The sequence below is a fragment of the Rhizorhapis sp. SPR117 genome, from assembly GCF_021742065.1.
Map to the genome: position 1 here is coordinate 1 of NZ_JAKKIE010000017.1, position 57,297 is coordinate 57,297.

Below are 57,297 nucleotides of genomic sequence, written 5' to 3' on the forward strand. Positions count from 1 at the left end.
ATCTGAGGCTTTTTGTTCAATCCAACTGGTACAGTTTTACACCGGAATCTTGCACAATTTTACCCCGACGTTGACATTCGGCAGATAGCTTCCTCTAAAATCATCAGCATCAATTATTGCGGACGACTATCGGGGCTAATTAGATCTTTCGGGCGATCCATCGCGCCAGGAGGCGTTGCCGCGGAGGATGAGACCATGGAGTCCGACGATAAATTTGCCGCCGTCGACACGTCGATCTTCAGGGAGATCAAGCTGCTCTCCGGCGAGCGGATCAGGCACGAGCGGAACCTGCGCGGCATCACGCAAATAGAGCTTGCCGCCAACATGGGCGGTAGCCCGCGCTGGATGCGCGAGATCGAGGCCGGGGCGCCGGGCACGAAGCTGGAGGATCATCTGAAGGCCACGCTCAGCCTCGGCATGCCGACGGGACATATCGCCTTCTCGATCCTCTTTGCGGGTCAGCGCATGCGGTTCCCGCGTCAGCTCATCTACGGCGATCTGCCCGCCATCGAGCGCAAGTGCATCGAGATGATATCGGATTCGGTGCTCACCGCGCTCAAGCAGGATCTCTCACCCCAATGGCGGCGCGGCGATGAGAGCGGCCAGATATGAAACCCGCAAGCGTCCCGAAGTGCGGCGCTCCGGCTCCTGGCGGCCCATCGTCTCTCCAGCGCAAGCGTGAAGGGATGAATGCCCATGAGCCATCCGCACTATTCACCCGGTGGTCACTGGATGCCGTCTGTTTCCGGCCAGATCTGTCGGGTCTGCGAAAAGCTGTACACAGCGCACAGGGTAAACCAAAAATTCTGCTCACGAAAATGCGCGGGGCTGGCCCGGCGTTTGCCGACATCTCTCCGGGAAAAGTCCTGCCTCCATTGCGGAAAGACATCCGAAATCCCTGCCGGGCAAAATGCGAGTGGAAGCCACGCTGCGAAATATTGTTCGCGTGAATGCGTCCGCGCCCATCACGGGTGGTCACAGGCAAGGCGTGTATCCTGCGCCAACTGCGGAAAGCCGTTTGACGCTTCCGCCAGAGATGCATCACAGCGGTTCTGCTCTACTGCCTGCCTGAATGAGTATCGCCGATCGCGACGCGTCACCAAGACATGCCTCAACTGCGGCGAGCCGTTCACTGCGCGGCGTTCCGACGAGATGCTGTGTTCACGGGCATGTTCGACGGCCTATTATGTGCGTGATCGATCGCCGGGTTGGCAAGGCGGCGTCGTGAAGCAGAACGGGCGGAAGTTTCGCAGGATCGACCGCGAGGGCTATGCCGCGAAATATGGACGCCTCTAAAAACCTCTGGCGGATGGCAGGGTGTCGTGATTCATTTGCTTTGCGATGAGCGGAGGCGGCGATGGCGCGGCAGGCAGGGTTTTGGGACTATGAGGAGCATCTGACACGGCTGACGAAGGGCGGCGATCCGTTGGTGACGTTGGCCAATGTCGTCGATTTCGAACCGTTTCGCTACCGTCTGGAGAAGGCGCTGAAGCGGTCGGATGGCTCGAAGGGTGGCAGGCCGCCATATGACCCGGTGCTGATGTTCAAGGTCCTTGTCCTGCAGGCTTTGTACAATCTGTCGGACGATCAGGCGGAGTTCCAGATCCGCGACCGGCTCTCGTTCATGCGGTTCCTGGGGCTGGCCCCAAACGCGCCGAGCCCCGATGCCAAGACAATCTGGCTGTTCGGCGAGCACCTGGTGCAGGCCCGTGCGATCGAGAAGCTGTTCGCGCTGTTCGATGCGCGGCTGAAGGCGGTCGGCTATCTGGCGCAGGGCGGACAGATCATCGATGCGACGGTGATTGCCGCGCCGCGCCAGCATCTGACCGACGAGGAAAAGGCCTTGATCAAGGAAGGCAAGACGGCGGACGAGATTTGGCCGGACGAGCCCGCCAAGGCCGCGCAGAGGGACATCGACGCGCGCTGGACGATGAAGCGCGGGAGCCTCAAGCGCAGCGAGGCCGGCAAGGTGAGCGCAACGCCGCCATCGCAGATCATGGTGCCGATGTTCGGTTACAAGAACCACGCCGGGATCGACCGCACCTTCGGCTTCATCCGCAAATGGATGGTCACCCACGCGGCACGGCACGACAGTGGCGCGTTCGGGGATGTGCTCGACACCGAAAATATCGCCCGATCGGTCTGGGCCGACACGGCGTATCGTTCTGCAAAAAACGAGGCCGCGATCCGCCGCGCCAAGCTCAAATCGATGATCCATTTCCGCAAACCCAAGGGCAAGCCGATGGACCGGCGCCACCAGCGTGCCAACGCCGCTCGCTCGAAAGTGCGCTCTGCGATCGAGCATGTGTTCGCCGCGCAGAAATCGCGGATGGCCCTGTTCATCCGTACCATCGGCATTGAGCGCGCAAGGATGAAAATCGGCATGGCCAACCTAGCCTACAGCTTCAAACGTCTTGTCTGGCACGAAGGGAGAACTGCGCCCGCGTAAGGTCGAAAGGGGACCGAACGCCTGGCGAAACCGCAAAATCAGGCGAAAATCCACCAATCGAACAACACTATTGCGCCTGCCATTACCGTCGCGACCAAATCACGCCAAAATCACACGGTTCTTCGAGGCGTCTCATTGATGACTGCGGCGGCCCCAGATGCGGCATCTGATTGCCGGAAAGCGCGATCTTGGTCCTTTGGACGCTGACCCGGAAATGCTAGATTGCCTGCGCGTCATGGCCTGCCTGCGTTGCCCACAGGGTAGCAATCCATGCGCTATTCCCATGCACATCCACATGATCGGCTTCGGCGAACCCCCGCGCGCAATGTGCGCGTGACAGTCCGATCATCCCAAACCGGCCGAAAGAGAAGGGAGAGGGAGGGAAGCGGAAGCAGCGGGCGGCAGGCTGTCCGCGGCTCCCTTTCCTCAACCGCAGAACTGCCATGACGGGCGCGCGCTATGTGCGCATCAAGCGCTTCGCCGAGCTCACGGGCTACACCGAGAAAGCGATCTACCGAAAGATCGCCGACGGCGTGTGGATCCACGGCCGCGAATATCGCCGCGCCCCGGATGGCAGCCTCTGCATAGATCTCGAAGGCTACCAGAAATGGGTAGAAAACGGCCAGGCTCCGGTATCGAGCCGCTGAAGCACTCCATTCGCGTCCGCTTCCGCTGGAACGGCAAGCGCTATCGCGAGACCCTCAACCTCGAACCCACGGCCGCCAACATCAAGGCAGCGGAGCGCCTGATGGCGCGCGTCCATCAGGAAATCGACCTCGGCGTCTTCGACTACGAAGCCACCTTCCCGAAAAAAGAGAGCGGCAAGGCCGACCGGAAGATTGCCGGAGGCTTCACCACCTACGCGAACCAATGGCTCGAAACCCTCGTGGTCGAGAAATCGACCATGTCGGACTATGTGTCGGCCATCAACAAGGTCTGGTCGCCGGCTTTCGGAGAACGGAACCTCAAGACCATCAAGCCGAGCGAGATCAAGAAGATCATCGCGGACCGCGCGAATGTGGTCAGCGGCAAGACGATCAACAACAACATGATCCCCCTGCGCGGCATCTTCGAACTGGCCGTCGATGACGAGCTGCTCGAACGCTCGCCGCTCGATCGGATCAAGAGCCAGAAGCACCAGAAGCGCGAACCCGACCCGTTCGACCGCGAGGAGACCGAGCAGATCCTCGCCTATATGCGCGACCATTATGACGAGCAGGTCTGGAACTGGTACGAGTTTGCTTTCGGCACCGGCATGCGGCCCAGCGAGCAGATCGTCGTCCAGTGGCGCGACGTCGACTGGAAACGCCAGACAATCCGGATCGAGCGTGCCCGGGTCCGCGCCGTCGAGAAGTCGACCAAGACGCGAACCGTGCGGGACATCGATCTCACTCCGCGCATGATGGCCGTGCTGCAACGCCAGAAGGCGCACAGCTTCACGCGCGGTCTGGATTCGCCGATCTTCATCAACCCGGTCACCAATACGCCGTGGCCGGACGTCCAGGACCAGCGGAAGCTCTATTTCCACCCGACGCTACGCGCGCTCGGCATCCGCAGCCGCGATGCCTATCAGACACGCCATACCTATGCGACGACCGCGCTGATGGGCGGCGTGAACCCGGCCTATATCGCCCGGCAACTCGGCCACAGAAGCGCGGCGATGCTGTTCAGGCATTACTCGAAATGGATCGACCATGGCGACTTTGGTCGCGAGGCCGCCAAGCTCAACCAGATCTACGGCGACGCGGGACCGTCCAAAGCGGCATTTTAAAGCAGCGCTGCCAGTGCTTGTGCGGCCCCGACGAGATCGCGCGGCATTTGCGATGCCGTTTCTCGATTCACCAACCTGAAAAGCCGTCCAACAGGCGGCCCGATCATGCAAGATTCGAGGGTCGAGATTCGCAAATGGACCACCTAATGGGCCACCTTTTTGCAAATCTCTGGATAAAATCCATATTTATGAAGCACTTAATTGGTGACCCCTACGGGAATCGAACCCGTGTTTCAGCCGTGAGAGGGCCGCGTCCTAACCGCTAGACGAAGGGGCCGCGTGGTGCGGTTTTGCAGCCTCTATAGAGGCTTGTGATTGATTTCAAGCTGAGTGCTGAACGAATGCGAGTTTTGGGGCAGGCCACTGCCCATGGTGACGTGTAATGGCCCACGGTAAAAAAAGGGGCCGATGCTTTCGCACCGACCCCAGTGTGTTCGCAGGAGGAACATCTTGTGGTGGGCGGCTCGCCGTGACGGACCGCCCTCCCAAACTCATCAATTGTAGGCGCGTTCGCCATGTTCTCCCAGGTCGAGGCCTTCCTGCTCGACTTCCGGGCTGACGCGCAGGCCAGTGACAGCCTTTGCAATCAGGATAGCGATCACAGTGCCCACTGCGGCCCAGGCGATCGAAACGAGCACGGCCTGAATCTGAATCCACACCTGAGCACCCATTGCCGTCGAACCATCGCCAGGTCCACCAAAAAATGGTTGATAAACAATACCAGTGCCGATGGCGCCGATCATGCCGCCAATACCGTGAATGCCAAAAGCATCCAGTGAGTCGTCATAGCCAAGCTTTGGCTTGAGAACCGATACGGCATAGAAGCATACGACTGAAGCGACGGCGCCAAGAATGATAGCACCGAATGGGCCGGAATTGCCGGCAGCCGGCGTGACCGCGACCAGACCAGCGATGATGCCGGAACAGAAACCCAAAGCCGAACCCTTGTGGCCGCTGATACGTTCCGCCAACATCCAGAACAGACCTGCCGAAGCGGTAGCAACGAAAGTATTGATCATTGCAAGACCGGCGGTGCCGTCTGCTTCCAGTTCTGAACCGGCATTGAAGCCGAACCAGCCAACCCACAGCATGCCAGTGCCGACCATGGTCAGTGTCATGCTATGTGGCGGCATCGGTTCCTTGGGATAGCCATGACGCTTGCCAAGGATCAAACAGGCCACCAGAGCCGAAACACCGGCGTTAATGTGAACGACAGTGCCGCCAGCAAAATCCAGTGCGCCCATTTCGAATAAAAGGCCGCCGCCTGCCCAAACCATGTGAGCAATGGGGAAGTAAACGATGGTCAACCAGACTGCGGTGAAGACCATTACCGCCGAAAACTTCATGCGTTCAACAACCGCACCGAGAACCAGAGCAGCCGTAATGGCGGCAAAGGTCATCTGGAAGCAGATGAACACATATTCGGAAATGACCTCATCAGAGAAGGTTGCGGCCGTGCTGTCGCTTGTCACGCCAGACAGGAACCACTTGCCCCAGGAGAAGAATGCATTGCCTTCAGGGCCAAAGGCCAGACCATAGCCGTACATGACCCAGATCAGCATGGCGAGACAAGCTGCCGCCCCGATTTGTGTCATGGTGGCGAGCATGTTCTTCGAACGGGTAAGGCCGCCGTAAAAAAGTGCGAGGCCCGGCAGAATCATCAGAAGTACCAAAATGGTCGCCGTCATCATCCAGGCGTTGTTGCCCGGATTGGGCACCGGCGCGGCCGCAGCGGCTTCCTGTGCCCAGGCGGGCATGGCGGTCAGCAGGGATACGCCAAGCGCACCCACCCCGCCCAAGATTTTCTTGGAAATAGTCATCATTCCCCCTTTTTCTTAAAGCGCGGTTTCGCCGGTTTCGCCTGTACGGATACGCACGGCCTGACCGACATCCAGAACAAAAATCTTGCCATCGCCGATGGCGCCGCTGTTGGCAGCTTGCTGTGCTGCTTCCACCACGCGCGGCGCGAGGTCGTCGTCGCAAACTACTTCGATCTTGATTTTTGGAACCATGTTGGTGCTGTATTCGGCACCGCGATAGATTTCCGTTTGTCCTTTCTGACGTCCGAAGCCCTTGACTTCGCTGACCGTCATCCCGGCGACCCCCAACGAAGACAGCGCTTCGCGGACGTCGTCCAGTTTGAACGGCTTGATGATCGCTATGACTAGTTTCATTTCGCCCCCTTATTCTGGTGTGCCCTCTAACGGGTGCAAGAGCTGTGCCAGAATCTGGAGCGTGATAAGATTAGGTTGAATTTCTGTCCTCCGTTCGTGTCGAGCGAAGTCGAGATACATTCGCATCCGGCCAACGTCCCTCGACTTCGCTCGGGACGAACGGAAGTGAGCGAACCTAAAATCATCGCACTCTCAGCAAGCGTTAAAGCGCGCTTTGCTCTGCCCGGAGAGTATCCGACGCCAAAATTTTGTGCAGCGCGATTAATCTGCCTGTTTTTTAGGCAATCCCGAACTATGTCAGCGGGCCGGAAAGCGGTCCTGTTGGCGGACGGGCAAGCCATCGATGCTCGTTGTGCGCTTGGATATTTTGGCAAGACGCTCTGCAGTCTCATTCTGGGCATGGAATTTCATGAGCGTTTCCCGTTCCCGCTCGAACTGCATGAATGGCACACCCCAACCACAGGACGTCTGTAATGAATCGACCACGATGACAAAAATCTGGCGGGTTCCGGGAAGGATATCGAAATGCGGCGCGAGCACGTCCCATTCTGTATCCTGCGGCATCACCGAGCGGCCATGGCCATACAAGCGCATGATGAGCGGCGGTTGGTCGAAGGCACAGAACATGATGGTGATGCGTCCGTCGGCGTTGAGATGGGCCTGGGTCTCGTTGCCTGATCCGCCGACATCGAGATACGCGACGGAATGAGGAGAGAGGATGCGAAAGCTGTCCATGCCTTTGGGGCTGAGATTAATGCGCGCGTCAGCGGCCGCGGTAGCGACAAAGAACACGGGCTGCTTTGCGATGAAGCTGCGGTGAGCATCGGATATTTCGGTAAAAAAATCAGCCATATACTATCCACCAATTCCGTTCACGCTGCCGTGCCACCTACGACCAGGCCTTCCAACAGTAAAGTCGGCTGGCCAACGCCTGCGGGGACAGATTGTCCGCCCTTGCCACATACGCCGATGCCTTCATCGAGTGCCATGTCATTGCCGATGCCGATGACTTTGGTCAGTGCTGTGGGGCCATCGCCGATCAGGGTTGCACCCTTGATGGGATCGCCAAGCCTGCCGTTTTCTATCCGGTAAGCCTCTGTACAGGAAAAGACGAATTTCCCGGACACGATGTCGACCTGTCCTCCGCCGAAGCTTTTGGCGAAAATGCCTTTTTTGACGCGGGATAGAAGTTCGGCAGGGTCATCGTTGCCGCCGCGCATGAATGTGTTGGTCATGCGCGGCATGGGCGCATGGGCAAAGCTTTCACGGCGACCGTTGCCGGTGGGCGCGACGCCCATCAGCCGTGCATTGAGACGGTCCTGCATATAGTTTTTGAGAATGCCGTCCTCGATCAGGATGTTTTCCTGCGTGGGCGTGCCTTCGTCATCGATGGACAGCGAGCCGCGTCGGTTCATGATGCTGCCATCATCGACCACGGTAACACCTGGCGCGGCGACGCGTTGGCCGATGCGTCCGGAAAACGCAGACGTGCCCTTGCGATTGAAGTCACCTTCCAGCCCATGGCCGATGGCTTCATGCAATAACACGCCGGGCCAGCCAGGGCCCAGAAGGACGGTCATTTCACCCGCAGGCGCGGCGACAGAGCGCAGGTTGACACTTGCCTGAGCGATCGCCTCGTCAATGGCGCGGTTCCAGTTTTCCGGTTTGAACAAATCATCATAAAGATAGCGTCCGCCCATGCCGAATACGCCGCTTTCACGCCGCCCGTTTTCTTCAAGAATGACGGAGACGTTCAAGCGCACCAGCGGGCGAATATCGTTGGCGGTAAAGCCATCTGCGCGGATGATGTCGATGACGCTCCAGCTTCCGGCCAGGCTGACCGAAACTTGCGCTACACGAGGATCGCGTTCGCGGGCGATGGTGTTGATCTGTTCACACAATGCCACCTTTTTGGCGAATGGCACCAGCTCAAGCGGATTGGCGTCGGTATAAAGATGTCGGTTGGTGCGTTTTGGCGGAGGCGCTGGCGGGGTTTTTGCGGGGTCGAGCAGGGTCAGCGTTTCCGCGGCCCGGCGGATGGCTGCCTCGCTGATGTCATTGGCGTGTGAAAAGCCGGTCATTTCGCCGGATATGCCCCGAAGGCCAAAGCCTGCATCTGTGCTGTAGTCAGCGGTTTTCAATCGCCCATCATCGAAGCCAAAGCTCTCATTCGCGCGATATTGCAGATATAGTTCACCGTCATCGCAATTTTTGAGCGCTTCATGTGTCAGGCGCTGGGCGCCCTCGGGGTCGAGGGCGCCTTCGCGGTACAGGAACTTGCGGACGTCGTGAATTTCGGATGATGTATCGGTCATGATGCCGATATAGGCAAGTCAGGCCGCTTGTGCACCCTCATCTTCGTCCTGCTGCGGCAAATTGTCGGCAGGCCCCCCGATCAGGACGAAGCGACGGTCGCAATAGCCGCATTCCACATAGCCTTTTTCGTCAATTTCCAGAAAGACGCGCGGATGGCCCAGTGCGGCGGCTGCGCCTGAAATGTCAGACGCGCCATCGCAGGATACGCGCGTTTTGGATGTACGGACGATTTCGGGCGGCTGGATCATGGAAGCGGGCCTTATCACCGCTTTTTCCGCGGTGCAATAAAAGGAGTGATAGATCTCTGGTCCTGCTAAACCATAGTTTGCTTTGCCTCTAAAGGCAGGAGCGCTATTAGCCGCCGCATGACTCAAGAGAACGCTACTCAGAACGCCATCGAAATCGAGGGTTTGTCCAAGGTCTATGCCGGCGGTAAACAGGCCCTCGATAATATCATGCTGAATGTGCCCCGTGGGCAGATTATGGGCCTGCTGGGTCCCAATGGGGCGGGCAAATCGACGCTGATCAATATTCTTTCCGGCATGGTCAATAAAACAGGCGGCACGGCCCGGATATGGGGTTTCGACATCACGCAAAACCCGCGCAATGCGAAAAACAGCATTGGCGTGGTGCCGCAGGAAATCGTCTTCGATCCATTTTTCACACCGTTTGAAACGCTGGAGAATCAGGCGGGCTTTTATGGCGTGCCCAAATCACGGCGCCGGACGATGGAATTATTGCGCGCAGTTCATCTGGAGGACAAGGCCAACGCCTATGCCCGCACGCTGTCGGGTGGGATGAAACGTCGGCTGCTGGTTGCAAAGGCCATGGTTCATTCGCCGCCAATTCTGGTTCTGGACGAACCGACCGCCGGTGTGGATATCGAATTGCGGCAACAGCTATGGGCCTATGTCCGCCAATTGAACGAGCAGGGCGTTACCATTGTTCTGACTACGCATTATCTGGAAGAGGCGGAGGAACTGTGCGATCGCATTGCCATCATCAACCATGGTCGTCTGATCGCTAACAAACCCACGCGCGAACTGGTCAACATGGCGCAGGAAAAGGTGGTCGAGGTGACAGTTGACCGCGATCTGGAGGAAGTGCCGGTCGCGTCCTGCTTTGAAAAGATTGAACTGACTGCGGCGCGTGTCCTGACGATCACCTATCTCAAGGCTGAGGCGAATGCAGGCGATGTGCTGGCGGCTGTGCAGAAGGAAGGATTGGGCATTGTCGATGTTTCGACGCGGGAACCTGATCTGGAGGATGTATTCCTTCATTTGACGCGACAAGCCGCATAGTCTTTACATCGGTCGTGCCGATCGGGCGGAGACCCGGCGGTGTGGCGTTTTTTGCACGTCCCTCGATTTCGCCTGGGACTATTGGATAAGATAGAGAGCATGCCCACCGAGATTTACGATGTTGTCATCATCGGTTCTGGCGCCGCAGGGCTTACGGCCGCGATAAACCTGGCTCAGGATAAAAGCGTGCTGGTCCTTGCCAAGGGCGCGATCAATGGTGGTTCGACCAGTTGGGCGCAGGGTGGCATTGCGGCTGTTCTGGATGCCGGCGATACGTTTGAAAGCCATGTCCACGATACGATGATCGCAGGCGCAGGCCTCAACAATCGAGAGACAGTGGAATTCGTCGTATCCAATGCACCCGGCGCAATCGATCGACTGGCAACGCTGGGCGTCCCATTCAACGCAGGCGCGGATTTTGGTGAGCGTTGGCATCTGACGCAGGAAGGCGGCCATAGCCATCGGCGCATTGTGCATGTGGATGACGCGACCGGCGCAGCGGTGCAGGCGGCGTTGACTCGCGCGGCAGAGGCCAACCCCAACATAACGCTGATGCCCGACATGGTTGCCATTGACCTTATCACCAGCCGTAATGCCGAGAAATATTCGGGCGATGGCCATGTCTGGGGCGTCTATGCCTTCAACAAGGCAACCGGTCATGTCGATGCCTTTGCCGGGCGGGCCACCATATTGGCGACCGGCGGGGCAGGGCGGACCTATCTGTTTTCCACTGCGCCGCGGGGAGCGACCGGGGATGGCATCGCCATGGCCTGGCGTGCGGGATGCCGTGTTTCCAATATGGAAATGAACCAGTTTCATCCAACCTGTCTTTATAATCTGGAGGTCAAAAACTTCCTGATAACTGAAGCGATGCGGGGTGAGGGCGGCCTATTGAAGCTGCCCCCCGGCGTTCCGGGCGGCGGCAAACGCTTCATGGACCGGCATGACAAGCGCGGCGAACTTGCGCCCCGTGATGTGGTGGCGCGGGCAATCGACCACGAAATCAAGCGGCTGGGCCTCGACTATGTCCACCTCGACATCAGCCACAAGCCGCCCGAGTTCATCAAGGAACATTTCCCTACTATTTATGCGCGGTTGCTGGACCTCGATATCGACATAACGAAGGAACCGATTCCGGTCGTTCCCGCCCAGCATTATACCTGCGGCGGTGTGATCATCGACCTTAATGGCTGCACGGACCTGCCGGGCCTTTATGCGGCGGGCGAAGTGAGTGAGAGCGGCCTGCACGGCGCCAATCGCCTGGCGTCCAATTCTTTGCTGGAATGCTTCGTCTTTGGTGAAGCTGCGGCACGGCATATTGACGCAAACTGGGACAGCCTGCCACCGCCGCCGCCTATCCGGCCATGGGATGAAAGCCGGGTCACCGACAGCGACGAGGAAGTCATCGTCAAGCACAATTGGGCAGAAATCCGGCGTTTCATGTGGGACTATGTTGGCATTGTGCGCACCACCAAGCGGTTGGAACGTGCCCATCATCGCGTGAATCTGCTCGCGCAGGAGGTTGATGAATATTACGGCAATTTCCGTGTTACGCCGGATCTCATCGAATTACGCAACTTGTTGGAAGTCGCGCGCCTGATCGTGCGGTCAGCGCTTTACCGCAAGGAAAGTCGGGGCCTGCATTATGTGCTCGATTATCCCGACATGCTGCCGCTCGCGCGCGATACCGTTCTGATACCCTAATAGATTGAGAATTCTCCGCAAAGCGCGTCGATCGCGCCTTGCAGAATGTAGCTGGCGGCCAGTTTGTCGACCAGCTCGCTACGTCGCGCGCGGCTGGCGTCGGCATCGATCAGCGTGCGGGTGACAGCTTGCGTTGACCAGCGTTCGTCCCATAGCAATATGGGCAGGCCAAGGTCGGCGATATTGCGGGCGAAAGCGCGGCTCGACTGGCTTCGTGGCGATTCACTGCCATCCAGATTGAAGGGCAGGCCGATGACAATGCCCTTTACCAGTTGTTCGGTGATGAATCTGGCCAGTATCGCCTTGTCCTTGGTGAATTTCGTCCGCGCTATGGTGTGTGCGGGGCTGGCAATGGACCAGCCCGCATCGCACAGCGCAAGGCCAATGGTTTTCGTGCCGACATCCAGCCCGATCATCCGCCCGCCCATGGGCAGCGCGGCGCGGAACTGATTGCGGTCAGCCGTAATCAGTGCATCAGAAATATCTTCAGCCTTTCGTTCGCGTCCGCCCGGACATTGGCCCAGAACAAGCCATAATCATAGACATGGTAATTATTACCGGGAAGCACGAAGGGGCCCAGTTCAGGCGGCTGGCCGATCAACAGAAATCCCTGTCTATCACAGCGTGCCGAAACGGCGCCTAGTATCAGCGCCATCTGATTCATCGCATCGGCAAGGCCGAGCGTCCCCAGGTTTTTACGCGCGGCGGCGGCGCTATCGGGCGCGCCGGTCAGCGGATTGGTGCATAGCATCCGTGTGCCCTTGCGCGGGTGTCCGGTCAGGCCTGTGCCGCTATCATAAACATTCCGAACCATCGACGTGTCGGCAGGTTCAGCGAAGCTTTGCCAGCCAAGGATGCAATTGGCCTGATCCTTTCCGGTGCAGGCGGGCAAGCCGAGCGCGGGCAAATCGGTTTGTATCGATACCGGCCAGCCGACGATGTAGGCGGCAACGATTCGCCGGGCCAGAGGTGTTCCGGCCACCTCGTCCCGCAGTAACCGCATGAGATGTAGCGATCCCTGGCTATGTGCGGCCAGGATAATGGGGCCGACCGGGTTTTGCGACAGAAAATAGGCGAAGGCCGACGCCACATCGCGATAGGCCGCGTCTATTGCCTTTTGCGCAGCGCTTTTAGGGGTCAGAAAAGCACCGAAAGTCGCCTGTCGGTAACGTGGCGCCCAGACCGCGCCCGCACCGTTAAAGGCACTCGCTTGCCCCTTGATGAACAATTTGGCGTAATAGGCCGACTCCTCATCATTCAGCGGGGCGTTCCAGTGAGTCCGTTCCCGGTAAGAAGTCGGATGAATGAAGAATATGGCGGCTTGACCGTCGTGATTGGCGGCTATGCCCTTTGGCGTCCACAGAGCTGGGTTATCGCGGCTGATGTCAGGTCGCGCATACCACATTGATTTTTTTACATAAGCACCCGTGCCCAGTGGCTTTGGCTCTGTATAGGCCACGGACGGGACCATCGCCGCTGTAATGAGCTGCTGTCCCCAGATCCGGTATATAAAGGCGGTGGTAACGGCGAGCATAATCAGTGTCGCAATTATATAGAGGAATTTTCGGGCCAAAGCGGCTCTCCAATGGTGCAGTGCAACATAATTCGCCTGGGAGCAATTTCGTTTCTGTGCATGTTGAGTGCGTTCAATGCAACAGCGCGGAAGACTTTGGGCTGAAGCCGCTTGAAGCGGCGCTTATGCGGTGCTAGCGGCGAGCCATGTCAGTCGATCATGCAACCGTCAAGAAAATCGCCAGTCTGGCCCGCATCGCAATCAATGATGCCGAAGCCGATGCATTGGTGCCCGAACTCAACAACATCCTTGGCTGGGTGGAACAATTGGGGGAGGTGGACGTCACCGGCATAGAGCCGATGACGGCTGTTATTCCCAATCAGACACGCCTGCGCGATGATGTGGTGACGGACGGTAATGTCCGGGAAAAAGTGCTGGCTAATGCCCCACAGGCCGAACATGGCTTTTTTGCGGTGCCGAAGGTGATCGAATGATGACCGGGAATCTGACCGATCTTACCGTCGCGGGAATCCGTGATGGTTTCCGCAAGGGCGAATTCACCGCGCGCGAAGTGGCGCAGGCGTTCAACGCCAATGTAGCCGCTGCCAAGGCTTTGAACGCATTCATCATCGAAACGCCTGATCACGCGCTTGCGGCTGCCGATGCCGCCGACAAGGCGCGCAGCGACGACAAGCTGCTGCCGCTTTCGGGGGTGCCCATCGGCATGAAGGACCTGTTCTGTACGCAGGGCGTGCAGACCACGGCGGCCAGCCATATATTGGAAGGGTTTACGCCGACCTATGAATCCACTGTTTCCCGCCATTTGTTTGAGGCAGGAGCGGGGATGCTGGGCAAGATGAACCTGGACCAGTTCGCTATGGGGTCATCCAACGAAACCAGCTATTTCGGCAATGTGATTTCGCCCTGGCGGCGTAGCGACGGCGGCAATGCCGATCTGGCGCCCGGTGGTTCTTCGGGTGGCAGTTCGGCAGCGATTGCGGCGCGGTTGTGTCCCGCGGCAACGGGCACCGACACCGGCGGATCGATTCGCCAGCCTGCGGCCTTTACGGGCATTTCCGGGATCAAGCCGACCTATGGCCGTTGCTCGCGCTGGGGCATCGTGGCGTTTGCCAGTTCGCTGGATCAGGCCGGACCAATGGCGCGCGACGTGCGCGATTGCGCGATCATGTTGGAAAATATGGCGGGTTTCGACCCGCGCGACGCGACCTCGCTCGACCTGCCGGTGCCGAAATGGGAAGAGGGACTTTCCAGCAATCTGAAGGGCAAGCGGATCGGCATCCCTACCGAATATCGTGTTGAAGGCATGCCAGCCGAAATCGAAGCGCTCTGGCAACAGGGCGTTGCATGGATGAAGGATGCGGGCGCGGAAATCGTTGATGTTTCCCTGCCGCATACCCGTTACGCGCTGCCCACTTATTATATCATCGCGCCTGCGGAGGCATCGTCCAACCTCGCACGCTATGACGGCGTGCGTTATGGATTGCGTGACCTGCCTGAAGGGGCGGGGTTGCAAGACATGTACGCCGCCACCCGTGCCGCAGGATTCGGGCCAGAGGTCAAACGCCGCATCATGATCGGCACCTATGTGCTTTCCGCCGGTTTCTACGACGCCTATTATACGCAGGCGCAGAAGGTCCGGACGCTGATCGCCCGGGATTTCGAACAGGCATGGGAAAAGTGTGACCTGCTGCTCACCCCGACCGCGCCGAGTGCCGCGTTTGCGCTGGGCGAAAAGCAGGCCGATCCGCTGGCGATGTATTTGAACGACGTGTTCACTGTGCCTGCCTCGCTGGCTGGCCTGCCTGCCATGTCGGTTCCGGGCGGCCTTGATTCTCAGGGCCTGCCGCTGGGTCTGCAGATCATCGGCAAGCCGTTGGACGAACAGGGCGTGCTGAATGCGGGTCTGGCGATAGAGGAACGTGCGGGTTTCACGGCGCGACCCGACCAGTGGTGGTAAAATTGGATGAGGATTTGAAGGATTTTTTGTCGAAGGTGAATTCTGACCTTCGGTCGAGCTTTGCTTTAATTTCATTAACTATGATTAGTGGGTTTATCGGTGTGAGAGCTGCAAAACTCGATGATGAATGGTATACTGCTCCAATCGTATTTGTCTGCATACTTGTACTGTCGTTTTTATATCATTCTATAAGCTACTCAAAATTTGATAAATTATGGTCTTTGATAAATTTGGTACTCTTATCGATTTGCGCGATTTTTTTCGTGGGTACACTGGTGAAAAATTTTTGGTTGGCAGGAGGATTGATTGGAGGCTGGGTTTTTTGTTCGGTTTTCTTCCAGTTTCCTACCAAGATATTTGAGACTATGACCAATGACTGAGTCCACATACAGAATCCAGGGCGCAACCGGCGATTGGGAGGTCGTGATCGGCCTTGAGGTCCATGCGCAGATCACCTCGCACGCCAAGCTGTTTTCCGGCGCGGCGACGGAATTTGGCGCGGAACCCAATACGCAGGTCAGCCTGATCGATGCAGCGATGCCCGGCATGTTGCCCGTGCCGAACCGCGAATGCATTCGTCAGGCGGTGCGGACCGGCATGGCGATCAATGCGGTCATCAATAAATGGTCGCGGTTCGACCGGAAGAATTATTTCTATGCCGACTTGCCGCAGGGCTACCAGATTTCGCAGCTCTATCACCCCATTGTAGGCGAGGGCGAGATTGAGGTGACGCTGGACGAGAAGGACCCGGACTCTGCTACCAAAACCATCGGCATAGAACGCATCCATGTGGAGCAGGATGCGGGCAAGTTGATGCATGACCAGCATCCGACACGCTCCTATGTCGATCTCAATCGCTGCGGCGTCGCGCTGATGGAAATCGTATCGCGGCCCGATATGCGCTCGCCAACGGAAGCCGGGGCCTATCTGCGCAAGCTGCGCACGATTCTACGCTATGTGGGATCATGCGACGGCAATATGGAGGAAGGCTCCATGCGCGCGGACGTCAATGTGTCGGTGCGCAAGCCCGGTGGCGAATTGGGCACTCGGACCGAAACGAAGAATGTGAACAGTGTCCGCTTCGTCATGCAAGTCATTGAACATGAAGCCAATCGTCAGGTCGATGTGATCGAATCGGGTGGCAAGATCGTGCAGGAAACGCGTCTGTTCGACCCGGACAAGAATGAAACCCGGTCGATGCGGTCGAAAGAAGACGCGCATGATTACCGCTATTTCCCCGACCCGGACCTGTTGCCGCTGGAACTCGACGACGCCTTTCTGGAGGAATGCCAGCGCTCACTGCCTGAACTGCCCGATGCCAAGCGTCGGCGCTATGAAAGCGCATTGGGCCTGTCGTCCTACAATGCGGCCGTCCTGACCGCCGAAGCCGAGACCGCCCGCTGGTTCGAGGCATTACTGGCCGAAGGCGCGCGTATCCAGAAAAAGAGTGAGGCTGAAGTCGCCAAAGCTTCGGCCAACTGGCTGCTTTCCGAACTGTTCGGGGCGCTCAATCGGTTAGGCAAGACATTGGATGACAGCCCGGTCGGCCCCGAACATGGCGCGGAATTGCTGGCTCTGGTGGCTGACGGCACGCTTTCGGGGACACTCGCCAAGCAGGTTTTCGAGATCATGCTCGAAACCGGCGACAGCCCTGAAAAAATTGTCGAGGAAAAGGGGTTGAAGCAGACATCGGACACTGGCGCGATTGACGAAGTCATTGCAGGTATCCTCACCGCCAATGCGGACAAGGTCGAACAATATCGCGGAGGCAAGGAGGCCCTGTTCGGCTTTTTCGTCGGTCAGACGATGAAGGCCATGGGCGGCAAGGCCAACCCGAAGGTCGTGAACGAGCTGTTGAAGAAGGCACTGGCCTGAAAATGCGAGTTCGCATTTAGGGGCGGCGTATCGTTTCAACCCGGTGGTATTTCTTTCGGACCCCTGTCCGGTTGATCAAAATCAGGCTTTTCCGGTATGATTTCAGGTGGTTCGTACATCGGGTCCTCGTTCGGCGGGCTGGCGGGCGGGCTTTCCGGTGGCGATTGGGGTTCGATCGTGTCGGGCGGCGGAACTTCGGGTTGGGTAGCCATATGTCATCTCCTGTCGGAACACTTACGTGTGTCCTGCGTAGAGGTTCCACGGCTTATGCGACCATGTACTTGCCCTTCGTGGCCATCTGCTCTATGCCGCGCCGACCGGCGACCGATGCGGGCGTGGCGAAACTGGTAGACGCGCCAGATTTAGGTTCTGGTATCGAAAGATGTGGGGGTTCAAGTCCCTTCGCCCGCACCAGTAAAAATGCCAGGCACCCGCATTGGCATAGCCGACGAAATTCCAGCTTTAGAAGGCGTTAGAGTAGAAAACATGCAGACTGTCGAAACGTTGAACGAGGGCCTGAAGCGCGCCTACACCCTGACCATCACTGCCAAGGACATCGACGCCCGCGTCGACAAGGAAGTGAAAAGCATGGCGCCGCAGGTGCGTATGCCCGGTTTTCGTCCCGGAAAGGTTCCGGCCAATCTGGTCCGCAAGATGCACGGCGAAGCCTTGCAGCGCGATGCGTTGAGCAGCTCGATTCAGGAAGGCGTGCAAAAGCTGTTGGCCGAAAAGAAACTGCGTCTCGCGATGCAGCCTTCGGTTGAACTGGGCGAAGATTATGAGCTGGGCAAGGATGCTGAAGTCAAGGTCGCGCTCGAAGTGTTGCCCGAAGTGCCGGCGCCTTCGATTGAAGGCCTGACGCTCGAACGCCTGACTGTTGACGTCAAGGATGAGCAGGTTGACGAGGCGGTTGAACGTATCGCATCCCAGCAGCAGCGTTTTGACGCCGCACCCGAAGGCCATAAGGCGAAAGAGGGCGATCAGGTCGTCATGGATTTCGTCGGCAAGGTCGATGGCGTTGCCTTTGATGGCGGCACGGGTGAAGGCATGGCCGTCGTCATCGGCTCTGGCAATCTCATCCCCGGTTTTGAAGACCAGCTTGTCGGCGTCAAGGCGGGCGAAGACAAGACCATCGAAGTCACATTCCCCGACGACTACAATGCCGAAAATCTGAAGGGCAAGGCTGCGACGTTCGACCTCAAGATTACAGAGGTCAAGGTTAAGGCGGAAGGCGCGCCCGATGATGAATTCGCCAAATCGCTTGGGCTGGAAAGCATGGAGCAGCTTCGCGGTTTGCTGAAGGGGCAGATCGAGCAGGAGCATAATGGCCTGACGCGCACCTTCATGAAGCGTAAATTGCTCGACCAGTTGGCGGCTTCGCACGACTTTGACGTGCCTCCCAGCATGGTGGAAGCGGAATTCAACCAGATATGGAAACAGCTTGAGCATGAAGCTGGCCATGAGGACGATCCCGAAGCCGCCAAGGCCGAGATGGAGAAGGATCGCGACGAATATCACGCCATCGCCATCCGTCGTGTTCGTCTGGGCCTGTTGCTATCCGAAATTGGCCAAGCCAATGGCATTGAAGTCAGTCAGGCCGAAATGAACCGTTTGATCATGGAAGCCGCACAGCAGTATAATCCCAAGGATCGCGAACGCTTCATGCAATATGTGCAGCAGGAACCCATGGCCGCTGCCCAGCTTCGCGCACCGCTTTATGAAGACAAAGTCGTCGATTTCCTGTTCGAAAAGGCAGAGATTTCGGAGCGCGCGGTAAGCCGTGAGGAACTGGAGGCCGCGATAGAGGCTGAAGATGGCGAACATGTCCATGGTCCTGATTGCGGCCATGATCATGAAGAAAAGCCCAAGGCAAAAAAGACCGCTGCCAAAAAACCAGCCAAGAAAGCGGCTGCCGCTGAAGAGAAAGTAGAAGCTCCGGCACCTGCGAAGAAGGCTCCGGCCAAGAAAGCTGCAGCAGCCAAGGCGGAAGACGAAGAAAAGCCCGCCGCAAAGAAAGCGCCAGCGAAAAAGTCAGCCGCCAAAAAAGCTGCTGATCCCGAATAAATATGACAGTGCGGGGGGCAGTGAAGGACGCAGCATTGCTGCCCCCAGCCTTGCGTATCGCGGTGCTGTTGCCTTGTTATAATGAAGCACAAGCGATCGCGCAGACGATCGAAGCATTTGCCAAGGCTCTGCCGACCGCGAAAATTTATGTCTATGACAATAACAGCATCGACGGATCACGCGAAATAGCGGCCCGCGCAGGCGCCATTGTGCGTCGTGTGCGACAACAGGGTAAGGGGCATGTCGTGCGCCGCATGTTCGCCGATGTCGACGCTGACATCTATATCATGGCCGATGGAGATGCGACCTATGATGCGTCTGCCGCGCCTGCCATGATAACCGATATGCTGGCGGACAATCTGGACATGGTTGTCGGCGCGCGCAAATCGGAAGTGAATGCGGCCTATCGGCCGGGGCATCGGTTGGGCAACAGGTTGTTGACCGGCCTGCTTCGTTACCTGTTTGGTCGCAGCTTTACGGACATTTTATCCGGATACCGTGTCTTTTCTCGCCGCTTTGTGAAGAGTTTTCCCGTGCTTTCCTCTGGATTCGAAATCGAAACGGAGATGAGCGTACACGCCCTGGAACTGCGGATGCCCGTGGCAGAGCGCGCTATCGCCTATGCCGCGCGTCCTGACGGTTCGGTGAGCAAGCTGAATACGGTGCGTGACGGATGGCGGATATTGCGGACGATCTTCACTCTGTTCCGGGTGGAGCAGCCGATCTGGTTTTTTGGCGCGATTGGCGGAGGGCTGGTGCTTGTTGCATTGATATTGGCTGCGCCCTTGTTTGTGACATATCTGGAAACCGGACTGGTGCCGCGGTTTCCGACCGCGATTCTGGCTACCGGCCTGATGATTATCGCCGTCCTTAACGGAATGTGCGGTCTGATATTGGACACCGTAGTGCGCGGCAGGCGGGAGACGCGGCGGCTTGCCTATCTTGCTTTTAGCGCTCCTGCTGATCTAGCCCCTTGAAGCCTTGACGATTTGCCCCGATGTAGGGGCGGTACATCGATAAAGAGAAGAAAGAGTCTCATGCACGATAGATTTCCTGATCCAGTAAGCAGCCTTGTCCCCATCGTTATCGAACAATCGAATCGTGGTGAGCGTAGTTTCGACATATTTTCGCGGCTGTTGCGCGAACGGATCGTGTTTGTGACTGGCGGCGTCGAAGATCAGATGGCCTCGATCATTGTTGCCCAGCTTCTGTTCCTGGAATCGGAAAATCCGAAAAAGGACATCTGGATGTACATCAATTCGCCGGGCGGTGTTGTGACCGCAGGCATGGCCATCCACGACACCATGAAATATATCCGGCCGCAGGTGGGAACCGTCTGCATCGGTCAGGCCGCGTCCATGGGCAGCTTCCTGCTTGCGTCAGGCGAACCGGGCAAGCGCATAGCCATGACGAATGCGCGGATCATGGTGCATCAGCCATCCGGCGGGGCGCAGGGCATGGCGTCGGACATCGAAATCCAGGCCAAGGAAATCCTGCGCATCCGCAGCCGGATGAATGGGCTTTATGCAAGCTATACCGGACAGACGCTGGAAAAAATCGAAGCCGCGATGGATCGCGATACCTTTCTGGAGGCAGAAGAAGCCAAGACATTTGGTTTGGTCGACGAGGTGTATGACAAGCGTCCTTTAGCCTCTGAAGATTCGGACAAGAGCGGGAGTTGAGTTGCAGCGTAGCTGATCTTTTTTGGCGTGAAGTCAGGTGCGGAGGATGTGCTCTTGCTTGTCATCTCGCGTTTTGACGGAAAAATATCGGAAAAAAGGCGTTAACGTGTTTGCAGCGATGAATATGACAGGTTACCCTTTTACACCGCGCCCTAAAGAAAAATTGCCATTGTTTGATGTGGGGGATGCGGCTTAACATGCCGAATGCATATGTGCCTACGGGTTTAGGCACAGGGAAGGTAAGATGACAAAATTGACGGGCTCTGATTCGAAAAGCACCCTGTACTGCAGCTTTTGTGGAAAGTCGCAGCATGAGGTGCGCAAGCTGATTGCAGGGCCGACCGTCTTCATTTGCGATGAATGCGTTGAATTGTGCAACGACATTATCCGCGAAGAAACCAAGGGCGGACTTGTCGGTAAAAAAGATGGCGGTGTGCCAACACCGCTGGAAATCTGTGATGTCCTTGACGATTATGTCATTGGCCAGCAGCGTGCCAAGCGTGTGCTGTCGGTTGCCGTGCATAATCATTACAAGCGATTGAATCACGGCACCAAGTCGGGTGAAGTCGAGCTGGCCAAATCGAACATCCTGCTTGTCGGCCCGACAGGGTGCGGCAAGACGCTGCTGGCCCAGACACTGGCCAAGACGTTCGATGTGCCCTTCACCATGGCGGACGCGACTACGCTGACAGAAGCGGGCTATGTTGGGGAGGATGTTGAGAACATCATCCTGAAGCTGTTGCAGGCCAGCGACTATAATGTCGAAAAGGCGCAGCGGGGGATCGTCTACATCGACGAAATCGACAAGATCAGCCGCAAGGCGGAAAACCCCTCCATCACCCGCGACGTATCGGGTGAGGGTGTGCAGCAGGCTTTGCTGAAGCTGATGGAGGGCACCACCGCCAGCGTCCCGCCGCAGGGTGGGCGCAAGCATCCGCAGCAGGAATTCTTGCAGGTCGATACGACCAATATCCTTTTCATCTGTGGCGGTGCGTTCGCTGGTCTGGAAAAGATTATCGGAGACCGGCTGGAAGCCAAATCCATCGGCTTTGGCGCGCACGTTGCTGCGCCGGACGAGCGCCGCACGGGCGAGCTTTTGCGGTCATGTGAACCAGAAGATTTGCTGAAATTCGGCCTGATTCCTGAATTTGTCGGTCGTCTTCCAGTCATTGCGACATTGGAGGATCTCGATAACGAGGCTCTGGTCAAGATTCTGGCCGAACCGAAAAATGCTTTGGTCAAACAGTATAAGAAGCTGTTCGACATGGAAGATGTCGATCTGACATTCACCGATGATGCGCTGGTTTCCATCGCCAAGCGCGCGATCGAACGCAAGACGGGCGCGCGTGGGTTGCGCTCCATTCTGGAAGCGATCCTGCTGGATACGATGTTCGATCTGCCCTCCATGCAGGGGGTAGGTGAGGTCGTGATCGACAAGGATGTGGTCGATGGCCGCAAGGAACCTGTGCGGGTCTTCAGCGAGCGTAGAAAAACGGGCGACGCCGCCTGAACTGCATTATGAGGCGTTGATTATGGTCCGTGTCTATTGATGCGGGCCATTTTTTAGCGCCTTACTTCAAGCAGGCATCAAGACCCTGTCGCCGTACCACGCCAATGCGTCTGGCGATGCTGTTGCCATAACGCCGTGTAAAGCCTGAAGGGGCAATGGCCGCGCGTTTCTTGGGCAAGGGGAGGACAGCGGCGATGCGTGCGGCCTCATTGGGCGAAAGCTGGGATGCGCCGTGATGGAAATAACGCATTGCGCCCGCCTGCACCCCATAGGTGCCGATCCCGGTTTCGGCGATGTTCAGATATACTTCCATGATCCGATATTTGGGCCACAGGGTTTCGATCAGCACGGTGAACCATGCCTCCAGTCCCTTGCGGAAAAAGCCGCCGCCTTGCCATAAAAAGGCATTTTTGGCGGTTTGCTGGCTGATGGTGGATCCGCCGCGAATTTTGCCGCCGCGCAAGTTGCGGAGCATGGCGTGTTCTATCGCTTCGGCATCAAAACCATGGTGGGAACAAAATTTGCTGTCTTCCGCGGCAATGGCAGCACGGGCCATGTCAGGATCAATCTTGCTGAGCGGGGTCCAGTCTTTCGTAATGCCATTGCCGTCCAATATCATGGTGGCGGTTACTGGCGGCGGGACGATGCGATAGAGCAGAACCCATAGCACCGAGAACAAGATGAAATAGAGTAAGATCTTGCCAGCGAGCTTCAAAAAGCGGCGTGAGCGCGTACGGGACCTGTTTGCCATACGCGATGATTAGCGTGCAGTTTTTCATACGTCATCACAGGAAATGAAAAGCCTCTCCACAAAGGGAGAGGCTTTGAGAATTTACATGGCCGGAAGCAGCATCTTGTCGCCTGCAATCCGCATCATGGCCTTTTGCAGTTTTTCAAATGCGCGGACCTCGATCTGGCGAACGCGTTCCCGGCTAACGCCATAGACCTGGCTCAATTCCTCCAGTGTCTTTGGCTCTTCGGCCAGACGCCGTTCGGCCAATATATGTTTTTCGCGCTCATTAAGGTCCGTCATGGCCTCAACCAGCATTTCATGTCGGACGTTGGATTCCTGGGCTTCGGCGACCCGTTCATCCTGTAACGGGCCTTCGTCCGACAGCCAGTCCTGCCACTGACCATCGCCGTCTTCGCGCATAGGGACGTTGAGCGACGTATCGCCGCCCATCGCCATGCGACGGTTCATACTGACGACATCGTCCTCCGACACACCCAGATGGGTTGCGATCTTTTCCACGTCTTCGGGGCGCAGATCGCCATCCTCGAACGCCTCAAGATTATTCTTCATCCGGCGCAGGTTGAAGAAGAGCTTTTTCTGCGCCGCCGTGGTGCCCATCTTCACAAGGCTCCAACTGCGCAGGATGAACTCCTGGATCGAGGCCCGAATCCACCACATCGCATAGGTCGCCAGACGGAAACCGCGGTCCGGCTCAAATTTCTTCACACCCTGCATCAGTCCGATATTGCCTTCCGAAATCAGTTCGGAAACCGGCAAGCCATAGCCGCGATAACCCATGGCGATTTTTGCCACCAATCGCAGATGCGACGTGACGAGCTGCGCTGCAGCTTCCGGGTCCTGATGCTCGGCATAGCGTTTTGCGAGCATATATTCCTGCTCTGGCTTGAGGATCGGAAACTTCCGAATCTCCGCCAGATAGCGGTTCAGATTGGCATCACCGCCAAGTGCGGGAATTGTCGCGGGGACATTTGTTCCACTGGCCATGATTGTTCAACTCACTTTCCCTGTGTGCCGTGAGCGATTTTAATCCGCTTCCGGCACTTTAGCTTATACGTATTTATACGCGAAGTTGCCTTAACAGTTCCTGCATGTCATCAGGAATTTCGCTTTGGAATACCAAAGCATTGCTATTCACGGGATGGATAAAGCCAAGCCGCGCCGCGTGCAATGCCTGACGGCGGAAACCCAGCGTTTCCAATATTGGCCGATGGGCCTTGCGCGGTCGCCCGTAGACTGGATCGCCCAATAATGCATGTCCAATATGGGCCATATGAACGCGCACCTGATGCGTGCGTCCGGTTTCCAGCCGGCATTCGATCAAGGCTGCTTCATTCAGCATTTCGGTTACTTTGTAATGGGTTATAGCATGTTTACCGCGTCCTTCATGCTGAATCGCCATTTTTTTACGGTCGGATGGCGACCGCCCGATCCACGCATTGACAGTTCCGGCAGAAGGGGAGGGGCGCCCGCTGACGATGGCTGCATAGCGCCGGTCGATCGTGTGTGCGGCAAATTGCGCCGCCAGCCCTTCATGTGCCTTGTCGGTTTTTGCGACGACCAGCAGACCGGACGTGTCCTTGTCGATCCGGTGCACGATTCCGGGACGCGCGACTCCGCCGATCCCCGAAAGTTGGCCCCGGCAGTGGTGAAGTAATGCATTGACCAGTGTACCATCGGCATTGCCCGCCGCCGGATGGACGACAAGCCCGGTGGGTTTGTCGATCACGATCAGATATTCATCCTCATAGGCGATAACGAGCGGGATGTCCTGTGGCACTGCCTGCGCCACCACCGGCGGAGGAACGGCAATTTCATAGCATTGTCCTTCACTGACCCTGGCGGATGGATCGGTGATGGCTTTCCGGCCGGACAACGTAACATTTCCCTCAAGAATCAAAGCTTTAAACCGTTCACGCGACACGTCCGGCACTAGGGTTGCAAGCGCCCGGTCAAGCCGCATGCCACCGCAATCGTCGGTTATAGTCGTGTTGATACTGGAAGCCCCCAAACTCACGTTCTAAGATATAGAAATGGACATACGCATATCAAGAGACCTTCTCGAACGAATTCTGGCCGATGCGGCAGCGGGGCAGGGGGAGGAACGGTGCGGGCTGTTGCTGGGTGAAGCGGGTCATATCCGCGATGTCCGTTTTGCGGCCAATGTGGCATTGGACCCGACGCGGCATTTCGAACTGGATCCCGGCATATTGCTGGCCACGTACAAAGCGGCGCGGGCGGGCGGGGCGCGCATTTTGGGCCATTATCACTCGCATCCATCAGGAACGGTCATTCCTTCGGCGGCGGACGGGCAATGCGCTGCGCCTGACGGATCGCTGTGGCTTATCGTTGCAGGGATGCAGGCCGCGCTTTGGCGGGCGGGGCATACAGGAGAGCTACATGGCCGTTTTCAGGCTGAATCCTTGGAAATTTACGATGATCTCACGCTTGCATAGACAGTTAGGGTCCTGCATGAGAGGCTCGGCTTCGCTATACGGCAAGTCCACCCCACACAGGATGAGGATGAATGACAGTAGAGACAATTGATTTCGCCGCCTTGCTGTGTTCGCGCTTATGTCATGATCTTTTGAGCCCGATTGGAGCGCTCAATAACGGGCTGGAATTGCTTGCCGATGAAAATGATCCGGAAATGCGTGCGCGTTGTCTCGACTTGTTGGCGGAAAGCGCGCGGGCGTCTGCGAACAAGCTCAAATATTTCCGACTGGCCTTCGGTTCGGCAGGCGGTTTTGGCGAACTGGTGCCCGCCATCGAAGCAAAAACGGCAATTGAAGGGATATTTGGCGCTACTGGGCGAGTGAAGATCGGATGGCTGGTTGCGGAAGAGAAGCTTTCGAAGCGGGCCGTGAAGATCTTGCTGAACCTGTCGCTGATCGGGGGGGAAGCACTGGTACGGGGCGGGCAACTCGACATTGGTGCTGAAAGCCGCGATGGAGCCACCGAAATTGTGGTTCGTGCCGAAGGAGCCAGGATTGTTCTCGATGGGGAGTTGCGCTCGGCTCTCGTCGGGACCGCTGATGAGGCAATGCTCACTCCGCGCGCGGCGGCGGCCTGGATGGTGCATCAACTGGTGGCGCAGGCGGACGGCCAGATCATGTTGTCCGATCCAGAAGAGCCCGTTCTGTTGTTTGGAGCCAGTATTCCGCAAAGTTGATGCTGCTGGACTCTGCGTTTTAACGCGTCCTTAACCAACATCCGCGATGGTGCCGTCAGCTTCGAAGGCGGACGGAACCTATGGACGAGTTACTGGCGGAATTCATTTCCGAAACGCAGGAAACGCTTGAAGCGCTTTCCGGTGAGATCGTCGCATGGGAAACAGACCCAACCGACCGGGAAAGGCTGGACGCCATTTTTCGGTTTTTTCATACGGTGAAAGGCAGTTGCGGCTTTCTCAATTTACCCCGATTTGAAAAAATCAGCCATGCAGCCGAAGATGTCCTCTCGGAAATCCGGGCAGGAAACCGCATTCCCGATCCCGAGACTGTCAGTGCCGTCCTGGCGATTATGGATCGTATCGGTGAACTGGCGGAGGCTGTCGCCGCTGGTACGTCGCTGTCCCATAAAAACGACGAATTGCTGATCGACGCGCTGCTCAATATTCCAACAACCCTGGACAATGCGACAGTGAAAGCGGCGGGGTCCGATACCGTCGCAGATCCGGATGCCAGGCGGTCCACGCCAGCGATGCGCAGCATTCGTCTGCCATTAAGCCTGATTGATCAGTTGATGAATGGCGTGTCCGATATGGTTCTGGCGCGTAATGAACTATCGCGTAAATTGCGGGAACGATTTCCTGATCCTGAACTGGAAAGCGCATTCGAGCGTTTGTCCACCTGTGTTGCAGATATGCGCGATTCCATCAGCAAAACCCGCATGCAACGTATAGATCGTTTGTTTGTCGCCATTCCGCGACTGGTCCGCGACCTGGGACGGGAACTGGACAAAAAAATCGAATTGACGTTGGACGGTGGCGACGTTGAAATGGACCGCGAGATGGTGGAGATGATCGTCGATCCACTCACCCATATTGTGCGTAATTCCATCGATCACGGGATCGAATCGCCCGCCGAACGGATAGCCGCAGGAAAGCCCGAAGCAGGCCAGTTACGTGTCACGGCACGGCAATCCGGAAACCAGATTGTTATAGACATCATTGATGATGGTCGCGGCATCGACACCGACAAGCTGGTTGCAGGGGCGATTTCCGCCAACCTCATCAGCAAGGACAAGGCGGCTGCCCTGACTGAGGCGGCTCGGCTGGATCTGATTTTCGCTGCGGGCCTGAGTACGGCATCCCAGATTACATCCATATCCGGCCGGGGCGTCGGAATGGACGTCGTGCGTTCGAACATCGAAAGGATCGGCGGCGTCATTGCGCTGGACAACAAGCGTGGGCAGGGCCTTGCCATCACGCTTCGGGTGCCCTTAACCCTGACGATCATTCCCGGCCTCATCATCCGGGCGGGGGAGCAGCATTTTGCCATTCCCCGCGCCACTGTGGTGGAAATTCTGCACGACAATAATCAAACCCTGTCGATTGACGACGTGGGCGGCGCACGCATTGCTACCATCCGCAATATTCGCCATTCGATGATTGATCTGGAGGATGTGCTTGGTGTCGAACGCATAGCGGATGGTAAGAAGCGAACCATCATCGTTATTCGTTCATCATCGGGCGTTCCCTTCGCTCTGGGCGTGCAGGCCGTCGATAATCATGAGGAGCTTGTCATCCGTCCGGCGTCGCCATTGGTGATGGCGTCGGGCTTTTATGCCGGCATGACTCTGCCAGACAATGGTCAGCCGATGTTGTTGCTTGATGCGAGCGGCCTTGCGGGTGCAGCGATGCTGCCCACTGACAACAGCGAAACCGAAACGCTCGATCGTGCCGGTCAGCCAGAAGCCGAAGCGCCCGTCGAACTGGTCAGTGCTCTGATGTTTACGGAACGGAGTGGGGAAGAAAGGCTTATCCGCCTAAGCCTGGTCGAGCGTGTCGAAGATATTGAGCCGGAGCATTTCGGTCGTTCCGGCGATCAATGGTTCGTTCATATCGATGGCAAGATATTGCCTGTCCTTCACGGCCTCGATGTTACGGATACCGCTTCAGTCACCACATTACGCTTGCGCGATAACAGCAGGGAGTTGTGCTACCCGGTGGCCAATATCACGGACATTGTTCAGGTGCCGCCGCTACCCGACATTGCCTGCCGCAGTGGTGTTATTGCCGGAGTTACCGTTATTGACGGACGGCAATATGAATTGATCGATCCCTTTGCATTGTTCGCGTCGGCGCCGGAGGGGGTGATCGGCACTCGCCCGGTGCGTTGCCTGCTTGCCGATGGCGATGACCCCTGGATGCAGGAGATACTGGCGCCCCTTATCCGGCAGGCTGGTTATGATGTGGTGATGTCGGATGACGGCAGCGCGGAAGCTGCGGACATCGTCCTTTGCTTTGCACAGTCGACGGCCGCGGAAGGAATAGTGGATCGACCCATCGTCCGGTTGCGCAATATGGCCAGTCCGCTCGGTCCCGACGACCAGTCGATTTATCGTTATGACCGGGATGCGCTGATTGCCGCCATAGAGTCGGCCAAATCAGCGCCATCGCCCAGGACGGAAAGAGCCGCGTGATGACTGATCTTTATCTCTTTGCCCAGATTGGCGGCACGCGGGTTGCGATATGCACCGACGAGATTGAGGCCGTCGTCAAATTGTCGGAAATTTCTCCGATCCCGTGCGTTCCGGCACATGTGGCGGGATTGTCGGCATTGCGCAGCAGGGTGCTCACGGTCATTGACACCGCCGCGCTAGTCTGGGGACGTCCAGCAAAGGCTGTGCCCGGATCTTATGCCATCATTACGGACATTGGCGGCCATAGTTATGGCATGGTGGTTGATTCCGTGAGCGATATTGCGTCGGCGCCAGGCGGAAAACTGCCGCTGTGCGGGCAACTGGATACGGCATGGAAGCCGTTTGTCAGGCATATGGTCGAAAACGAGCAGGGACCGCATCTTCTTATCGGCCTGGTAAGCTTCATAGAACATACGCAGCCGCTTGCTGCTTGAAAGGTCGTTTACCATTCTCTTACGAACATGTCCTAAAGCGGTAGACGTTACCATAAAAAGGGTTGCTTCATGAAAAACTGTCTTGTGGTTGATGATTCCAAAGTGATCCGGAAGGTTGCCCGGCACATATTGGAATCATTGCAGATGTCTGTGACGGAAGCTTGCGATGGCCGCGACGCTCTGTCGCAGTGCGAAGTCTCAGTGCCGGATGTCGTATTGCTTGATTGGAATATGCCGGTGATGAGCGGGATGGAATTTTTGCAGGCACTTGGTCAACTCAAGATGACTGCCCGACCGAAGGTCATTTTCTGCACTACCGAAAATGGCATTGGTCATATAAAGGCTGCGGTTGAAGCCGGTGCCGACGAATATGTCATGAAGCCCTTCGACAGGGACACGCTGGAAAGTAAGCTACAGATAGTCGGCGTTATCTGAAAGGGGGCCGGCCAATGCCCCCTCTTCCCGTCGGATCGCCTGTAGATCAACTGCCGTCCAATGGGCGGATAAAGCTTTTGATCGTCGATGATTCCGCTGTGGCGCGAAGCGTCTTTGAAAGCATTGTCACCAAGGATGAACGGTTTGAAGTCTGCGAGAAATTGAGCAGTGCGGCCGATGCGATCGCTTACCTGTCGGATCACCGGGTCGACATCGTCATGCTGGATATCGAAATGCCGGGGCAGAGTGGTATTGCGGCGCTGCCCAGCATTCTGAAACTATGCGGCAATGCCAAAGTCATCATATTGTCGTCCAATTGCGACGAAGGCAGCGCTGCTGCGGTTGAAGCCCTGGCGGTAGGCGCCAGCGACATTATGTCAAAGCCCGGTCGAAGTACCTTTGGCGGACGGTTTTCCGATTTGCTGATCGAACGGCTGCTCAGACTTGGCGCACAGGCAAGCTGGCAGCATGCGGGAGAAAAGCTTCCGTCCATTGCCTTGCGTAAACCTGATGGTCGGGCCAGAGCCGCGTGCCTTGGCGTGGGCGCATCGACCGGCGGTATTCACGCTTTGGGGCAGCTTTTCGATGGATTGGGCGCTGGTCTGGGTATCCCCATTCTTCTGACCCAACACCTGCCGCCTACATTCATGCCCTATTTCGCCATGCAACTTGCCCGCATGACCACCATGCCCGTCAAGGTCGCTGAAACCGGTGACATGCCGTTACCTGACCACGTCTATATCGCGCCGGGCGAAGCCAATTTAACCTGCAAACGGCGGCGCGATGGCCGGGTGACTATTGTGCTGAATCCCGAACGGGAACCTTTGGCCAGCATGCCGGGGGTCGATCCGATGTTTTCCTCAATGGCCGAAGCCTATGGGATGAACGCTGTGGCGGTCGTTCTGACCGGTATGGGCCGTGATGGTACTGCAGGCGCGGAACGTATTGCCAAAGCAGGCGGCTGGATCGTAGCCCAGGACGCCGAAACAAGCGTTGTCTGGGGCATGCCAGGATCGATTGCGCGGGCGGGGTTGGCCAGTGCCGTTCTGTCGCCCGATCGTATGGGTGCCTATATCATGAGCCAGATAGCACTCGCGGCATGATGGGGACAGAATCCACCGGCGCCATGCGCGTTCTGGCCGGGCTTCTGGAAGCGCGGACGGGGCAGCAACTGGCCGCAAACCGAATGTGGCGCATTGAAACCGCGCTCAAGCCATTGCTCAAAGCTCATCAACTGGGCACGTTGGAAGATCTGGTGAGCCAGCTGCTCGGCACAAAGAACCGCGAATTGCTTGACGAAGTTATCGATGCCTTATTGAATAATGAAAGTTCCTTCTTCCGCGACCTTTCCACCTTTTCCATGATCGAGCGTTCATTGTTGCCGCACATCGGAGTAATCCGGAAACAGCCCCAATTGCGCATCTGGTGTGCGGGATGTTCCATAGGGCAAGAGGCATTGTCGCTTGCCATGCTGATCAAAAAGCAGGCTGAGATCTGGCGGGGCTGGCGCGTCCAGATACTGGCGACTGACATTTCATCCGGTGCTATCGCCCGTGCAAAATCGGGATTGTATAGCCAAATGGAGGTTCAGCGCGGATTGGGTGTCACAGAGTTGTTACGATGGTTTGAGCCTGCTGGCGATGATTGGCGCGTCAGCAGGGAATTGTTGGACATGATCGATTATCGCGTCGACAACCTTCTGGAACCCGCCCTTCCTACAGGTGGGTATGACCTTATCTTGTGCCGCAATGTGTTGCTCTATTTCTCACTGGAATTGCGGCAGAAGGTATTTGGAAATCTGACGCGTTTTGCGGCGTCGGACGGACATCTCGTGCTGGGCGCGGGGGAGACGGTCATCGGTCAGACCGACGATTTTATCGCCAGCCGCCAGTTTCGTGGCAGCTATGAACGCCGGCTCCCAGGGGCGGCAGTCCAGGGCTTGCCTGCGGCATCGGGTCGATATTGAGCATCCAGCCAGTTCCAGCTTTGCTATTTCCTGCATGGCTGCCCAGCCCGGATAAAGATCAGGCCTGACTGTCTTTTTTTCTGCGGCTACGACAAAATTGATGATAATGCCTGACATCGTTGTGGGGCCGGAGGTTCCTGTTGGAACAATCCGGTTCATGGAGAAAACACATTGTCAGAGGATGCTGGATGATCGAAACGCCGTCGCCTAATTTCGACGAGCGCCGGCTACCCATTTCCATGCTGGTGCTGCATTATACCGGTATGCCGGATGCAGCTTCGGCCATTGAATGGATGGCTAATCCCTTATCTAAAGTATCGGCGCATTATTGCGTGACCGAAGATGGTCAGATTATCCGCATGGTCGCCGAGGATAAGCGAGCATGGCATGCGGGATTGGCCTGGTGGCGCGGGATAACGGATGTGAACAGCGCCAGCATTGGCATAGAAATTGTCAACCCAGGCCACGAATGGGGCTACAGACCATATCCGGAAGAACAGATTTCGGTCCTGATTCCCCTGGTGCATGATATCGTTCAGCGGCACGGCATCACTCGGGGCAACATCGTTGGCCATTCGGACATCGCGCCCGCACGCAAGCAGGATCCTGGCGAGCTGTTTCCGTGGCATCGTCTGGCACGGCTTCGTTTGGCGTTACCCCGGCCCACGAAAAACCTGATGGACCCGCATTGGAGCGATGGCGGTTTTTTGCTGGCTCTGGAGCGCTTTGGGTATGACATCAATGATCCGGTGGCGGCCATTCGCGCCTTCCAGCGTCGCTATCGCCCCGAAATGATCGACGGTATCATAGATGGCGAATGCCGCTGCATTCTGCTTGCGCTATTGCTGCCGCAACCGCAGGGCGATGATTGACTGGCGAAAGCCGTAATGACTCGCTATATGCGCCGGGCCAGAGGGTCGGGCGGCCGCCGGCATGGGTTTCCATGCGGGAGGAAAGTCCGGGCTCCACGAAATGACGGTGCCGGATAACATCCGGCGGGCCAGAAATCTGATTTCTGGTTCAGGGATAGTGCAACAGAGAGAAGGTCGCACGGGCCTTGGCCTTGTGACAGTGAAAGGGTGCGGTAAGAGCGCACCGCGGCCCCGGCAACGGGGACGGCATGGTAAACCCCACCGGGAGCAAGACCGAATAGGGGCGGCGCGGGGAGCAATCCCCAGGCTGTTTCGGCCCAGACCGCCCGGGTTGGTTGCTTGAGCCGCGCAGCAATGCACGGCCTAGAGGAATGGTCGCCTATCCTTCGCAAGAGGGTGGACAGAACCCGGCTTATAGACCCTCTGGCAATATTCCCTTGTGACCTTCTGGTTTTCAGGGGGCATTGACGCTAAATTGGGAATCTATGACACGTTCGACACGATCCAATGACTGGGGCTTTCCCCGCTGGCGCGGCTATGGTTCGGCGCGCGAGGCGCAGCAGGTGCGCTTGTGTGATAGACATGGTTGCGATTCGCCGGGGAATTGTCCCGCGCCCAAATCCCCCAACAGCCCGGAGCGCTGGTATTTCTGCGCTGAACATGCCGCCGAATATAACCGGAACTGGGATTATTTTCAGGGACTGGACGCTGAAGAGGCGGCAAAGCGGGAGGCCGATGAACGGCGTGACGCAGGCGGTTTTCAAGGCAGCGGCTATTATGGCTGGGGCGGGCCGGGCGATGGCAGCCGATCGCGCGACGAAATGCGCGCGCTTGGCGTGCTCGAACTGGAAAGTGAAGCCGATTTCGAAGCCGTGAAGAAAAGCTGGCGGCGGCTCGCCAAAGAAAATCACCCTGATGTGAAGCCCGGAGATGCGGAAGCCGCCATCCGTTTTCAAACCATTCAGGCGGCCTATGAAGTCCTGAAAACAGCGGAGGAACGCCGGGAGTGGCGGCCCGAGTGACGCGAGCGCGGTAATATTGGTGATAATGCCGGGAATATTGGAATCGCTGCCGGACTTGCTATATTGCACTGCAATATGGACCATCGGATAAACCAGCCCGCGCGGGTTTCCAACTCGCCCCTGCCACTGCCCGATAAGGTGGCGTTGGTGTTGCAGGGCGGCGGCGCGCTGGGCTCCTATCAGGCTGGCGTTTATGAAGCATTGCATGATCGGGCGGTTGAGATCGACTGGGTTGCAGGCATTTCGATCGGCGCGATCAATTCCGCGATCATCGCTGGCAATGCACCGTCTGACCGGATAGCGAAATTACATCAGTTCTGGAAAAAAATGAGCGGGGGCCTTCCCAATTTCTGGCTTCCCGAGGACCACAATATCCGGGAGGCGGCACATCTGGGCGCGGCCATGGCTGTTGCGGCGTTTGGGGTTCCTGGATTCTTTCGACCCCATATGATCCCGCCAATGCTGGCCGCAGAAGGCAGCATGAATGCGATCAGCTATTATGACACCACAGCTTTGATCGATACGCTTGATGAGTTGGTGGATTGGGATTTGCTCAATCACGGGCCTGTCCGGTTTTCAGTCGGTGCCGTCAATGTGGCGAGCGGGAATTTCGTCTATTTCGATAATCACGACCCGCATTGGCGCGGCCGAATCGATGCTCGGCACATCATGGCCTCTGGCGCGCTGCCGCCGGGTCTGCCGCCGGTGGAAATCGACGGTGATTTCTACTGGGATGGCGGTCTGGTCAGCAATACGCCATTGTCCCATGTGCTAGACAATCTGACAGGGGATCTACTGCTGTTTCAGGTAGACCTTTTTCCGGCAGAAGGACCAATACCCAAGCAATTGACCGACGTATGGTCGCGGCAAAAGGATATTCAATATAGCAGTCGCACGCGGCAGGTGACGGACCTGTTCCTGCGTCGTCACCGGGAACATGACCTGATTGGCAAATTGTTGAACAAACTTCCGCCGGAATTGCAGGACGATGCTGACGTCGTTGCACTCAAGGAACTGAATCATTCGGGCGCGGTTAACATCGTTCATCTCATCTATCGCAGCCATGCCTGGGAAGGCGGCGCCCGCGATTTTGAATTTTCACGCGCGACCATGCTGGATCACTGGGCGCAAGGGCATGAAGCCGTGGATGGCGTCATGTGCAAGGGCGACCTGATTGCGCAGAATATTGTGAATGGAAAGTCATCGGCATTCGATCTGGATCGACCCGACCACCTCAAGGAGAAAAAGGCATGATGCTGAAAGGCAAGACGGCGCTTATCACGGGTTCGACCTCCGGAATCGGGCTTGGCTATGCCAAGGTGTTGGCTGCCGAGGGCGCCAATATCATTATCAATGGCTTTGGCGATGCTGACGCCATCGAGGCGGAACGAAAAAGTCTGGAAGGACTGAACGGCGCCAGCGCGCTGTACAGCGGCGCGGACCTGACCAAAGTAGACGCGATTGAAGAAATGATGGCGATGGCTGCCAATGCCTTTGGCGGGGTGGACATCCTCATCAACAATGCGGGGGTGCAGCATGTCGCCCCGGTGGAGGAATTTCCGGTCGATAAATGGAACCTGATTATCGCGCTTAACCTCACCGCCGCCTTTCATACGACGCGCCTTGCCGTGCCCTATATGAAAAACAAGAAATGGGGTCGAATCATTCAAACCGCATCCGCCCATTCGCTTACCGCTTCGCCGTTCAAATCAGCCTATGTGACCGCAAAGCACGGCCTTGCAGGCTTTACCAAGACTGTGGCGCTGGAAACCGCGACCTTTGGCATTACAGCAAATTGCATCAGTCCTGGTTATGTCTGGACGCCGCTTGTCGAAAACCAGATTCCCGACACGATGAAGGCGCGTAACATGACACGCGAGCAGGTAATGAACGACGTATTGCTCGCCGGACAGCCGACCAAGCAATTCGTGACGGTCGAACAGATCGCTGCCACCGCGCTTTTCTTGTGCGGGGAAGCCGCGAGTAACATCACGGGTGCCAATATTTCTGTCGATGGAGGTTGGACCGCCCAATGATTCGGGGACGCAACCGGATATCTGGCTTTGTGCTGGCCTTGCCAATGCTGATCGCTGCGCCCGCCGCTGCCGATACGTTGTCGGATACGGTAAAGGCAGACATGCCTTCGCTGATGCAGCTATACCGCGAACTGCACGCCAATCCGGAATTAAGCTTTCATGAGGTGAAGACCGCCGCGATGCTGGCGGCGCAGGCGCGCAAACTGGGGTTTGACGTGACCGAAAAGGTCGGCGGAACCGGCGTCGTCGCGGTGATGAAGAATGGTCCCGGTTCGGTGCTGATGATTCGGGCGGACATGGACGCGCTACCGGTCGTTGAGCAGACGGGATTGTCCTATGCATCCAAAGTGCGGGCAACGATCGACGAAGGTCTGGAAACCGGTGTCATGCATGCTTGCGGCCACGACACGCATATGTCGGCATGGATGGGAACGGCCCGACGGCTTGCGGCGATGAAGGATCAATGGTCGGGCACGCTGGTGATGATCCTGCAACCGGCCGAAGAACGCGGCGCGGGCGCGCGGATGATGCTGGACGATGGCCTGTTCACTCGTTTTCCAAAGCCGGATTACGCCATTGCCTTTCATGATGCCGCCAATCTGGAGGCGGGAAAGATTGGCTATACGCCCGGCTATGCATTGGCCAATGTGGACAGTGTGGATGTGGTGGTGAAGGGGGTTGGCGGTCACGGCGCATATCCCCAAACGACGAAAGATCCCATCGTAATGGCCAGCCGCATCGTCATGGCGCTGCAAACGCTGGTCAGCCGGGAAATGGACCCGCAGGACCCGGCAGTGGTCACGGTTGGCAGCTTTCATGCCGGTTCCAAGCATAATATCATTCCCGATGAGGCAACGCTTCTGCTCACCGTGCGCAGCTATTCCGATGAAACGCGCCAAAAACTGCTCGACGGGATTCGGCGCATTGCCAGAGGCGAGGCAATAGCCGCTGGCATACCCGATGGGTTGCTGCCGGTTGTGACAGTGAAGGATGAATTCACGCCGTCGACCTATAATGTTCCCGCTTTTACGCAAGAAATGGCGACTGTATTTGCAGAGCGTTTCGGTACGGATCGGGTTATCGAAACACCTGCCGTCATGGGCGGCGAGGATTTTGGCCGCTTCTATCGTGCGGATAAGGACATAAAAAGTTTGATCTTTTGGGTCGGGGGCGTGCCGGCAGAGGCGATGGCTAAGGCGGCAAGGGGGGAGGCGCAACTTCCCTCCCTGCATAGCCCGTTGTGGGCGCCCGATGCTGAAAAGGTGATTTCCACAGGGACTGAGGCTCTCACCGCGGCGGCATTGGAGGTGCTGAAGAAGTAATGATGGGATTGGCGGGCGGCAGGAATGGGATGGTTAGCTAACATAACCAAAACATAAGACGTCATCCCAGCGAAGGCTGGGATCCATCTCTTTATCGTAGGCGGTGGTTTTCAGAGGATAGAGACATGGATCCCAGCCTTCGCTGGGATGACGAATTACGAGGGCAGCAAAGACCCATAACCGGCCCCTCACCTCAACCGTGCCATTGCCCCATCCGCTTCATCCGTTCCTCCAGCCCTGCAACTATCTCCCGCTTCTGCGCATCGCTTGCCGGGCCCCATTCGATGATTTCCTCGATCGTGCGGCCGCAACCGATGCACCATCCGGTGCTCTCGTCGATCGTGCAGGTTCGGTTGCAGGGAGATTCAATCATAGGAAGCTGTAGGGGTCGACATCGACACTGACCCGCGTGCTTTTGGGCCATTTCAATGCACCCAGCCATTCGCGGATGATAGTCTGCACATCCAATGCGCGCTGGGCATGGACCAGCAAGCGGTGCCGATGCCGTCCCCGCAGGATCGCAAGCGGTGCGGGCGCCGGGCCATAAACCGACATGCCCTCGACATCGGGTGCGGTGCGGCCGATCAGTCGCGCAGTCTCCAGCGCGTCCTCCGGCGTTTCCGATGATATGACTATGGCGGCGAAACGGCCAAAGGGTGGTGCTTGGGCGCGGCGGCGGCTTTGCGTTTCGGCGGCGTAAAATCCTTCGGTGTCGCCATTGACCAGCGCTTTTATCACGGGTGTACCGGGGCTGCGTGTCTGGATAAAGACGTGGCCTGGCTTTTCCCCGCGTCCGGCGCGTCCCGATACCTGGGCGATTTGCTGGAATGTGCGTTCTGATGCGCGTAAATCCCCGCCCTCCAATCCCAGATCGGCGTCGATAACGCCCACCAGTGTCAGATTGGGGAAATGATAGCCCTTGGTGACAAGTTGCGTGCCGACAATGATGTCGATCTCGCCGGCTTCCATACTGCGCACGAATTCAGCGGCTTTGGCGGGTGACCATAATGTGTCGGACGTGACGACTGCGGTGCGTGCCTGCGGAAAAAGCTGCGCCACCTCATCGGCAATGCGTTCCACGCCCGGGCCGCAGGCGACCAGCGCGTCCTCTTCCTTGCATTCCGGGCAGGCGCGGGGGGTAGGGATAACATGTCCGCAATGGTGACAGGCGAGGCGGCGGGTCAGGCGATGCTCCACCATCCATGCAGTGCAGTTGGGGCACTGGAAACGATATCCGCAATGGCGGCATAGCGTCAGTGGCGCATAGCCCCGGCGGTTGAGGAACAGCAGTGCCTGTTCTCCCTTTTCCAGCACTGTCTCCATCGCCCGCACCAGCTTTGGCGCGATCCAGCGGCCCCGCTCGGGCGGTTCGCGGGTCATGTCGATGGCTTCGATCTGTGGTAACTGAGCGCCGCCAAATCGTGTCGGCAGCTTGATTTCCCGGTATCGTCCAATCTCCACCTGTTGCCGCGTTTCGATGGCGGGTGTGGCCGAAGCCAGCACGACCGGGCATTTTTCCAGCAACCCCCGCATCACCGCCACATCGCGAGCATGATAGTGGACGCCGTCTTCCTGCTTGAAACTCGTCTCATGGGCTTCATCGACAACGATCAGGCCGGGATCGGCATAGGGCAGGAATAGTGCCGACCGCGCACCCACGATCACTTTTGCCTGTCCGCTGGCGATGGCCCGCCAGGCCCGCCGCCGCTCTGATTGCCGCAATCCGCTATGCCATGCCACGGGCGCGACGCCAAAACGCTTTTCGAATCGTTGCAGGAAAGGCTCGGTCAGGGCGATTTCGGGCAGCAGGATCAACACCTGCTTGTCCATCCGCAACGCGTGCGCAATCGCTTCGAAATAGACTTCGGTCTTGCCGGAGCCGGTGACGCCGTCCAGCAAAAACGTCTGAAAATCCTGCGCTCGTACAGCCTCAACCAGTTCGCTTGCCGCCGCGTCCTGCGCATCGCTTAGCTCGGGCGGGGCGAAATCCGGGTCGGGGGCAGGGAAGGGCGTATCGATATCCACCTCCACGGCCTCCAGCGCGCCTGCTTTTACCAGACCGCGGACGATGGCGTCGGAAACATCAGCGACCAGCGCCAATTCCCGCAGCAATCCCTGCCGTGCGCCGATCCGCTCCAGTGCTTGTGTGCGTTTTTCGGTTAGCCGACTTGGGACATGGCCTGTGGCGCGATATTCGGTGACCGTTCGTTCGCCCTCCAGCGCGGCGGAGGAGGACAATGCCATGCGCAGCACTGCGGCGGGTGAGGCAAGGTAATAGTCGGCTGTCCATTCGATCAATCGTCGCAGGGGCGCACGTAATGGCGGAACATCGAGAATGCTCAGCAACGGGCGGAGGCGATTGTCGCCAACGGTCTCAACCTCGAAGCGGTCGTCTTCCCATACAACGCCGACAACTTTCCGGGGGCCGAGCGGGACGACGACAATGCTGCCATGTTCGACCGTCATGCCGTGCGGCACGCGGTAGTCGAGCGGTCCGATGGCGGCATTGAGAAGGAGGACGCGGGCGCGAGTCATGCGCCTTCGTTAGCGGTTGATGATCGAAAAGGAAAAGAGGGAGCAAATCCTGCCCTTACCGCACCGGCGCACCGGCGCTATAGACGGGCCAACGAATCGCTCCGCCAACAAAGAGGCCGCCATGAAATTCTTCGTCGACACCGCAGACATCAAGGACATTACCGAACTCGCCGCGACTGGTCTGCTGGACGGCGTCACCACCAACCCTTCGCTGATCCACAAATCGGGCCGCAAATTCCTGGAAGTGGTGGAGGAGATTTGCGGCATCGTCGACGGGCCGGTCTCGGCTGAAGTCGTTGCGCTCGATCATGAAACCATGATGAAGGAAGCCGCCATCCTGAGGAAGATCGCCGATAATGTGGCGATCAAGGTGCCCTTGACGATCGATGGCCTGAAAACCTGCAAGGCGTTGACCAGCGACGGTTGCATGGTGAATGTCACTTTGTGCTTTTCGGCCAATCAGGCGCTGCTGGCGGCCAAGGCGGGCGCGACGTTCATTTCGCCCTTCGTCGGACGTCACGACGATAATGGTCAGGACGGTATGCAGTTGATCGAGGACATTCGCCTCATCTACGACAATTATAACTTCTCCACCGAAGTCCTGGTTGCATCCATCCGCCACCCGATTCACGTACTGCAATCGGCCAAGATTGGCGCGGACGTCGCCACCATGCCGCCCGCCGTCATCAAGTCATTGTTCAACCATGTACTGACGGAAAAAGGTATCGCCGGGTTCCTGGCCGATTGGGAAAAGACCGGCCAGACCATCGGCTGAGGGGTTGAAATTTCCACTTTGGTAAGAAGCGGACGTTAGCCTAAACAAATACTGTCATCCCAGCGGAGGCTGGGATCCAGGTCTCTATCCTTCGAAACCATCGCTTGTGGACAGATAAATGGACCCCAGCCTTCGCTGGGGTGACGAGGAAAGGTATATCTACAAAGGTCAATAGTCGCTTTACTTCCCGAAACCCTTGGGTGCCGCGTCGATCACCGAAAAAGTTCCGGCGCTGACTTGCTGCACCTCCAGTGCGCGTTCCGCGATGCCATCCTTGCCAAAGCGGAAGGCGCCGTCGATGCCCGTAAAGCCACCGGGGTCGACAAGCTTGCGTGCAGGGAAAGGACTTCCGACTTTCCAATCCGCGGCAATGCGCACGGTCAGCAACACAGCGTCATAGCCAAGTGCGGCCAAACGGAAGGGCGCCTCGCCATAGCGCGCACGGTATTTCGCGGCGAGCTGGTGGTAATAAGTGTCGGACACGCTGGCAAACCATGCACCGCGCAATGCGGGTGCACCAGCAAGGCTGCTTTCGGTATTCCATAATTCCGTGCCCAATATGCGGGTCTTGTCCTCGCCATTGGATCGCAGCAGGGTCGCTGCCTGAATAGCGACGCGCCCACTGTCAGCGATCAGCACGGCGTCATAGCTGCCATCCTGCGGCAGTTTCTTGATGGCCGCTGTGATCGATCCCGTGCTGCGGTCGAATGTCTGCATCGACACCACGGTGCCCCCTGCCGCTTCCACGCCGCGTAGCAGGCCGGTTGCTGCCCTCTCGCCATAGGTTCCGCGCGGGATGAGTCCGGCAAAGCGCGTCATGCCCTTCGATTTGGCATAACTCACAACCCGTTCAATCGATTCGGCGGGGTTGTAGCCAAGCAGGAAAACCCCATTGCCTGCGATGCTAACGTCATTGGAAAAGCTGATGACGGTTACGCCAGCCTTACGCGCTGTCGGGGCGATAGTACGAACATTTTCGGAGAGCAAAGGCCCAAGAATCAGTTTGTTACCGTCCGCAATCGCCTTTTGTGCTGCGGCGGTCACACCAGCATTGGTGTCATATGTGGTTATGCGTACCTTCTGGGTTTTGGTATCGAGCAGGGCGAGCGTAGTGGCATTGGCGATAGAGCGGCCCACGCTGGCGTTGGTGCCGCTCATCGGCACCAACAGCGCAACGCGATGCCGTGCGGCATCAACCGGCAGTCCCGGTTCGAGCGGGGCGGGACCAGTCGGTTGCGTCGTTTCCGGGCCGGTGGGCGGGCCCTTGGGAATGATCGATTGACAGCCGGCTATCATCAGCGCCCCTGTCAGTGCTGCAAGCCGCATCAATTTCCTGCTCGCGGACCATATGCCCGCTTGCCGTTCGACACCCGTCTCTGCCATTGAGAATCCCTATGGTTATTAAATTTGATCCCGGCCTTTATATCGTTGCTGGCCCGATCGGCAACTTGTCTGATCTGACACCCAGGGCAGCCGAACTGCTACGCAGGGCCGATGTCATCGCAGTAGAGGACAGCCGGGTCAGCGCGAAACTGCTTCGCCACGCAGGGTCGGACCGGCCGATGATCCCCTACCATGACCATAGCAGCGAGAAATTACGGGCACAGTTGGTGGAACGGATGGCAAGCGAAGCTGTGGCGTTGCTGTCCGATGCGGGGACGCCGTTAATTTCCGATCCGGGTTACAAGCTGGTGCGCGATGCGCGCGCTGCGGGACGGTTTGTTACAACTTTGCCCGGCCCCAGTGCCGCCATTGCCGCTTTGACCCTGTCGGGCCTTCCAACCGATCGTTTCCTTTTCATGGGCTTTCTACCGTCCAAGGCAAAGGCGCGGGGGGATGTGTTGACCGAAGTCATGGCCGTGCGTGCGACCTTGATTTTTTACGAAAGCGGCCCGCGCCTGTCCGACAGCCTTGCCGCAATGGCGCTGGTGCTTGGCGATCGTGATGCGGCGGTGGTCCGCGAAATTAGCAAGACGTTCGAGGAAACAGTGACGGGCTGCCTCTCCGAATTATCGGCCCGCTACACCGACACGCCGCCAAAAGGAGAAATTGTCGTCATTGTCGGATCGCCGGGGGAAGCGCCTGCGCCCAGTGAGGCTGATACCGATGCTGCGCTTATAGAAGCAATGGCGCGTTTGCCCGTATCCAAGGCAGCAGGGGAGGTGGCAAAGAAACTCGGTCTGGACCGGCGCACCCTGTACGCACGTGCGATGCTGTTAAAGGACGGTGCATGAAGCGGCAGGCCGCTGAAGCACGTGGGAGGCGGGCAGAAACGCTTTGTGCATGGTGGTTGCGGCTCAAAGGCTGGCGCATATTGGCACGACGCGTCCGTGCGCATGGCGGCGAGGTTGATCTGATCGCCCGACGCGGCAGGATAGTCGCCTTCGTCGAGGTGAAGGCCCGAGCTACCCTGGCCGATCTGGACATGGCCATCGATGCGCCACGCTTGTCGCGGGTGGCATCAGCGGCGCGAATGCTCGCGTCCCGCTACACCCGACCGGGGGATGACATACGAATCGATGTGATGCTCCTTGCACCCGGGCATTTGCCACGCCATCTGGTCAACGTCTGGCATGGCGGGTAGATCGCTGCCAATGAGTGAAGAAGGACGGAATATGCCCCTGAAAGTCGCCATCCAGATGGACCCGATGCATTCGATCAAGATTGGCGGGGATTCGACTTTCCATATCATGCTGGCGGCACAAAAGCGGGGCCATCAGCTTTTCCATTACCTTGCGCCCGACCTGAGTTACCGCGACGGACGAGTAACCGCACGTGCCTTTCCAGTGACGGTGCAGGCGGTGGCGGGGGAGCATTTCCATTTTGGGGAGCCGGTCAAGATCGACTTGGGGCGCGACATCGATGTGGTGTTGATGCGGCAGGACCCACCCTTTGATCTGGGTTACATCACGGCCACGCATCTGTTGGAGCGGATTCAGCATGAAACGCTGGTCGTCAACGATCCGGTATCCGTCCGTAATGCTCCTGAGAAAGTGTTTGTGCTCGATTATGCGCGGTTTATGCCGCCAACGCTCATCACCCGCAGCCTTGATGAGGTGCGGGCGTTTCAGGCCGAACATGGCGACATCGTCATCAAACCGCTACATGGCAATGCAGGCAGCGCGGTATTCCGCATCAGCGCGGATGGCGCAAACCTTGCCGCTTTGACAGAGCTGTTCGGTCAGGTCTGGGTCGAACCATTCATGGTGCAGGCGTTTATCAAGGAAGTGGCTGGTGGCGACAAGCGTATCGTCCTGATCGATGGCGAAGTCGCAGGCGCGATCAACCGCCTGCCTGGCAAGGGAGAAATCCGGTCCAATCTGGCCGCTGGCGGTTATGCCGAAAAAGCGGAGCTTACAGAGACCGAGATGGAGATTTGTGAGGCTTTGAAGCCCGAATTGAAGAAGCGCGGGTTGCTGTTTGTGGGCATTGACGTCATCGGCGGCAAATGGCTCACCGAAATTAACGTGACGTCGCCAACCGGCATTGTCGCCATCGATACATTCAACGATAGCGACACGGGCGGCATGATCTGGGACGCCATTGAGGCGCGTCTCGCTTCCTGAATTTTCTCCCTGATTTCAATCCTAACCTAATTTTCACCCTTTCCCGGCATAGCAGGCTTGATCCTGTGCGGGTTGTTCGTGGTCGTTGTGACCGCGGCGATCCGCGCGTGCGGGTACAAGAGGTGATCTATCATGCGTTTTACGCGGAAATCGGAATTGGGTTTGATGCTTGGGCTTGCCGCCATGACGTTGGTCGGCTGTTCGTCGACTGCGGGCGGCCCGCAATTGCCTCCGGCATCCTTCGTTTCAGCGGAGGAGGGACCAGGGGAAGAATATATTATCGGGCCATTGGATGAGTTGACGATCTTCGTCTGGCGCAACCCTGAACTCGGCGCAAAGGTGCAAGTACGCCCTGATGGCCGAATCACCACGCCGCTGATCACCGATATGCCCGCCGTCGGCAAAACCCCGTCCATGCTCGCCGATGATATCAAGTTGCAGCTGTCGCAATATATTCAGCAGCCGATCGTGTCGGTCATCGTCAACAATTTCGCAGGCACCTTTTCCCAGCAGGTGCGCATCGTCGGCGCGACTGAAAAGCCCGCGTCCATTCCCTATCGTGCCAATATGACCTTGCTCGACGCCATGATTTCAGTTGGCGGCCTGTCCGAATATGCGGCCGGCAACAAAGCGCGCCTTGTCCGGGTCGATAAAGCGTCGGGCGGGCAGAAGGAATATGCGCTGCGTATCGGCGATCTCCTGAAAAAAGGGGAGAGCGAGGCCAATGTCCGGTTGGAGCCGGGTGACGTCATTATCATCCCAGAAAGCATGTTCTGACGCATAGGCGGTAGAAAGTTCAGCAGGATTTTGAGCAAGTTATGAACAATATCTATGATGAAATCCTGATTGCCATGCACAGCGTGTGGAATCGCCGCTGGCTGGCACTAGCCGTCATGTGGGGCATCTGCATCACTGGCTGGCTTGCCGTTGCGCTTATCCCCAACAGCTATGAATCGCGTGCGCGGATTTTCGTCCAGATGCAGTCGATCCTGCCGGGCAAGATCGGGATTACGCAAGTGGAGCAGCAAAAGGACGTCGATCGCGTCCGGCAAACGCTGACCTCCACAGAAAATCTGGAAAAAGTCGTGCGTGGTACGGATCTTAGCCTCAGCGTATCGGGCGACCGCGACATGGCGGGCAAGGTCGATATGCTGCGCAGTCACATCAAGATCGTCGCGCAACAGGATAATCTTTTCGAAATCACCGCGACTTCGTCTGATACCGGCATGTCCGATGCAGCCAATGCCAAAATGGCGAGCGCCATCGTGCAGAAGCTGATCGATATCTTTGTCGAAGAGAATATGGCGGGCGATCGCGCCGAAACCAGTCAAACGCTGAAATTCCTGGACGGCCAGCTTGCCGAACGGGAAAAGCAATTGCGTGAGGCCGAACAGAAGCGGATGGATTTCGACCAGAAATATCTGGGGCTGCTTCCCGGTGTCGGTTCCATCAGCCAACGCATGGACGCTGCGCGGCAGGAATTGAGCCAGATAGACGCACAACTTGGTGCTGCACAAGGCGCGCTTTCAGCCATGAATGGCCAACTGGCCGCAACGCCTGCTTCCATTGCTACACCCGGCGGCGGCGGCGGGAGTCCCTATGCTACGGCTCAGGCCCAACTCGCGGCGGCACGCGCACGAGGATGGACAGATAATCATCCCGACGTAATCGCTCTGAAGCGTGAAGTTGCCAATCTTAAATCCGCAGGCGGTGGCGGCACGGCAGGTGGCGGCACGCCGAATCCTGCTTATATTTCCATCCGCTCCATGCAGGCGGAAAAACAGGCTGCTGTATCGGCGCTTGCGACGCGCAAGGCGCAGCTTTCCTCTGATCTTGCTCGTCTGGCTGCCAAGCAAGAGGCGGAACCTGGCGTTGCGGCTGAACAGGCGCAACTGGATCGGGACTATGATGTTCTGAAGGCGCAATATGACAAGATGCTGGCAGATCGCGGCGATATTCGCCTGCGCGGTGATGTCCAGACGGAAACCGACGCCATCAAGTTCCGCGTCATTGACCCGCCAAGCATCCCCCGCGTGCCAGCCGCGCCTGATCGACCGCTCCTGTTATTTGCAGTGTTGGTCGTTGGCATAGGCGGCGGGATCGGCGCGGCCTTCGCCAAGGGGCAATTACGCACCACCTATCCTACTGCAATCAGGCTGGAACGGGCGACCGGACTTCCCGTCATCGGCGCGATCACCGAAACATTGACCGCCGCGCAAAAGGACTTGCGTAGCAGGAAATTACGTTTGTTTGCAGGTGCATGTGGAGCGTTATTTGCAATATGCCTACTGCTGGTGGCCGTTGAATTCATTCAACGCGGCATGGTGGCGTGAAAGGGAAGATACAATGAATCAGCATAGCCCGATCAAGCCGCCGGCTTCCCTTCTGGAGCGCGCCGCCGAAATATACGACTTCAATGCCATATTGCGTGGTCGTGGCGCGGCACCGGAACCTGCGGCGACCGCCAGCAGGCCTGAATCTGCCGGGCAAACGCGGGTAGCGCCGAGGATCGTCGAGGGACCCGTACAACCCGTCGATCGCGTGGCTTTGAAAGAGGCGGGCTTTGTCCTGCCAGATGGTCCGGTCACTGGTATTTCGGAGGAATTTCGCATTATCAAGCGCCAGTTGCTGCAAGCTGCAACTGGCGGCAAGCAGGACGAAAAATTGTCGCGGGGGGAACGCATCCTGATTTGTTCCGCCCATCCGGGTGAAGGCAAGACGTTCTGTGCCGTCAATCTGGCCCTGTCATTGGCGGCGGAAAAGGACGTGGAAGTTCTGCTCATTGATGCTGACTTTGCCAAGCCCAGCATATTGTCGACTTTGGGCCTGGCTGGCGGGCCGGGGTTGATGGATGCACTGGCCGATCCGTCCATCGATGTTGAAGATTGCATCATAAATACTGACATTCCAAAGCTTTCAGTGCTTCCAGCCGGGCGGCAGACGAATGCGGACACGGAATTTCTTTCCTCTTCGCGGACAGGGGCTGTGCTGGACCGGCTCACCATTCCCGGACGCATCGTGATATTCGATTCCCCTCCGATCCTTGCGGCTTCACCCGCCTCTGCGCTTGCCAGCCATGTCGGACAGGCGGTGCTGGTGGTACGCGCGGACGAGACAACGGAGAACGCGTTGCGTGACGCAGTGGGATTGCTCCAAGGGTGCGATAATATCCAGTTGTTGCTGAATGGCGTCAAATTTTCTCCCGGCGGACGCCGCTTTGGCACCTATTATGGGCATGGGGAGGGGGCATGACGTTGTTCCGGCCTCTGGCTTCCATTGCTGCGTTGGTGGCGGTCATCGGGCTTGCGCCTGCTGCACAAGCCAAAAAACGCGTCGATATATCGCCCTATCTTGAGGTCGATCAGGTATTTATCGCTGATCTGAAGGGCGGTAGCAATGATGTGCTGACCTATAGCTCTGTCGCAGCGGGGATCGATACCAGCATCCTGACACGGAATGCCGAAGCACAGATAAATGCCCGCTACGAACATCATTTCTCCTGGAACAACGATCTATCCGATCAGGATGTTTTGAGCGGATTGGCGCGGGCGCGTGTCAATGTGGCGCATGATGCGCTGAGTATCGAAGGCGGCGCCATTGCGACACGTACCCGCACCGATGGCCTTGGCGGAGCCAACGGCACGCTGGTGGGCGATAATATCAGTCAGATTTATTCGATTTATGCCGGACCAACATTGGCCACCAATGTGGGGGCCATCAGCGTCAACGCCGCCTATCGTCTTGGCTACACCCGTCTGGACAGTGACAGTAGCGTTACGACGCCTGCGGGCACGCAAAATCTGGGCGGATTTGACGACAGTGTCACCCACAGCGCCAGCGCATCCGTAGGCATGCAGCCAGGCGAACTGCCCTTTGGCTGGTCCGTCGGCGGCGGTTACGACCGCGAAGACGCCAGTCAACTCGACCAACGGTATGAAGGCAAATATATTCGAGCCGACGTGACCGTTCCGGTTTCCGGGCATGTAGCCCTGGTCGGTGGTGTCGGGTACGAGGATATTGAAGTCAGCCAGCGTGACGTGTTGCTGGATGGCGGCGGCAATCCTGTAGTCGACAGCAACGGTCGTTATGCCACGGACAAAAGTTCGCCGCGCCAGCTGAGCTATAATCAGGATGGTTTGATCTGGGACGCCGGCGTGATGTGGCGCCCCAGCCGCCGGACCTCGCTGGAAGTTCATGTTGGTCGTCGTTATGGTTCAATGAGTTATACCGGGGCTTTGAGTTATCGTCCAAGCGAACGGACCTCGCTGCAAGTCGCAGTCTATGACGGAATCAGCAGCTTTGGGCGTCAGCTCAATGACAATCTTGCGAACCTTCCGACCAGCTTCACAGTGGCCAGCAATCCATTCAGCGGCGATTTTTCGGGCTGCGCATTTGGCACGGAAAATGGCGGTGTGTGCTTCAATGATACGTTGCAAGCGATCAGTGCCGCCAATTTCCGTCATCGCGGCATTGCGGGGCAACTGACCAGCAGCAGTGGCCGCTGGGATTATGGCATGGCGCTCGGTTATACGCGCCGCAAGTTCATTGCGCCAGAAACCGGCATCTTCGCCGGAGTGAACGGCGCGACGGACGAAAATTATTATGCCAACCTGTTCGCGGGCCGACGCCTTGACGATAAATCGGGCATCGATGCCAACCTCTATGCCAATTATTTCGACAGCAGTCTGAATGGCACGGTGGATGTCCTCAACATGGGCGCTTACGCCAGCTATTACCGTAGCTTCACCAATCGCCTGCGTGGCACGGCGGCGCTTGGCGTTGACAGCATCGATCCGGAAGGCATCGACAGCAGCATTTCGGGCCTCGCCCAATTAGGTCTTCGTTACCAATTTTAATCTATCAGCGGACTCGCTATCGCGGAGAAGTAAGCATGTACGATGAATTTTACGGACTGTCGGGACGCCCCTTTCAGCTTACCCCCGATCCGCATTTCTATTTTGAAAGCGTGACGCATCGCAAAGCCATGTCTTATCTGGGCTATGGCTTGGCGCAGGGTGAGGGGTTCATCGTCATCACCGGCGATATTGGCGCGGGTAAAACCACACTTGTCGGACATTTGATGGCTACCATCGATCCGGCACGACTGACGGCGGTCAAGATCGTATCGACGCAGGTTGGTGGTGATGACATGCTTCGTCTTGCCGCACAGGCGTTCGGCGTTGCCACCGACGGCACGGACAAGGCGACGTTGCTCGTGCGTATCGAAACTTTCCTGCATGAACAGGCGCGATCGGGCCGCCGTTCGCTGCTGATCGTGGACGAAGCGCAGAATCTTGCGATCTCCGCGCTTGAAGAACTGCGGATGCTGTCGAACTTTCAGCTTGGAGGGCAGGCGCTGTTGCAGATATTCCTGCTTGGTCAGCCTGAATTCCGCGACACGCTACGCTCCTCGCCGGCGCTTGAGCAATTGCGCCAGCGCGTGATCGCGAGCCACCATCTCGACCCGATGATGGCGAACGAAACCGAACCCTACATCATTCACCGGCTTTCACTGGTGGGATGGAAGGGTAATCCGCAATTTGCCGCCGACGCCTTTGCCGCGATATACCAGGCGACCGATGGCGTTCCTCGCCGCATTAACGCACTGACCAGTCGCGTTCTACTACTCGGCGCGATCGACAAGCTGGGCCTGATCGACGCGGCCGTGGTCGATGCCGTTATCGCCGACATGGCAAATGACGAAGAGGTGCAAGCGCCGCAGTCCGTCACGCCTGTCGCAGAAGAAATTCCTGCGGTGGAACCTGAAGCGGCGGAACTGGTGGAGGATATTGAACAAGTCTGGAGTGCGCCGCCGGTTGAGCAGGAAGTGCTTGAGCAGGAAGCGGAAATGGCGCCAAAGCCATTCAAAACTGTGCATAGCCTGACAGAAGAGATCAACATCCTGCGGGAAGCCGTTGAGGAGCCGCGGTTCGTTCATCAGCCGAGCGAGATGGACCCACGCGTTGCAGAGGGGTTAGAGCGCATATCCGTGCTCGAAATGCGTGTCGAGGAACAGGAAAAGGCCATTCGCCGTATGTTGAGCCTGCTTGTCGATTGGGTAGAGCGCGACGAACGGGATCTATCCTACCTGCGTGACAGCAAGGCCGCATAGGCGGTCCACGGAGACAGGGAGGGGGCCTGCGGGTCTATAGGCCATGCTGAACGCTCTTTCTGTCGATGTGGAGGACTGGTTCCAGGTTGGAGCCTTTGAACACTCGATCGCGCGTGGAACGTGGGATGCATTGCAGCATCGCGTCGAGCGCAATAGCGATGCCGTATTGGGGCTTCTCGATGAAACGGGAATTAAAGCAACGTTCTTCACGCTTGGCTGGGTGGCGCAGCGCTACCCAGCGCTTATTCGACGCATCGCGGATGCTGGTCATGAGATCGCCAGCCATGGATATGATCATCGGCGCGTCTTCACCCTCAGCCCGCAGGAATTCAGGGATGACCTGAAAAAGTCCCGTGACCTGATTGAAAATGCGTGTAAAAAATCTGTTGTTGGTTATCGGGCACCCAGCTTTTCCATCGACGCCCGCACCCCTTGGGCGCACATGATTCTGGCCGAAGAAGGCTATGCTTATTCCAGCAGTGTCGCCCCTGTGAAACATGACCATTATGGTTGGCCGGAAGCGCCGCGCTTTGCTTTCATGCCTGTCAAGGGTAGCGATCTGGTCGAACTGCCCGTCACGACGGCACGCCTTGGCGGTCGCATAGTCGCCGCCGGTGGCGGGGGCTTTTTTCGTTTGCTGCCCTACGGCTTTTCGCGCTGGGCGATCCGGCAGGTCAATCAGGCGGACAAGCGTCCCGCGATTATCTATTTTCATCCCTGGGAGATCGACCCGGACCAACCCCGCATCGCCAGTGCCCCGCTTAAATCAAAAATTCGCCATTACAGCAACCTGTCAGCTATGGCAGGTAAATTACGGAAATTAATGGGTGACTTTGAGTGGGGACGAGTGGATGAAATAGTGGCGCGGGAACGGGCACGGGCGCTCCCTGTCAATGCCCTTGCGGAAAGCGTCATCCCCGAAAGCGTCGTCCAATGAACGCCTGTTTCGATCCAGGCAGCGTGACCGTTGCTCCCATTGACCTTGGCGATCATGCCCAGGCCGCGAAAGTCGATGCCTTTGTGCTGGGGCAAGCGCATTCCGCCCCCTTTCATCGTCCCGCGTGGGTGAGTGCAATAGCGGAGGGAACAGGACAAAAGGCACATTATCTGGCCGCCAGCACTATTGGAGGACAGTTTGTCGGCGTTTTGCCGCTGACCGAAATGCGGTCGCGCTTGTTTGGCCGGGCACTGGTTTCCAGCGGCTTTGCGGTGGGCGGTGGCATATTGGCGGATAATGCACTGGTTGCCGATGAACTTGCAGGCGCGTGCTGGGAACTGGCAGAACGCTTGTCCTGTACGAGCGTGGAACTGCGTGGCGGTATGGCGCCGTCACATGGTTGGATGAGCCGCGACGACACATATCTGGGGTTCTGCAAGCCGCTGGAGGGCGATGACGAAGCGCAACTTCTGGCCGTGCCAAAGAGGCATCGTGCCGAAATACGCAAGGGCTTGGGCAATGATCTGGTCTTTGAAACCGGGCGTGGCCGACGCTTGCGCGATGTCCATTATGCTCTTTTTGCCCAAAGCGTGCATGCATTGGGCACGCCCGTCTTCCCGCGCAAACTGTTTGAGGCAGTGCTGGATGCGTTTGGCGAAGATGCCGACATCGCCATGATCTCGCACAATGGAACCCCGGTGTCGGCGGTACTTAACCTGTATCATGGTGGCGCGTGCATGCCTTACTGGCAGGGTGCAGGTCCATCGGCGCGGGGGCTGCGTTCGAATGAAGTGCTATATTATCGCCTGATGAACCTGTCACGCGAGCGCGGGCTTACCCATTTTGATTTTGGCCGATCGAAGGTTGGAACGGGGCCCGCCGCCTGGAAGAAAAACTGGGGTTGGGAGCCTGAACCGCTCAGTTATAGCGTCCGGGCCGTTCCGGGGCATGAGGTGCGCGACGTTAATCCGCTCAGCCCACAATATCGGCGCAAGGTCGAGCTTTGGAAGAAGTTACCGCTAAGCCTCGCTAACCGGCTTGGACCTTATATCGCGCGAGGTCTGGGTTGATGGGGGAAATCCTCTTCATTGCCCATCGCATTCCTTATCCCCCCGATCGCGGTGACAAGATCCGATCGTGGAATATTGTACGCAAGCTGGCGGAAATCGCGCCCGTTCATATCGCGGCTTTTGCCGATGATGACCGAGATATGGAGTTTGCGCCAGCGCTCTCCGAAGTCGCCGCCAGTTACAGGATCATATTGCGCGATATGTCGCGGCCCATGGCGGGCCTGCGCGGGTTGTGGCATGGGGAGCCGCTGTCGGTTGCTCTGTTCGATCATCCTGAACTGCATGCCCATGTCGCCCAGCTACTGACTGAGCGTCCGATTTCACATGTCTTCGTCTATTCCGGGCAAATGGCGCAATATGTGCCCGAATTGCCGCAAGGCGTTCGCTTCATCATGGATTTCGGCGACGTGGATTCAGCCAAGTTCGCGGCTTATGGGCAAAAGCAATCGGGCGTGATGGGCTGGATCAACCGTCGCGAGGCGCGCACATTGGCATCATTCGAGCGGCAAGTGGCCATGCGCGCGGACGTCAGTCTGTTTGTCAGCGAGGCAGAGGCAAGCCTGTTTCGCGCAAATGTGGGCCTCGGTTGTGATCGTGCGGCTGCCCTCGAAAATGGCGTTGATCTGAACTATTTCAATCCGGCAGCGGATTTTAAGCCGCTAACCAATGATGAACGGGTGCGGGGGCCGCTGCTCGTTTTTACCGGGCAGATGGATTATCGGCCCAATGTGGAGGCCGTTGAAAGCTTCGCACGCCGCAGCCTGCCGCACATTCGTGAACGCTACCCCGATGCGCAGTTTGCCATCGTCGGGCGCAATCCCGTCTCCGCAGTGCGGGCGCTGGCTGGACTGCCGGGAATTATCGTGACGGGTGCAGTGCCCGATGTACGGGGATGGCTGGCCGCTGCGGACATTGTCGTTGCTCCATTGCGGCTTGCCCGCGGCATTCAGAACAAAGTGCTGGAAGCGATGGCCATGGCGCGACCGGTGGTCCTGTCGCCGCAAGCCGCGGAAGGCATCGACGCCGTTGACGGCACGGATTTTCTGATTGCCGACAGTACGGAAGAGGTGAGTGCCGTGCTTGCTTTGCTTGACGACAGCAACTGCGCTGCCCGTCTGGCCGCATCCGGGCGAACCCGGGTTGAGCAACGCTATAGTTGGCAGGCTACGCTGAAAAACCTTCCGGATATCATGAAGATTGAACAGGAACATATTGATATAAAGTTGGAAACAGTATGAACCTTTCTGCTGTCATGTCCAAACGAAGCTTCGTTCTTCAACCGGGCTGGCCAACGCATCTGGTTGGGCTGGCCTTGGTTGCTGCGATGTTCCTGCTCCTGTTCGCTGGCGATGTTGCCGATATAGTGAGCATCTGGTGGAACGTTTCCACCTTTGGACATTGTCTGCTGATCCCTCTCATCCTTTTCTGGTTGGTGGAACAGCGCTTGCACGAATTGCGGCAACTTACGCCGGTTGCCTGGTGGCCGGGGCTGATCTGGGCTGCGGCGGGAGCGTTTTGCTGGCTGCTCGGTGATGCCGCGAGTGTGGCGCTTGCACGGCATCTTGGTCTTGTCGTCATGCTGCAGGGCGCCGTCATCACCATGTTGGGGCCGCAGGTTTCACGCGGGCTTGCCTTTCCGATCTTTTATGCGCTGTTCCTTGTCCCATTCGGTGAAGAATTCGTGCCCGTTTTACAGACCATTACAGCACATCTTTCGATGTTGTTTTTGGACTGGAGCGGGATTCCGGCACATCTGAGCGGCGTCTTCATTACAACGCCTTCGGGTTATTTCGAGGTAGCCGAAGCCTGTTCGGGCGCAAAGTTCCTCATTGCCATGGCGGCTTATGCGGCGCTTGTGTGCAATGTCTGCTTCAAAAGCTGGTCGCGCCGTATCGCCTTTATGTCGGCTGCGCTTGTTATCGCTGTCATCGCTAATGGTGTTCGGGCCTTTGGCACTATCTACATCGCTGACCGGATCAGCATCGATTTCGCCACGAGCTTCGACCATGTGATTTATGGCTGGATATTCTTTGCGATCATTCTTGCCCTGGTCATGACTATGGGCTGGCCGTTGTTCGACCGCAGGGCGCACGAGGCGTTTCTTGATCCCCACAAATTGCAGGGCAGGGTTCGGTACGCGGGGCGGATCGGCGTCATTGCACCGTCGTTGATGGCTGTTGCCGTAGCTGCGCCACTGTGGTCATTCGCTATGGTCGCTGCATCTGATCCCGTGCCAACGCGTATCTCGCTGCCGGAAATACAGGGATGGACGCGGGTCGACTATCGCCCTGCCTATCCCTGGAGACCCCGTTTTGCGGGTGCGGATCATGAAGTGATGGGCCGCTACCGCAATTCGCAGGGGCAGGAGGCTGATCTGGCCATCGCCGTCTATGCGCGGCAACAAGAGGGGCAGGAACTGGTTGGCTTTGGTCAGGGGGCGATTGATCCAGATAGCAAATGGGTATGGTCGGCGCCTGCCCTGGCACCGGCAGAGGCAAGTGGAGAGCATATCGTCGCTCCTGGTCCGGTGAACCGCGACGTCGTCAGCTTTTACAGCATCGATGGCGTAGTCACCGGTAACGCCACGCGGGTCAAACTACAGACGCTGAAGGCTCGCCTGTTGGGCGGTGATCAGCGCGCTGCAGCGGTTCTGATTTCCGCCGAAGATCGCGAGGGTTATCCAGCGCAGGCGGCGATCAGGGCCTTCTTGCGTGATATTGGCCCCATTGGACCGATCGCCGACCGTAGTACCGGCAAGAACTGACGCAATTTTGCACATGACACAGGTGCAGCGCTTTCCCCCTGCCGCGATTACGCATAAGAGCTTCACTTCATGTGCGGAATAGCGGGTATCTTTCATCTTGAGACGGCAAAACCGGTCGATCCCGCGCGGGTTCGCCTGATGACCGACACCATGGTGCATCGCGGGCCGGACGGGTCGGGCGTCTGGACGGCGCCGGGGATTGGCCTTGGCCATCGTCGCCTGTCCATCATCGACCTTGCAGGTGGGGCGCAGCCGATGTTGACCGACGACGGCGCGCTGGTCGTGACTTTCAATGGTGAAATTTATAATTTCGCGACTGTCCGCAAGGAGTTGGAATCCAGGGGCCATGTCTTTCGGACCCATAGCGATACCGAAGTCATTTTGCATGGCTGGCGACAATGGGGACCGGAATGCGTGCATCGCTTTGATGGCATGTTTGCCTTTGCCCTGTTCGATGCGCGCGCGCAGTCTTTGTGGCTGGTCCGGGATCGGCTGGGGGTCAAGCCGCTCCACTATGCGCAGCTTTCCGACGGCAGCCTGATTTTTGCATCCGAGCTCAAGGGATTGCTCGCGCACCCGCTTTTGCGTCGCCAACCCGACATTCATGCGGTCGAGGATTTTCTTGGCCTTGGCTATGTCCCTGATGATGCATGCCTTGTGCAGGGCGTTAAAAAGCTTGGAGCGGGGGAGGCGTTATTGCTCCGGCGCGGCAAGCCACTGCCGGCGCCTGATCGGTATTGGGATGTAAGCTTTGCCGATCGCAGCAGGGCGAAGCCCGCCGCTCTTGAGGAAGAGCTGATCGCATTGATGAAAGCGGCGGTTCGGTCACGCATGGTGGCCGATGTGCCGCTCGGCGCATTCTTGTCAGGCGGCGTTGACAGCAGCTCGGTCGTTGCCTTGATGGCCGAAACGAGCAGGCGGGCGGTCAAGACCTGCACCATTGGTTTCGATGTCGATGCGCTGGACGAAACCGCCCATGCCGAACAGGTAGCCAAGCGTTTCGTCACCGATCATCGCAGCCGTATGGTTTCGCCCGATGACTATGCGCTGATCGACACATTGGCCCATCATTTCGATGAGCCTTTTGCCGATGCTTCAGCCTTACCCACCTATCGTGTCTGTGAACTGGCACGCGAAAGCGTGACTGTCGCGCTTTCGGGCGATGGTGCGGATGAAGCGTTTGCGGGTTACCGTCGCCATCGCTTTCATCATGCCGAGGAAAGACTACGCAGGTTCTTGCCGCAATCGGTGCGCGGACCGATTCTGGGCGGTCTGGGGCAGATCTATCCCAAGGCCGATTGGGCACCGCGCCCCCTGCGCGCCAAAGCGACTCTGCTCAGCCTCGCACAGAGCGGGGAGGAGGGGTATGCCGCCGCTGTCGGCGTTACCGGCCAGTCGATGCGCGCGCGCTTGTTCAGCCCCGATGCGCGAACCGCATTGCAGGGGCACCGGGCAGAGGATCGCTATGTCCATGCGATGCGTAATGCGCCTGCCCGCGAAGCGCTCGATCGGGCACAATATGCCGATATGAAGATATGGCTTCCTGGTGACATCCTGACAAAGACTGACCGGATGAGCATGGCGGTCAGTCTGGAGGCACGCGAACCCTTGCTTGATCACCGGCTGATCGAATTTGCCGCGCGCCTGCCGGTTTCCATGCGTTTGCGTGGCGGACAGGGCAAATATCTGTTAAAAAAGGCAATGGAAGCCTATCTGCCGACGGACATTCTGTATCGGCCAAAAATGGGCTTTGTCACGCCTATCAGCCATTGGTTCAGGGGACCGCTTGCCCCGGAGGCAGCAGCTATTGCGGGTGCTTCTGCACTGGCACGGACCGGTTGGTTTGATGGAAAAGTCATTGCCAGGGCAGCCGCCGATCACAAAAGCGGGCTTGCCGATCATGGGCGGCTGTTATGGCAACTTATGACATTGGATCGCGCCTTGGGGCGATTGTTCGGACTTGGTTAGGCAGCGCTGCTGTCGATCCCAAGTTCCGCCAGCTTGCGATAGAGTGTCGAACGACCGATGCCCAGACGGCGGGCGACTTCGGTCATGCGACCGCGATAATGACCGATGGCGAGGCGGACGACATCGGCTTCAATATCTGCCAGGGCCCGGATATTGCCATCTGCTTCATACAGGGTGATGCCGATACCCTGATCCGAATAGGATGCATTGGGCGTCGAGCCTTTGTGCATTGCTTCAATCTGGGCGGCTATTTGTGGGAAATCAGCAGGTGTCAGAGCATCGCCATCGCACAGCACGGCGGCGCGAAAGAGGGCATTTTGCAACTGGCGGACATTGCCCGGCCACCGATGGGTCATCAACAGGTTGAGAGCTTCCGCCGTGATGCCCAGACTGTGCAGGCCCGGCTGAGTTGCGATGCGGGCAAGCAAATGACGGCACAAGGCGGGAATATCGCCAGTACGCTCACGTAATGGAGGAATGGTGAGTTGAACGACGTTCAGGCGGTAATACAGGTCCTCGCGGAAGCGGCCAGCCTCTACCTCGTCCTGCAATTTGCGATTCGTGGCGGCGATCACGCGAACGTCGACATGTTTGGGCATGCGCGCGCCGATAGGCTGGGCTTCGCCGTTTTCCAGGACACGTAATAGTTTTACCTGTGCGTCCATTGGGAGTTCACCGATTTCGTCCAGGAATATTGTGCCGCCATCGGCATCGATGAAGCGTCCAACCTGGCGTTCGAATGCCCCGGT

At 57.7% G+C, this 57,297-nt stretch carries 54 protein-coding genes, 2 tRNA genes and 1 other RNA gene (1 of these 57 only partly in view); 41 read left to right on the plus strand and 16 right to left on the minus strand.

The window, feature by feature from the left end; all coding sequences use genetic code 11:
• The first annotated feature begins 195 nt into the window (after positions 1–195).
• The 4 genes from L3X40_RS08515 (at position 196) to L3X40_RS08530 (ending at position 4,220) form a co-directional block, all read left to right on the plus strand.
• Positions 196–612 carry a helix-turn-helix domain-containing protein gene (locus L3X40_RS08515; RefSeq protein WP_237365217.1) on the plus strand — a complete coding sequence of 139 codons (417 nt, stop codon included), beginning with the start codon at positions 196–198 and terminating at the stop codon, positions 610–612.
• Between the two features lie 745 nt (positions 613–1,357).
• Complete coding sequence (locus tag L3X40_RS08520; protein WP_237365218.1) at positions 1,358–2,449, plus strand: transposase; 1,092 nt, start codon at positions 1,358–1,360, stop codon at positions 2,447–2,449.
• 443 nt (positions 2,450–2,892) lie between these two features.
• Positions 2,893–3,096 carry an excisionase gene (locus L3X40_RS08525; RefSeq protein ID WP_142634030.1) on the plus strand — a complete coding sequence of 68 codons (204 nt, stop codon included), beginning with the start codon at positions 2,893–2,895 and terminating at the stop codon, positions 3,094–3,096.
• Positions 3,057–4,220, plus strand: a complete 1,164-nt coding sequence (locus tag L3X40_RS08530; RefSeq protein WP_237365219.1) for an Arm DNA-binding domain-containing protein — start codon at positions 3,057–3,059, stop codon at positions 4,218–4,220. Before L3X40_RS08525 ends, L3X40_RS08530 begins: the two co-directional genes overlap by 40 nt.
• 202 nt (positions 4,221–4,422) lie before the next feature.
• Here the strand turns inward: L3X40_RS08530 and L3X40_RS08535 are convergent.
• The 6 genes from L3X40_RS08535 to L3X40_RS08560 all read right to left on the minus strand — a co-directional run bounded on the left by L3X40_RS08535 (position 4,423) and on the right by L3X40_RS08560 (position 8,958).
• Positions 4,423–4,497: transfer RNA gene (locus L3X40_RS08535), tRNA-Glu, on the minus strand.
• A 217-nt stretch (positions 4,498–4,714) separates the two neighbouring features.
• Positions 4,715–6,040, minus strand: coding sequence for an ammonium transporter (locus tag L3X40_RS08540; RefSeq protein ID WP_237365279.1), 1,326 nt, complete (start codon positions 6,038–6,040; stop codon positions 4,715–4,717).
• Between the two features lie 15 nt (positions 6,041–6,055).
• The gene (locus L3X40_RS08545; protein WP_237365220.1) at positions 6,056–6,394 is read right to left on the minus strand and encodes a P-II family nitrogen regulator; all 339 of its coding nucleotides are present in this window, start codon (positions 6,392–6,394) and stop codon (positions 6,056–6,058) included.
• Positions 6,395–6,691: 297 nt separating this feature from the next.
• Positions 6,692–7,246, minus strand: coding sequence for a pyridoxamine 5'-phosphate oxidase family protein (locus L3X40_RS08550; protein ID WP_237365221.1), 555 nt, complete (start codon positions 7,244–7,246; stop codon positions 6,692–6,694).
• Positions 7,247–7,266: 20 nt separating this feature from the next.
• Positions 7,267–8,709 (minus strand): metalloprotease TldD, encoded by a 1,443-nt coding sequence (tldD, locus tag L3X40_RS08555; protein WP_237365222.1) that lies wholly within the window; start codon positions 8,707–8,709, stop codon positions 7,267–7,269.
• 18 nt (positions 8,710–8,727) lie between these two features.
• Positions 8,728–8,958 (minus strand): zinc-finger domain-containing protein, encoded by a 231-nt coding sequence (locus tag L3X40_RS08560; RefSeq protein WP_237365223.1) that lies wholly within the window; start codon positions 8,956–8,958, stop codon positions 8,728–8,730.
• A gap of 117 nt (positions 8,959–9,075) precedes the next feature.
• Between L3X40_RS08560 and L3X40_RS08565 the strand changes: the two genes are divergently transcribed.
• Both L3X40_RS08565 and nadB read left to right on the plus strand, forming a co-directional pair.
• On the plus strand, positions 9,076–10,011 hold the full coding sequence (locus L3X40_RS08565) for an ABC transporter ATP-binding protein (RefSeq protein ID WP_237365224.1): 936 nt from the start codon (positions 9,076–9,078) through the stop codon (positions 10,009–10,011).
• Positions 10,012–10,110: 99 nt separating this feature from the next.
• Positions 10,111–11,715 carry an L-aspartate oxidase gene (gene nadB, locus L3X40_RS08570; RefSeq protein ID WP_237365225.1) on the plus strand — a complete coding sequence of 535 codons (1,605 nt, stop codon included), beginning with the start codon at positions 10,111–10,113 and terminating at the stop codon, positions 11,713–11,715.
• Here the strand turns inward: nadB and ruvX are convergent.
• Positions 11,712–12,131, minus strand: coding sequence for a Holliday junction resolvase RuvX (ruvX, locus tag L3X40_RS08575; RefSeq protein WP_237365226.1), 420 nt, complete (start codon positions 12,129–12,131; stop codon positions 11,712–11,714). The two genes, nadB and ruvX, sit on opposite strands and share 4 nt — an antisense overlap.
• 50 nt (positions 12,132–12,181) lie before the next feature.
• Positions 12,182–13,288, minus strand: a complete 1,107-nt coding sequence (locus tag L3X40_RS08580; RefSeq protein WP_237365227.1) for a DUF3089 domain-containing protein — start codon at positions 13,286–13,288, stop codon at positions 12,182–12,184.
• 146 nt (positions 13,289–13,434) lie between these two features.
• Between L3X40_RS08580 and gatC the strand changes: the two genes are divergently transcribed.
• From gatC to gatB, 3 genes are all read left to right on the plus strand, one after another.
• Positions 13,435–13,722, plus strand: a complete 288-nt coding sequence (gene gatC / locus L3X40_RS08585; RefSeq protein ID WP_237365228.1) for an Asp-tRNA(Asn)/Glu-tRNA(Gln) amidotransferase subunit GatC — start codon at positions 13,435–13,437, stop codon at positions 13,720–13,722.
• Positions 13,722–15,206, plus strand: a complete 1,485-nt coding sequence (gene gatA / locus L3X40_RS08590) for an Asp-tRNA(Asn)/Glu-tRNA(Gln) amidotransferase subunit GatA (RefSeq protein WP_237365280.1) — start codon at positions 13,722–13,724, stop codon at positions 15,204–15,206. The genes gatC and gatA overlap by 1 nt, the downstream gene beginning before the upstream one ends.
• A gap of 372 nt (positions 15,207–15,578) precedes the next feature.
• The gene (gene gatB / locus L3X40_RS08595) at positions 15,579–17,081 is read left to right on the plus strand and encodes an Asp-tRNA(Asn)/Glu-tRNA(Gln) amidotransferase subunit GatB (RefSeq protein ID WP_237365229.1); all 1,503 of its coding nucleotides are present in this window, start codon (positions 15,579–15,581) and stop codon (positions 17,079–17,081) included.
• A 35-nt stretch (positions 17,082–17,116) separates the two neighbouring features.
• Here the strand turns inward: gatB and L3X40_RS08600 are convergent, their stop codons facing one another.
• Positions 17,117–17,293, minus strand: a complete 177-nt coding sequence (locus L3X40_RS08600) for a hypothetical protein (protein ID WP_237365230.1) — start codon at positions 17,291–17,293, stop codon at positions 17,117–17,119.
• 117 nt (positions 17,294–17,410) lie between these two features.
• Here L3X40_RS08600 and L3X40_RS08605 point away from each other — a divergent pair.
• From L3X40_RS08605 to clpX, 5 genes are all read left to right on the plus strand, one after another.
• Positions 17,411–17,495 (plus strand) — tRNA-Leu (locus L3X40_RS08605).
• A 72-nt stretch (positions 17,496–17,567) separates the two neighbouring features.
• Entirely contained in the window at positions 17,568–19,145 is a 1,578-nt protein-coding gene (gene tig / locus L3X40_RS08610) for a trigger factor (protein ID WP_237365231.1), read from the plus strand.
• 2 nt (positions 19,146–19,147) lie between these two features.
• Complete coding sequence (locus tag L3X40_RS08615) at positions 19,148–20,122, plus strand: glycosyltransferase family 2 protein (RefSeq protein ID WP_237365232.1); 975 nt, start codon at positions 19,148–19,150, stop codon at positions 20,120–20,122.
• Between the two features lie 60 nt (positions 20,123–20,182).
• Positions 20,183–20,827: an ATP-dependent Clp protease proteolytic subunit gene (locus L3X40_RS08620; protein WP_237365233.1), complete on the plus strand. Its 645-nt coding sequence runs from the start codon at positions 20,183–20,185 to the stop codon at positions 20,825–20,827.
• A gap of 244 nt (positions 20,828–21,071) precedes the next feature.
• A complete protein-coding gene (clpX, locus tag L3X40_RS08625) occupies positions 21,072–22,337 on the plus strand; it encodes an ATP-dependent Clp protease ATP-binding subunit ClpX (protein WP_237365234.1) in 1,266 nt (421 codons plus the stop codon).
• Between the two features lie 61 nt (positions 22,338–22,398).
• Here the strand turns inward: clpX and mtgA are convergent, their stop codons facing one another.
• The 3 genes from mtgA to L3X40_RS08640 all read right to left on the minus strand — a co-directional run bounded on the left by mtgA (position 22,399) and on the right by L3X40_RS08640 (position 25,051).
• A complete protein-coding gene (mtgA, locus tag L3X40_RS08630; protein WP_237365235.1) occupies positions 22,399–23,088 on the minus strand; it encodes a monofunctional biosynthetic peptidoglycan transglycosylase in 690 nt (229 codons plus the stop codon).
• Between the two features lie 81 nt (positions 23,089–23,169).
• Positions 23,170–24,075: an RNA polymerase sigma factor RpoH gene (gene rpoH / locus L3X40_RS08635; RefSeq protein WP_237365236.1), complete on the minus strand. Its 906-nt coding sequence runs from the start codon at positions 24,073–24,075 to the stop codon at positions 23,170–23,172.
• 73 nt (positions 24,076–24,148) lie between these two features.
• Complete coding sequence (locus L3X40_RS08640; protein WP_237365237.1) at positions 24,149–25,051, minus strand: RluA family pseudouridine synthase; 903 nt, start codon at positions 25,049–25,051, stop codon at positions 24,149–24,151.
• 70 nt (positions 25,052–25,121) lie between these two features.
• On the opposite strand from L3X40_RS08640, the gene L3X40_RS08645 reads away from it, so the two are divergent.
• The 13 genes from L3X40_RS08645 (at position 25,122) to L3X40_RS08705 (ending at position 36,821) form a co-directional block, all read left to right on the plus strand.
• Positions 25,122–25,544, plus strand: a complete 423-nt coding sequence (locus L3X40_RS08645) for a Mov34/MPN/PAD-1 family protein (RefSeq protein ID WP_237365238.1) — start codon at positions 25,122–25,124, stop codon at positions 25,542–25,544.
• Positions 25,545–25,615: 71 nt separating this feature from the next.
• Positions 25,616–26,260, plus strand: a complete 645-nt coding sequence (locus tag L3X40_RS08650) for a histidine phosphotransferase family protein (protein ID WP_237365239.1) — start codon at positions 25,616–25,618, stop codon at positions 26,258–26,260.
• 80 nt (positions 26,261–26,340) lie between these two features.
• A complete protein-coding gene (locus L3X40_RS08655) occupies positions 26,341–28,734 on the plus strand; it encodes a chemotaxis protein CheA (RefSeq protein WP_237365240.1) in 2,394 nt (797 codons plus the stop codon).
• The gene (locus L3X40_RS08660; RefSeq protein ID WP_237365241.1) at positions 28,734–29,168 is read left to right on the plus strand and encodes a chemotaxis protein CheW; all 435 of its coding nucleotides are present in this window, start codon (positions 28,734–28,736) and stop codon (positions 29,166–29,168) included. The genes L3X40_RS08655 and L3X40_RS08660 overlap by 1 nt, the downstream gene beginning before the upstream one ends.
• 69 nt (positions 29,169–29,237) lie before the next feature.
• The gene (locus L3X40_RS08665) at positions 29,238–29,603 is read left to right on the plus strand and encodes a response regulator (RefSeq protein WP_237365242.1); all 366 of its coding nucleotides are present in this window, start codon (positions 29,238–29,240) and stop codon (positions 29,601–29,603) included.
• Positions 29,604–29,617: 14 nt separating this feature from the next.
• Positions 29,618–30,706 carry a chemotaxis protein CheB gene (locus L3X40_RS08670; RefSeq protein WP_237365243.1) on the plus strand — a complete coding sequence of 363 codons (1,089 nt, stop codon included), beginning with the start codon at positions 29,618–29,620 and terminating at the stop codon, positions 30,704–30,706.
• The gene (locus L3X40_RS08675) at positions 30,703–31,569 is read left to right on the plus strand and encodes a CheR family methyltransferase (RefSeq protein WP_237365244.1); all 867 of its coding nucleotides are present in this window, start codon (positions 30,703–30,705) and stop codon (positions 31,567–31,569) included. Before L3X40_RS08670 ends, L3X40_RS08675 begins: the two co-directional genes overlap by 4 nt.
• Before the next feature lie 188 nt (positions 31,570–31,757).
• The gene (locus L3X40_RS08680) at positions 31,758–32,441 is read left to right on the plus strand and encodes an N-acetylmuramoyl-L-alanine amidase (protein ID WP_237365245.1); all 684 of its coding nucleotides are present in this window, start codon (positions 31,758–31,760) and stop codon (positions 32,439–32,441) included.
• A gap of 37 nt (positions 32,442–32,478) precedes the next feature.
• An RNA gene (gene rnpB / locus L3X40_RS08685) (RNase P RNA component class A) lies at positions 32,479–32,872 on the plus strand.
• 54 nt (positions 32,873–32,926) lie between these two features.
• On the plus strand, positions 32,927–33,463 hold the full coding sequence (locus L3X40_RS08690; RefSeq protein ID WP_237365246.1) for a J domain-containing protein: 537 nt from the start codon (positions 32,927–32,929) through the stop codon (positions 33,461–33,463).
• 75 nt (positions 33,464–33,538) lie between these two features.
• Positions 33,539–34,717 carry a DUF3734 domain-containing protein gene (locus tag L3X40_RS08695; protein ID WP_237365247.1) on the plus strand — a complete coding sequence of 393 codons (1,179 nt, stop codon included), beginning with the start codon at positions 33,539–33,541 and terminating at the stop codon, positions 34,715–34,717.
• Positions 34,714–35,499, plus strand: coding sequence for a 3-hydroxybutyrate dehydrogenase (locus tag L3X40_RS08700; protein WP_237365248.1), 786 nt, complete (start codon positions 34,714–34,716; stop codon positions 35,497–35,499). Before L3X40_RS08695 ends, L3X40_RS08700 begins: the two co-directional genes overlap by 4 nt.
• A complete protein-coding gene (locus L3X40_RS08705) occupies positions 35,496–36,821 on the plus strand; it encodes an amidohydrolase (protein WP_445177167.1) in 1,326 nt (441 codons plus the stop codon). Before L3X40_RS08700 ends, L3X40_RS08705 begins: the two co-directional genes overlap by 4 nt.
• A gap of 193 nt (positions 36,822–37,014) precedes the next feature.
• Here L3X40_RS08705 and L3X40_RS08710 read toward each other — a convergent pair whose 3' ends face one another.
• Together L3X40_RS08710 and L3X40_RS08715 are read right to left on the minus strand one after the other, a co-directional pair.
• Positions 37,015–37,194 carry a DUF1289 domain-containing protein gene (locus tag L3X40_RS08710; RefSeq protein WP_237365249.1) on the minus strand — a complete coding sequence of 60 codons (180 nt, stop codon included), beginning with the start codon at positions 37,192–37,194 and terminating at the stop codon, positions 37,015–37,017.
• Positions 37,191–39,356: a primosomal protein N' gene (locus L3X40_RS08715; RefSeq protein ID WP_237365250.1), complete on the minus strand. Its 2,166-nt coding sequence runs from the start codon at positions 39,354–39,356 to the stop codon at positions 37,191–37,193. Before L3X40_RS08715 ends, L3X40_RS08710 begins: the two co-directional genes overlap by 4 nt.
• A gap of 121 nt (positions 39,357–39,477) precedes the next feature.
• Here L3X40_RS08715 and fsa point away from each other — a divergent pair, with 121 nt between their 5' ends.
• The gene (gene fsa, locus L3X40_RS08720) at positions 39,478–40,131 is read left to right on the plus strand and encodes a fructose-6-phosphate aldolase (protein ID WP_237365251.1); all 654 of its coding nucleotides are present in this window, start codon (positions 39,478–39,480) and stop codon (positions 40,129–40,131) included.
• A 180-nt stretch (positions 40,132–40,311) separates the two neighbouring features.
• Here the strand turns inward: fsa and L3X40_RS08725 are convergent, their stop codons facing one another.
• Positions 40,312–41,514, minus strand: coding sequence for a penicillin-binding protein activator (locus L3X40_RS08725; protein WP_237365252.1), 1,203 nt, complete (start codon positions 41,512–41,514; stop codon positions 40,312–40,314).
• An 11-nt stretch (positions 41,515–41,525) separates the two neighbouring features.
• Between L3X40_RS08725 and rsmI the strand changes: the two genes are divergently transcribed.
• The 13 genes from rsmI (at position 41,526) to L3X40_RS08790 (ending at position 56,548) form a co-directional block, all read left to right on the plus strand.
• Positions 41,526–42,365: a 16S rRNA (cytidine(1402)-2'-O)-methyltransferase gene (rsmI, locus tag L3X40_RS08730; protein ID WP_237365253.1), complete on the plus strand. Its 840-nt coding sequence runs from the start codon at positions 41,526–41,528 to the stop codon at positions 42,363–42,365.
• Positions 42,362–42,715 (plus strand): YraN family protein, encoded by a 354-nt coding sequence (locus tag L3X40_RS08735; protein ID WP_237365254.1) that lies wholly within the window; start codon positions 42,362–42,364, stop codon positions 42,713–42,715. The genes rsmI and L3X40_RS08735 overlap by 4 nt, the downstream gene beginning before the upstream one ends.
• Positions 42,716–42,746: 31 nt before the next feature.
• Positions 42,747–43,697: a glutathione synthase gene (gshB, locus tag L3X40_RS08740; protein WP_237365255.1), complete on the plus strand. Its 951-nt coding sequence runs from the start codon at positions 42,747–42,749 to the stop codon at positions 43,695–43,697.
• Between the two features lie 132 nt (positions 43,698–43,829).
• A complete protein-coding gene (locus L3X40_RS08745; protein ID WP_237365256.1) occupies positions 43,830–44,474 on the plus strand; it encodes an XrtA/PEP-CTERM system exopolysaccharide export protein in 645 nt (214 codons plus the stop codon).
• Positions 44,475–44,515: 41 nt separating this feature from the next.
• Entirely contained in the window at positions 44,516–46,030 is a 1,515-nt protein-coding gene (locus L3X40_RS08750; RefSeq protein ID WP_237365257.1) for an XrtA system polysaccharide chain length determinant, read from the plus strand.
• Positions 46,031–46,043: 13 nt separating this feature from the next.
• Complete coding sequence (locus L3X40_RS08755; RefSeq protein ID WP_237365258.1) at positions 46,044–46,949, plus strand: AAA family ATPase; 906 nt, start codon at positions 46,044–46,046, stop codon at positions 46,947–46,949.
• Positions 46,946–48,553, plus strand: a complete 1,608-nt coding sequence (locus tag L3X40_RS08760) for a hypothetical protein (RefSeq protein WP_237365259.1) — start codon at positions 46,946–46,948, stop codon at positions 48,551–48,553. Before L3X40_RS08755 ends, L3X40_RS08760 begins: the two co-directional genes overlap by 4 nt.
• Before the next feature lie 35 nt (positions 48,554–48,588).
• Positions 48,589–49,809, plus strand: coding sequence for an XrtA/PEP-CTERM system-associated ATPase (locus L3X40_RS08765; RefSeq protein ID WP_237365260.1), 1,221 nt, complete (start codon positions 48,589–48,591; stop codon positions 49,807–49,809).
• A gap of 43 nt (positions 49,810–49,852) precedes the next feature.
• A complete protein-coding gene (locus L3X40_RS08770) occupies positions 49,853–50,746 on the plus strand; it encodes an XrtA system polysaccharide deacetylase (protein ID WP_237365261.1) in 894 nt (297 codons plus the stop codon).
• Positions 50,743–51,816, plus strand: a complete 1,074-nt coding sequence (locus L3X40_RS08775; protein WP_237365262.1) for a FemAB family XrtA/PEP-CTERM system-associated protein — start codon at positions 50,743–50,745, stop codon at positions 51,814–51,816. The genes L3X40_RS08770 and L3X40_RS08775 overlap by 4 nt, the downstream gene beginning before the upstream one ends.
• A complete protein-coding gene (locus tag L3X40_RS08780; protein WP_237365263.1) occupies positions 51,813–53,054 on the plus strand; it encodes a TIGR03087 family PEP-CTERM/XrtA system glycosyltransferase in 1,242 nt (413 codons plus the stop codon). Before L3X40_RS08775 ends, L3X40_RS08780 begins: the two co-directional genes overlap by 4 nt.
• Positions 53,051–54,580, plus strand: coding sequence for an exosortase A (gene xrtA, locus L3X40_RS08785; RefSeq protein ID WP_237365264.1), 1,530 nt, complete (start codon positions 53,051–53,053; stop codon positions 54,578–54,580). The genes L3X40_RS08780 and xrtA overlap by 4 nt, the downstream gene beginning before the upstream one ends.
• A 69-nt stretch (positions 54,581–54,649) precedes the next feature.
• Positions 54,650–56,548, plus strand: a complete 1,899-nt coding sequence (locus L3X40_RS08790; protein ID WP_237365265.1) for an XrtA/PEP-CTERM system amidotransferase — start codon at positions 54,650–54,652, stop codon at positions 56,546–56,548.
• On the opposite strand, the gene L3X40_RS08795 is transcribed toward L3X40_RS08790, so the two are convergent.
• Positions 56,545–57,297: the 3' portion of a sigma-54-dependent transcriptional regulator gene (locus L3X40_RS08795; protein ID WP_237365266.1), read on the minus strand. Its footprint extends 681 nt past the window's final position; 753 of the gene's 1,434 nt are visible here — the last part of the coding sequence; the start codon falls outside the window, past its right edge — the gene reads right to left on this strand; its stop codon occupies positions 56,545–56,547. The genes L3X40_RS08790 and L3X40_RS08795 overlap by 4 nt on opposite strands.

Coding starts and splice junctions, on each gene's coding strand:
- L3X40_RS08515 (WP_237365217.1), top strand. CDS start 196: ATGGAGTCCGACGATAAATTTGCCGCCGTCGACACGTCGATCTTCAGG.
- L3X40_RS08520 (WP_237365218.1), top strand. CDS start 1,358: ATGGCGCGGCAGGCAGGGTTTTGGGACTATGAGGAGCATCTGACACGG.
- L3X40_RS08525 (WP_142634030.1), top strand. CDS start 2,893: ATGACGGGCGCGCGCTATGTGCGCATCAAGCGCTTCGCCGAGCTCACG.
- L3X40_RS08530 (WP_237365219.1), top strand. CDS start 3,057: ATGGGTAGAAAACGGCCAGGCTCCGGTATCGAGCCGCTGAAGCACTCC.
- L3X40_RS08540 (WP_237365279.1), bottom strand. CDS start 6,040: ATGACTATTTCCAAGAAAATCTTGGGCGGGGTGGGTGCGCTTGGCGTA.
- L3X40_RS08545 (WP_237365220.1), bottom strand. CDS start 6,394: ATGAAACTAGTCATAGCGATCATCAAGCCGTTCAAACTGGACGACGTC.
- L3X40_RS08550 (WP_237365221.1), bottom strand. CDS start 7,246: ATGGCTGATTTTTTTACCGAAATATCCGATGCTCACCGCAGCTTCATC.
- tldD (WP_237365222.1), bottom strand. CDS start 8,709: ATGACCGATACATCATCCGAAATTCACGACGTCCGCAAGTTCCTGTAC.
- L3X40_RS08560 (WP_237365223.1), bottom strand. CDS start 8,958: ATGATCCAGCCGCCCGAAATCGTCCGTACATCCAAAACGCGCGTATCC.
- L3X40_RS08565 (WP_237365224.1), top strand. CDS start 9,076: ATGACTCAAGAGAACGCTACTCAGAACGCCATCGAAATCGAGGGTTTG.
- nadB (WP_237365225.1), top strand. CDS start 10,111: ATGCCCACCGAGATTTACGATGTTGTCATCATCGGTTCTGGCGCCGCA.
- ruvX (WP_237365226.1), bottom strand. CDS start 12,131: ATGATCGGGCTGGATGTCGGCACGAAAACCATTGGCCTTGCGCTGTGC.
- gatC (WP_237365228.1), top strand. CDS start 13,435: ATGTCAGTCGATCATGCAACCGTCAAGAAAATCGCCAGTCTGGCCCGC.
- gatA (WP_237365280.1), top strand. CDS start 13,722: ATGACCGGGAATCTGACCGATCTTACCGTCGCGGGAATCCGTGATGGT.
- gatB (WP_237365229.1), top strand. CDS start 15,579: ATGACTGAGTCCACATACAGAATCCAGGGCGCAACCGGCGATTGGGAG.
- L3X40_RS08600 (WP_237365230.1), bottom strand. CDS start 17,293: ATGGCTACCCAACCCGAAGTTCCGCCGCCCGACACGATCGAACCCCAA.
- tig (WP_237365231.1), top strand. CDS start 17,568: ATGCAGACTGTCGAAACGTTGAACGAGGGCCTGAAGCGCGCCTACACC.
- L3X40_RS08615 (WP_237365232.1), top strand. CDS start 19,148: ATGACAGTGCGGGGGGCAGTGAAGGACGCAGCATTGCTGCCCCCAGCC.
- L3X40_RS08620 (WP_237365233.1), top strand. CDS start 20,183: ATGCACGATAGATTTCCTGATCCAGTAAGCAGCCTTGTCCCCATCGTT.
- clpX (WP_237365234.1), top strand. CDS start 21,072: ATGACAAAATTGACGGGCTCTGATTCGAAAAGCACCCTGTACTGCAGC.
- mtgA (WP_237365235.1), bottom strand. CDS start 23,088: ATGGCAAACAGGTCCCGTACGCGCTCACGCCGCTTTTTGAAGCTCGCT.
- rpoH (WP_237365236.1), bottom strand. CDS start 24,075: ATGGCCAGTGGAACAAATGTCCCCGCGACAATTCCCGCACTTGGCGGT.
- L3X40_RS08640 (WP_237365237.1), bottom strand. CDS start 25,051: ATGCGGCTTGACCGGGCGCTTGCAACCCTAGTGCCGGACGTGTCGCGT.
- L3X40_RS08645 (WP_237365238.1), top strand. CDS start 25,122: ATGGACATACGCATATCAAGAGACCTTCTCGAACGAATTCTGGCCGAT.
- L3X40_RS08650 (WP_237365239.1), top strand. CDS start 25,616: ATGACAGTAGAGACAATTGATTTCGCCGCCTTGCTGTGTTCGCGCTTA.
- L3X40_RS08655 (WP_237365240.1), top strand. CDS start 26,341: ATGGACGAGTTACTGGCGGAATTCATTTCCGAAACGCAGGAAACGCTT.
- L3X40_RS08660 (WP_237365241.1), top strand. CDS start 28,734: ATGACTGATCTTTATCTCTTTGCCCAGATTGGCGGCACGCGGGTTGCG.
- L3X40_RS08665 (WP_237365242.1), top strand. CDS start 29,238: ATGAAAAACTGTCTTGTGGTTGATGATTCCAAAGTGATCCGGAAGGTT.
- L3X40_RS08670 (WP_237365243.1), top strand. CDS start 29,618: ATGCCCCCTCTTCCCGTCGGATCGCCTGTAGATCAACTGCCGTCCAAT.
- L3X40_RS08675 (WP_237365244.1), top strand. CDS start 30,703: ATGATGGGGACAGAATCCACCGGCGCCATGCGCGTTCTGGCCGGGCTT.
- L3X40_RS08680 (WP_237365245.1), top strand. CDS start 31,758: ATGATCGAAACGCCGTCGCCTAATTTCGACGAGCGCCGGCTACCCATT.
- L3X40_RS08690 (WP_237365246.1), top strand. CDS start 32,927: ATGACACGTTCGACACGATCCAATGACTGGGGCTTTCCCCGCTGGCGC.
- L3X40_RS08695 (WP_237365247.1), top strand. CDS start 33,539: ATGGACCATCGGATAAACCAGCCCGCGCGGGTTTCCAACTCGCCCCTG.
- L3X40_RS08700 (WP_237365248.1), top strand. CDS start 34,714: ATGATGCTGAAAGGCAAGACGGCGCTTATCACGGGTTCGACCTCCGGA.
- L3X40_RS08705 (WP_445177167.1), top strand. CDS start 35,496: ATGATTCGGGGACGCAACCGGATATCTGGCTTTGTGCTGGCCTTGCCA.
- L3X40_RS08710 (WP_237365249.1), bottom strand. CDS start 37,194: ATGATTGAATCTCCCTGCAACCGAACCTGCACGATCGACGAGAGCACC.
- L3X40_RS08715 (WP_237365250.1), bottom strand. CDS start 39,356: ATGACTCGCGCCCGCGTCCTCCTTCTCAATGCCGCCATCGGACCGCTC.
- fsa (WP_237365251.1), top strand. CDS start 39,478: ATGAAATTCTTCGTCGACACCGCAGACATCAAGGACATTACCGAACTC.
- L3X40_RS08725 (WP_237365252.1), bottom strand. CDS start 41,514: ATGGCAGAGACGGGTGTCGAACGGCAAGCGGGCATATGGTCCGCGAGC.
- rsmI (WP_237365253.1), top strand. CDS start 41,526: ATGGTTATTAAATTTGATCCCGGCCTTTATATCGTTGCTGGCCCGATC.
- L3X40_RS08735 (WP_237365254.1), top strand. CDS start 42,362: ATGAAGCGGCAGGCCGCTGAAGCACGTGGGAGGCGGGCAGAAACGCTT.
- gshB (WP_237365255.1), top strand. CDS start 42,747: ATGCCCCTGAAAGTCGCCATCCAGATGGACCCGATGCATTCGATCAAG.
- L3X40_RS08745 (WP_237365256.1), top strand. CDS start 43,830: ATGCGTTTTACGCGGAAATCGGAATTGGGTTTGATGCTTGGGCTTGCC.
- L3X40_RS08750 (WP_237365257.1), top strand. CDS start 44,516: ATGAACAATATCTATGATGAAATCCTGATTGCCATGCACAGCGTGTGG.
- L3X40_RS08755 (WP_237365258.1), top strand. CDS start 46,044: ATGAATCAGCATAGCCCGATCAAGCCGCCGGCTTCCCTTCTGGAGCGC.
- L3X40_RS08760 (WP_237365259.1), top strand. CDS start 46,946: ATGACGTTGTTCCGGCCTCTGGCTTCCATTGCTGCGTTGGTGGCGGTC.
- L3X40_RS08765 (WP_237365260.1), top strand. CDS start 48,589: ATGTACGATGAATTTTACGGACTGTCGGGACGCCCCTTTCAGCTTACC.
- L3X40_RS08770 (WP_237365261.1), top strand. CDS start 49,853: ATGCTGAACGCTCTTTCTGTCGATGTGGAGGACTGGTTCCAGGTTGGA.
- L3X40_RS08775 (WP_237365262.1), top strand. CDS start 50,743: ATGAACGCCTGTTTCGATCCAGGCAGCGTGACCGTTGCTCCCATTGAC.
- xrtA (WP_237365264.1), top strand. CDS start 53,051: ATGAACCTTTCTGCTGTCATGTCCAAACGAAGCTTCGTTCTTCAACCG.
- L3X40_RS08790 (WP_237365265.1), top strand. CDS start 54,650: ATGTGCGGAATAGCGGGTATCTTTCATCTTGAGACGGCAAAACCGGTC.